This is a genomic window from Bailinhaonella thermotolerans (assembly GCF_003594875.1).
In the GTDB taxonomy this organism is placed as follows: Bacteria; Actinomycetota; Actinomycetes; order Streptosporangiales; family Streptosporangiaceae; genus Bailinhaonella; species Bailinhaonella thermotolerans.
This window is the reverse complement of record NZ_QZEY01000018.1, coordinates 54,622-111,118: the sequence shown is the minus strand read 5'-3', so window position 1 is coordinate 111,118 and position 56,497 is coordinate 54,622. Positions and strand designations below refer to the sequence as shown.

The 56,497-nt window shown below is 73.6% G+C and carries 50 protein-coding genes (1 of these 50 cut by a window edge); 17 read left to right on the top strand and 33 right to left on the bottom strand.

The genetic code is table 11. The features are described 5' to 3' along the window. A protein-coding gene (locus D5H75_RS32460; protein ID WP_119930403.1) for an SDR family NAD(P)-dependent oxidoreductase crosses the window boundary here: on the bottom strand, window positions 1-511 show its 5' portion. It extends 329 nt beyond the left edge of the window; the window shows 511 of its 840 coding nt (coding positions 1-511); the start codon lies at window positions 509-511; its stop codon lies beyond the left edge, outside the window. A 70-nt stretch (window positions 512-581) separates the two neighbouring features. Between D5H75_RS32460 and D5H75_RS32455 the strand changes: the two genes are divergently transcribed. Beyond that, the gene (locus D5H75_RS32455) at window positions 582-1,346 is read left to right on the top strand and encodes an SDR family NAD(P)-dependent oxidoreductase (RefSeq protein ID WP_119930402.1); all 765 of its coding nucleotides are present in this window, start codon (window positions 582-584) and stop codon (window positions 1,344-1,346) included. 21 nt (window positions 1,347-1,367) lie between these two features. On the opposite strand, the gene D5H75_RS32450 is transcribed toward D5H75_RS32455, so the two are convergent. Further along, window positions 1,368-2,393 carry a LacI family DNA-binding transcriptional regulator gene (locus D5H75_RS32450; RefSeq protein ID WP_119930401.1) on the bottom strand — a complete coding sequence of 342 codons (1,026 nt, stop codon included), beginning with the start codon at window positions 2,391-2,393 and terminating at the stop codon, window positions 1,368-1,370. A gap of 253 nt (window positions 2,394-2,646) precedes the next feature. Here D5H75_RS32450 and D5H75_RS32440 point away from each other — a divergent pair, with 253 nt between their 5' ends. After that, complete coding sequence (locus tag D5H75_RS32440; RefSeq protein WP_119930399.1) at window positions 2,647-3,903, top strand: MFS transporter; 1,257 nt, start codon at window positions 2,647-2,649, stop codon at window positions 3,901-3,903. Window positions 3,904-3,909: 6 nt separating this feature from the next. Next, window positions 3,910-4,608, top strand: coding sequence for an alpha/beta fold hydrolase (locus tag D5H75_RS32435; RefSeq protein ID WP_119930398.1), 699 nt, complete (start codon window positions 3,910-3,912; stop codon window positions 4,606-4,608). A gap of 171 nt (window positions 4,609-4,779) precedes the next feature. Here D5H75_RS32435 and D5H75_RS32430 read toward each other — a convergent pair whose 3' ends face one another. Beyond that, window positions 4,780-5,457, bottom strand: a complete 678-nt coding sequence (locus D5H75_RS32430) for a response regulator (protein ID WP_119930397.1) — start codon at window positions 5,455-5,457, stop codon at window positions 4,780-4,782. Continuing rightward, the gene (locus D5H75_RS32425; protein WP_119930470.1) at window positions 5,454-6,605 is read right to left on the bottom strand and encodes a sensor histidine kinase; all 1,152 of its coding nucleotides are present in this window, start codon (window positions 6,603-6,605) and stop codon (window positions 5,454-5,456) included. The genes D5H75_RS32430 and D5H75_RS32425 overlap by 4 nt, the downstream gene beginning before the upstream one ends. Window positions 6,606-6,813: 208 nt before the next feature. On the opposite strand from D5H75_RS32425, the gene D5H75_RS32420 reads away from it, so the two are divergent. From D5H75_RS32420 to D5H75_RS32395, 6 genes are all read left to right on the top strand, one after another. Then, a complete protein-coding gene (locus tag D5H75_RS32420; RefSeq protein WP_202638714.1) occupies window positions 6,814-7,041 on the top strand; it encodes a hypothetical protein in 228 nt (75 codons plus the stop codon). A gap of 153 nt (window positions 7,042-7,194) precedes the next feature. Then, window positions 7,195-8,925 carry a glycerol-3-phosphate dehydrogenase/oxidase gene (locus D5H75_RS32415; RefSeq protein ID WP_119930396.1) on the top strand — a complete coding sequence of 577 codons (1,731 nt, stop codon included), beginning with the start codon at window positions 7,195-7,197 and terminating at the stop codon, window positions 8,923-8,925. A gap of 187 nt (window positions 8,926-9,112) precedes the next feature. Beyond that, window positions 9,113-11,275, top strand: coding sequence for a beta-propeller domain-containing protein (locus D5H75_RS32410; RefSeq protein WP_202638713.1), 2,163 nt, complete (start codon window positions 9,113-9,115; stop codon window positions 11,273-11,275). 75 nt (window positions 11,276-11,350) lie between these two features. Further along, window positions 11,351-12,919 carry a succinic semialdehyde dehydrogenase gene (locus D5H75_RS32405; RefSeq protein ID WP_119930394.1) on the top strand — a complete coding sequence of 523 codons (1,569 nt, stop codon included), beginning with the start codon at window positions 11,351-11,353 and terminating at the stop codon, window positions 12,917-12,919. Between the two features lie 86 nt (window positions 12,920-13,005). After that, window positions 13,006-14,685 (top strand): GMC oxidoreductase, encoded by a 1,680-nt coding sequence (locus tag D5H75_RS32400; protein WP_119930393.1) that lies wholly within the window; start codon window positions 13,006-13,008, stop codon window positions 14,683-14,685. Between the two features lie 207 nt (window positions 14,686-14,892). Further along, on the top strand, window positions 14,893-15,315 hold the full coding sequence (locus D5H75_RS32395) for a TipAS antibiotic-recognition domain-containing protein (protein WP_119930392.1): 423 nt from the start codon (window positions 14,893-14,895) through the stop codon (window positions 15,313-15,315). 105 nt (window positions 15,316-15,420) lie between these two features. Here D5H75_RS32395 and D5H75_RS32390 read toward each other — a convergent pair whose 3' ends face one another. The 3 genes from D5H75_RS32390 to guaB all read right to left on the bottom strand — a co-directional run bounded on the left by D5H75_RS32390 (window position 15,421) and on the right by guaB (window position 18,956). After that, window positions 15,421-16,029: an isochorismatase family protein gene (locus D5H75_RS32390; protein ID WP_119930391.1), complete on the bottom strand. Its 609-nt coding sequence runs from the start codon at window positions 16,027-16,029 to the stop codon at window positions 15,421-15,423. A 225-nt stretch (window positions 16,030-16,254) separates the two neighbouring features. Further along, window positions 16,255-17,370: a GuaB3 family IMP dehydrogenase-related protein gene (locus D5H75_RS32385; RefSeq protein ID WP_119930390.1), complete on the bottom strand. Its 1,116-nt coding sequence runs from the start codon at window positions 17,368-17,370 to the stop codon at window positions 16,255-16,257. A 104-nt stretch (window positions 17,371-17,474) separates the two neighbouring features. Then, the gene (guaB, locus tag D5H75_RS32380) at window positions 17,475-18,956 is read right to left on the bottom strand and encodes an IMP dehydrogenase (protein WP_119930389.1); all 1,482 of its coding nucleotides are present in this window, start codon (window positions 18,954-18,956) and stop codon (window positions 17,475-17,477) included. 723 nt (window positions 18,957-19,679) lie between these two features. On the opposite strand from guaB, the gene D5H75_RS32375 reads away from it, so the two are divergent. Both D5H75_RS32375 and D5H75_RS32370 read left to right on the top strand, forming a co-directional pair. Next, complete coding sequence (locus tag D5H75_RS32375; protein WP_119930388.1) at window positions 19,680-20,693, top strand: helix-turn-helix transcriptional regulator; 1,014 nt, start codon at window positions 19,680-19,682, stop codon at window positions 20,691-20,693. Window positions 20,694-20,737: 44 nt separating this feature from the next. Beyond that, window positions 20,738-21,115, top strand: coding sequence for a DUF5319 family protein (locus tag D5H75_RS32370; protein ID WP_119930387.1), 378 nt, complete (start codon window positions 20,738-20,740; stop codon window positions 21,113-21,115). Here D5H75_RS32370 and D5H75_RS32365 read toward each other — a convergent pair. From D5H75_RS32365 to uraD, 18 genes are all read right to left on the bottom strand, one after another. Further along, window positions 21,112-22,152, bottom strand: coding sequence for a hypothetical protein (locus D5H75_RS32365; RefSeq protein ID WP_119930386.1), 1,041 nt, complete (start codon window positions 22,150-22,152; stop codon window positions 21,112-21,114). The genes D5H75_RS32370 and D5H75_RS32365 overlap by 4 nt on opposite strands. Continuing rightward, on the bottom strand, window positions 22,149-22,778 hold the full coding sequence (locus tag D5H75_RS32360) for a sigma-70 family RNA polymerase sigma factor (protein WP_119930385.1): 630 nt from the start codon (window positions 22,776-22,778) through the stop codon (window positions 22,149-22,151). The genes D5H75_RS32365 and D5H75_RS32360 overlap by 4 nt, the downstream gene beginning before the upstream one ends. A 319-nt stretch (window positions 22,779-23,097) precedes the next feature. Beyond that, window positions 23,098-24,105, bottom strand: a complete 1,008-nt coding sequence (alc, locus tag D5H75_RS32355) for an allantoicase (protein ID WP_119930384.1) — start codon at window positions 24,103-24,105, stop codon at window positions 23,098-23,100. Continuing rightward, window positions 24,102-25,394: an allantoinase AllB gene (gene allB / locus D5H75_RS32350; RefSeq protein WP_242454656.1), complete on the bottom strand. Its 1,293-nt coding sequence runs from the start codon at window positions 25,392-25,394 to the stop codon at window positions 24,102-24,104. The genes alc and allB overlap by 4 nt, the downstream gene beginning before the upstream one ends. A 462-nt stretch (window positions 25,395-25,856) precedes the next feature. Beyond that, a complete protein-coding gene (locus D5H75_RS32345; RefSeq protein WP_242454647.1) occupies window positions 25,857-27,122 on the bottom strand; it encodes a glycerate kinase in 1,266 nt (421 codons plus the stop codon). Between the two features lie 22 nt (window positions 27,123-27,144). Further along, a complete protein-coding gene (gene gcl, locus D5H75_RS32340) occupies window positions 27,145-28,842 on the bottom strand; it encodes a glyoxylate carboligase (protein ID WP_119930381.1) in 1,698 nt (565 codons plus the stop codon). A gap of 2 nt (window positions 28,843-28,844) precedes the next feature. After that, complete coding sequence (locus tag D5H75_RS32335; protein WP_119930380.1) at window positions 28,845-29,726, bottom strand: 2-hydroxy-3-oxopropionate reductase; 882 nt, start codon at window positions 29,724-29,726, stop codon at window positions 28,845-28,847. After that, entirely contained in the window at window positions 29,723-30,508 is a 786-nt protein-coding gene (locus D5H75_RS32330) for a hydroxypyruvate isomerase family protein (protein WP_119930379.1), read from the bottom strand. The genes D5H75_RS32335 and D5H75_RS32330 overlap by 4 nt, the downstream gene beginning before the upstream one ends. Continuing rightward, a complete protein-coding gene (locus D5H75_RS32325) occupies window positions 30,505-30,891 on the bottom strand; it encodes an allophanate hydrolase-related protein (protein ID WP_340137784.1) in 387 nt (128 codons plus the stop codon). Before D5H75_RS32325 ends, D5H75_RS32330 begins: the two co-directional genes overlap by 4 nt. Window positions 30,892-30,918: 27 nt before the next feature. Beyond that, window positions 30,919-32,031, bottom strand: coding sequence for an XdhC family protein (locus D5H75_RS32320; RefSeq protein ID WP_119930377.1), 1,113 nt, complete (start codon window positions 32,029-32,031; stop codon window positions 30,919-30,921). An 8-nt stretch (window positions 32,032-32,039) separates the two neighbouring features. Then, window positions 32,040-33,473, bottom strand: a complete 1,434-nt coding sequence (locus D5H75_RS32315; RefSeq protein ID WP_119930376.1) for an NCS2 family permease — start codon at window positions 33,471-33,473, stop codon at window positions 32,040-32,042. Window positions 33,474-33,648: 175 nt separating this feature from the next. Continuing rightward, window positions 33,649-35,940, bottom strand: a complete 2,292-nt coding sequence (gene pucD / locus D5H75_RS32310) for a xanthine dehydrogenase subunit D (protein ID WP_119930375.1) — start codon at window positions 35,938-35,940, stop codon at window positions 33,649-33,651. Between the two features lie 19 nt (window positions 35,941-35,959). Then, window positions 35,960-37,297 carry an 8-oxoguanine deaminase gene (locus D5H75_RS32305; protein ID WP_119930374.1) on the bottom strand — a complete coding sequence of 446 codons (1,338 nt, stop codon included), beginning with the start codon at window positions 37,295-37,297 and terminating at the stop codon, window positions 35,960-35,962. Beyond that, on the bottom strand, window positions 37,294-37,770 hold the full coding sequence (locus D5H75_RS32300) for a (2Fe-2S)-binding protein (RefSeq protein WP_119930373.1): 477 nt from the start codon (window positions 37,768-37,770) through the stop codon (window positions 37,294-37,296). The genes D5H75_RS32305 and D5H75_RS32300 overlap by 4 nt, the downstream gene beginning before the upstream one ends. Beyond that, window positions 37,761-38,639: an FAD binding domain-containing protein gene (locus D5H75_RS32295; RefSeq protein ID WP_119930372.1), complete on the bottom strand. Its 879-nt coding sequence runs from the start codon at window positions 38,637-38,639 to the stop codon at window positions 37,761-37,763. Before D5H75_RS32295 ends, D5H75_RS32300 begins: the two co-directional genes overlap by 10 nt. Before the next feature lie 4 nt (window positions 38,640-38,643). Further along, window positions 38,644-39,534, bottom strand: a complete 891-nt coding sequence (pucL, locus tag D5H75_RS32290) for a factor-independent urate hydroxylase (RefSeq protein WP_119930371.1) — start codon at window positions 39,532-39,534, stop codon at window positions 38,644-38,646. 2 nt (window positions 39,535-39,536) lie between these two features. Continuing rightward, window positions 39,537-39,845, bottom strand: coding sequence for a hydroxyisourate hydrolase (uraH, locus tag D5H75_RS32285; RefSeq protein ID WP_119930370.1), 309 nt, complete (start codon window positions 39,843-39,845; stop codon window positions 39,537-39,539). Then, on the bottom strand, window positions 39,842-40,348 hold the full coding sequence (uraD, locus tag D5H75_RS32280; protein WP_277949992.1) for a 2-oxo-4-hydroxy-4-carboxy-5-ureidoimidazoline decarboxylase: 507 nt from the start codon (window positions 40,346-40,348) through the stop codon (window positions 39,842-39,844). Before uraD ends, uraH begins: the two co-directional genes overlap by 4 nt. A 148-nt stretch (window positions 40,349-40,496) precedes the next feature. On the opposite strand from uraD, the gene D5H75_RS32275 reads away from it, so the two are divergent. After that, window positions 40,497-42,080: a PucR family transcriptional regulator gene (locus D5H75_RS32275; RefSeq protein WP_119930368.1), complete on the top strand. Its 1,584-nt coding sequence runs from the start codon at window positions 40,497-40,499 to the stop codon at window positions 42,078-42,080. A 272-nt stretch (window positions 42,081-42,352) separates the two neighbouring features. On the opposite strand, the gene D5H75_RS32270 is transcribed toward D5H75_RS32275, so the two are convergent. Both D5H75_RS32270 and D5H75_RS32265 read right to left on the bottom strand, forming a co-directional pair. After that, window positions 42,353-42,586 (bottom strand): PDDEXK family nuclease, encoded by a 234-nt coding sequence (locus tag D5H75_RS32270; protein ID WP_119930367.1) that lies wholly within the window; start codon window positions 42,584-42,586, stop codon window positions 42,353-42,355. 228 nt (window positions 42,587-42,814) lie between these two features. Continuing rightward, complete coding sequence (locus D5H75_RS32265; protein ID WP_147425344.1) at window positions 42,815-43,411, bottom strand: hypothetical protein; 597 nt, start codon at window positions 43,409-43,411, stop codon at window positions 42,815-42,817. A 171-nt stretch (window positions 43,412-43,582) separates the two neighbouring features. Here D5H75_RS32265 and D5H75_RS32260 point away from each other — a divergent pair, with 171 nt between their 5' ends. After that, complete coding sequence (locus tag D5H75_RS32260; protein ID WP_119930365.1) at window positions 43,583-44,326, top strand: MBL fold metallo-hydrolase; 744 nt, start codon at window positions 43,583-43,585, stop codon at window positions 44,324-44,326. 167 nt (window positions 44,327-44,493) lie between these two features. Here the strand turns inward: D5H75_RS32260 and groL are convergent, their stop codons facing one another. The 3 genes from groL to D5H75_RS32245 form a co-directional block, all read right to left on the bottom strand. Next, the gene (groL, locus tag D5H75_RS32255; RefSeq protein ID WP_119930364.1) at window positions 44,494-46,116 is read right to left on the bottom strand and encodes a chaperonin GroEL; all 1,623 of its coding nucleotides are present in this window, start codon (window positions 46,114-46,116) and stop codon (window positions 44,494-44,496) included. A gap of 77 nt (window positions 46,117-46,193) precedes the next feature. Beyond that, entirely contained in the window at window positions 46,194-46,505 is a 312-nt protein-coding gene (groES, locus tag D5H75_RS32250) for a co-chaperone GroES (RefSeq protein WP_055482820.1), read from the bottom strand. Window positions 46,506-46,790: 285 nt separating this feature from the next. Beyond that, complete coding sequence (locus tag D5H75_RS32245) at window positions 46,791-47,663, bottom strand: NAD-dependent epimerase/dehydratase family protein (protein WP_119930468.1); 873 nt, start codon at window positions 47,661-47,663, stop codon at window positions 46,791-46,793. 117 nt (window positions 47,664-47,780) lie between these two features. On the opposite strand from D5H75_RS32245, the gene D5H75_RS32240 reads away from it, so the two are divergent. Together D5H75_RS32240 and D5H75_RS32235 are read left to right on the top strand one after the other, a co-directional pair. Then, entirely contained in the window at window positions 47,781-48,278 is a 498-nt protein-coding gene (locus D5H75_RS32240) for a MarR family winged helix-turn-helix transcriptional regulator (protein WP_119930363.1), read from the top strand. Between the two features lie 393 nt (window positions 48,279-48,671). Then, window positions 48,672-49,526, top strand: coding sequence for a TIGR03619 family F420-dependent LLM class oxidoreductase (locus D5H75_RS32235; protein WP_119930362.1), 855 nt, complete (start codon window positions 48,672-48,674; stop codon window positions 49,524-49,526). A 186-nt stretch (window positions 49,527-49,712) separates the two neighbouring features. Here the strand turns inward: D5H75_RS32235 and D5H75_RS44360 are convergent, their stop codons facing one another. Beyond that, window positions 49,713-50,699: a DNRLRE domain-containing protein gene (locus D5H75_RS44360; protein WP_119930361.1), complete on the bottom strand. Its 987-nt coding sequence runs from the start codon at window positions 50,697-50,699 to the stop codon at window positions 49,713-49,715. A gap of 347 nt (window positions 50,700-51,046) precedes the next feature. On the opposite strand from D5H75_RS44360, the gene D5H75_RS32225 reads away from it, so the two are divergent. Then, entirely contained in the window at window positions 51,047-52,363 is a 1,317-nt protein-coding gene (locus D5H75_RS32225) for a THUMP-like domain-containing protein (RefSeq protein WP_119930360.1), read from the top strand. Between the two features lie 96 nt (window positions 52,364-52,459). Beyond that, a complete protein-coding gene (locus tag D5H75_RS32220; RefSeq protein ID WP_119930359.1) occupies window positions 52,460-54,328 on the top strand; it encodes a coiled-coil domain-containing protein in 1,869 nt (622 codons plus the stop codon). A gap of 226 nt (window positions 54,329-54,554) precedes the next feature. Here the strand turns inward: D5H75_RS32220 and D5H75_RS32215 are convergent, their stop codons facing one another. After that, window positions 54,555-55,217 carry a response regulator gene (locus tag D5H75_RS32215; protein WP_119930358.1) on the bottom strand — a complete coding sequence of 221 codons (663 nt, stop codon included), beginning with the start codon at window positions 55,215-55,217 and terminating at the stop codon, window positions 54,555-54,557. A 9-nt stretch (window positions 55,218-55,226) separates the two neighbouring features. Then, a complete protein-coding gene (locus D5H75_RS32210) occupies window positions 55,227-56,492 on the bottom strand; it encodes a sensor histidine kinase (protein WP_147425343.1) in 1,266 nt (421 codons plus the stop codon). Window positions 56,493-56,497 lie beyond the last annotated feature (5 nt).

Genomic DNA, 56,497 nt, shown 5'->3' with positions numbered 1-56,497 from the left:
GGCTCTGGGTGGCGGCCAGCGCCGCGAACTTCGAGACGCAGTACGGCCCGGCGTACGGCGTCGCGAACAGCCCGGCGATCGAGATCGTGTTGACGATGTGCCCCTCGGTGTCCTGCTCGATCATGCGCGGCACGAACGAGCGGATCCCGTGCAGCACGCCCCACAGGTTCACGCCGAGCGCCCAGGCGAAGTCCTCCTCGCCGCGCGTCCACATGTGGCCGCCGGTGAAGACGCCCGCGTTGTTGCACAGCACGTGCACCGCGCGCAGCTCCCCGAACGCCCGGTCCGCCAGGTGCCGGACGGCCGCCGCGTCGCTCACGTCGGTGACCTGCGTGAGGACGGTGGCCGCACCCGCCCGGGCGGCCAGGGCGGAGGTCTCGGCGAGCGGCCCCTCCTCCACGTCCGCCAGCACGAGCGACATGCCCTCCCGCGCGAACCGCAGGGCCAGCGCCCGGCCGATCCCGCTGCCGCCCCCGGTGACCACCGCGACCCCGCCGCCGAGCTCCTTCATGAGCCACCACCTTGACCGAGCGCTCGCTTGTCCCGATGCTTAGCCTAGATCGCCCGAAGGAGGTCGCGCGATGTCCGTGCCCCGACTCTCTCCGGCGACCGGGGTGGTGGTCACCGGCGGCGCCTCCGGGATCGGCCGGGCCTGCGCCCGCGCCCTCGCCGAGGCCGGCCGCCCGGTCGCGGTGTGGGACCTGGACGGGGCCGGCGCGGAGAAGACCGCCGCCGGGCTGGGCGTCCCCGCGATCGGCCTGGCCGTGGACGTGCGCGACACCGCGTCCCTCGGCACGGCGGCCGCCCGGTCCCGCGAGGCCCTGGGACCCGTCGGCGGGCTGGTCCACGCGGCCGGGATCGCCGGGCCCAGGGCGGTCGCGGACGTCACCGACGAGGCCTGGGACGCCGTGCTCGACGTCAACCTCCGGGCGCACGCGATGCTGATCCGGGCGCTGCTGCCGTACCTGCGGGAGGCCGGGCCGGGGTCGGCGGTGGTGGGGATCTCCTCGGTGGAGGGGCTGGTCGGGCAGGCGTTCATCCCGGCGTACTGCTCGTCGAAGGCCGGGATGCTGGGACTGACCCGGTCGGCGGCGCACGAGCTGGCCCCGGACGGGATCCGGGTCAACGCGGTGTGCCCGGGGTACATCGACACGCCGCTGCTGACGAACGCGACCGGCGGGGACGCGGGGTACCTCGCCGCGTTCGAGAAGAAGTCGCCGTTCGGGCGGCTGGGCCGGCCCGAGGAGATCGCGGCGGCCGTGCGGTTCCTGCTGAGCGACGAGGCGTCGTTCGTGACCGGGACGCACCTGGTCGTGGACGGCGGCGCGACCGCCGTGGACCGCTGAGGGACCGGGCGGCCGGAGGGGTCAGGACGAGTCGCGCGCGATCAGGGCGCACTGGACGCGGCTCAGGACCTCGCCGGGGTTCAGCGGGCGCTCCTGGCGGATCGCGGCGTCCACGGCGGCGACCAGGCCGGCGTCCGGCGGCGGGGACTCGACGCGGACGCTGGTCAGGCGGGGCCGCGTGAACCGGGCCTGCGGCAGGTCGTCGCAGCCGGCGAGGGCCACGTCCCCGGGCACGGCGACGCCGGCGTCGAGCAGGGCGCTCATCAGGAGCATGGCGTAGTCGTCGTTGTAGGCGAACACCCCGTCGGGGCGCTCCCCCGGGTCGCGGGACCGCCACGCGGCCACCGCGGCGGCGGCCTCGTCCTCGTCGAAGGCCAGGTCCACCCGTTCCACGGTGAGGCCGCGGGCCTCCGCCGCGCGTTCGGCCCCGCGCAGGCGGCCAAGGCCCATCTTGCGCAGGCCCTCCTCCTTCGGCACGATCGCGGCCAGCCTGCGCCGGCCCCGGTCGTGCAGGTGCCCGGCGGCCAGGGACCCGATCTCGGCGTGGTCGATCACGCTGGTGGCGACCAGCGGTGAGGGGCCCTCGCCGAAGCCGACCACGGCCCGGACGCCGGAGGACCTGAGCAGCCGCACCGCGGCCTCGGTCAGCCGGTACGTCTCGGCGATCACCGCGACCGGGCGCAGCTCGGCCCACGCGCGGGCGGCGGTCACGCCCCGCAGGCGGCGTTCGCCGTACTGGACCAGGGTGTAGCCGCGCTCGCGGAAGGCGGCCTCCAGGTCGTCGAGGATGCCGGCGACCAGGCGGCCGGTGGGCGCGACCGACAGGGCCAGCAGGACCAGCCCGCTGCGGCCGGTGCGCAGGGAGCGGGCGCTGGCGTGGGGGACGTAGCCGAGGGTTTCGGCGGCCTCGCGCACGCGCCTGCGGGTCTCCTCGCCGACGCGCGCGCCGGGGCGGTCGTTGAGGACATACGACACGGTCGCCTGGGACACCCCGGCGAGCCTCGCCACGTCGACGCTGGTCGCGGGGCGGGTGGGGGTGTCGGTCATCTGCTCCCGTGTCCGATCCGTGTCTTGTCCAGCCGATCGGAACGATGCTACACATGCTTATACGTATAACCACGTGGTTGAGCGCGGTGGGAGCGGTCCACGAAGCCCTGCCCCGCCGCGCTTCCGAGGTGCGGACCCACCTCGGCGGTCCCCCGCTCCCCCGCGCCGCGAAGGCCCCCATCGCGGCGGATTCCACGACCACGAAGGAGCCCTCCATGACGGACCTCCGCCCCCTCCCCCCGGCGGCCGCCGCATGAGCGCCACGGCCACCCCCGCGACCACCGCCCCCGCCCGCGGCGGCGGGCAGGCCCGGCTGCTGTCCCTGCTGCTCGTGGCGAACACCGCCATGTTCTCGGTCTACATGGGCGTCGGCGGCATCCTGCTCCCCGCGCAGGTGGAGGCCCTGGACCCCGCCGCCAAGGTCGCCAACCTGGGCATGGTCTCCGGGATCAGCGCGATCTTCGCGACCCTGTTCAACCCCATCGGCGGGATGCTGTCCGACCGCACGCACTCGCGGTGGGGCCGCCGCGCCCCCTGGCTCATCGGCGGCTCGGTCGCCGCGCTGGCGACGCTCGCCCTGCTCGGGAACGCCGCCGGCCTGCTCATGATCCTCATCGGCTGGTCCCTGGCCCAGGCCATGATGAACCTGTTCCAGGCCGCCCTCACCGCGATCATCCCGGACCGGGTCCCGCGCGAGCGGCGCGGCACGGCCTCGGCCGTGTTCGGCATCGCCACCTCGCTCGGCGCGATCGCGGGCACCCAGCTCGCCGCGCGGTTCGTCGGCGGCTCGCTCGGTCACGTCGTCCTCGGCTCGCTCGTCGTGGCGGCCGCCGTGCTCGTGGTGACGCTCACCCGCGACCCCAGGCCCGGCGAGTACGAGGTCGTCAGGAGGGAGAAGACCGGGCTCGGCGGGTCCCTGGCCGGTTTCGTCTCGGCGCTGGGCCACCACGACTTCCGGTGGCTGTTCATCAGCCGCGCGCTGATGGTGCTCAGCTACTTCATGCTGCTGGGCTTCATGTTCTTCATCGTGAAGGACCGGATCGGGGTGCCCTCGGGCATGACGGCGCCGGAGGCGGTCGCCACGGCGACGCTGGTCGGCACCGTCTGCTCGATCGTCTTCACCCTGGTCGGCGGCCCGCTGTCGGACCGGTTCGACCGGCGCAAGACCTTCGTCTTCCTGGCCGCCGTGCTCACCGGCGTCTCGATCACGCTGCTGCTCGCCGCGCCGAGCTGGCCGGTGTTCCTGCTCTACTCGGCGATCCACAGCTCGGCCTTCGGCCTGTTCATGGCCGTGGACACCGCGCTCGTCACGCTCGTCCTGCCCAGCGAGAAGGACGCGGCGCGGGACATGGGCATCCTCAACATCGCCGCCGCCGGCCCCCAGATCGCCTCGCCGTTCATCGCCGCCGCGATCATCAGCCTGGGCGGTTACACCGCCCTGTTCGTCTCCGGCATCGTCATCGCCCTCCTGGGCGCGCTCGCGGTGCTGCCCGTCGAGTCTGTGAGGTAGTCCCTGATGAAGTCGTACGTCCGCGAGTGGGGTTCGGGGGACAGGATCGCCGTGCTGGTCCACGGGATCATGTCCGACTCACGGGCCTGGTGGCGGGTGGGGCCCGCGCTGGCCGAGCGCGGGTACCGGGTGCTGGCCGTGGACCTGCCGGGGCACGGCGCCTCGCCCCGCGCCGAGTCCTACGACCCGGAGGTGTTCGCGTCCGCGCTGCTGGAGTCGGTCCCGCACGCCCCCGACCTGGCCATCGGCCATTCCCTGGGCGGCCTCACGCTGGGCCTGGCGGTGGAGCGCCTGCGGCCCGCCCGTGCCATCTACTCCGACCCCGCGTTCCGCATGCCGAGCCTGCCCGACGGCACCCCCATGACCGAGGTGTTCACCCGGCTCAAGAACTCCGACGCCGCCCAGGTCCGCGCCGCGCACCCCGGCTGGCCGGAGGACGAGATCCCCATCGAACTCGCCGGCCTGGCCGACTGGGACGAGGCCACCGGCCACGCCCTGGCCCCCTACGCCGGTGTGGACCACACCCCGCCCCTGGTGGTCCCCTCCCTGGTCCAGCTAGCCGACCCCAGCTTCCTGGTCCCGCCCGCCTACGCCGGCGAGCTCCAGGCCAAGGGCTTCGAGGTCCGCGTCGTCCCCGGCGCCGAACACACCATCCACCGCCACCTCTTCACCCCCTTCATGAAGTCCATCGACGACTGGCTCTGACCCACCCCCGCCGGCGCCCCCCGGAATCCCCGGCGCCGGGGCCTTCACCCCCGGGGAAACGGTGATCTCCGCGTGGCGGAATCACGATCGGGCGTCAGAGCCCCTTGAGCGTCCCGAGAAACCTGGACCATTCGGCGGTGGTGAAGACGAGGGGCGCGGCCTGGGAGGTGGTCAGGGGGTGGGGAGGTCGGCGTCGTGGGTGAGGAGGGCTATCTGGACTCGGTTGTTGAGGTTCAGTTTCGTGAGGATGTTGCTCACGTGGGTCTTCACGGTGGGGACGCTCAGGTGGAGGGCGGCGGCTATCTGGGCGTTGCTGTGGCCCTGGCCCACCGCCAGGGCCACCTCGCGTTCCCGGTCGTTGAGGAGGGCGAGGCCGGCGCGGGCCTCGGCCTGGCGGCGGTCGGCGGCGGACTCGGCCACCCGGGCCATCAGGCGGCGGGTCACCGACGGGGAGAGCACGGGGAGGCCGCGGGCGACCTGGCGGACGGCCTGGACTATCTCGTCGGGCGGGGTGTCCTTGAGGAGGAAGCCCGCCGCTCCGGCGCGCAGGGCGCGGAGGACGTGCTCGTCGGCGTCGAAGGTGGTGAGGACGATCACCTCGGGGGCGCCGGGGCGGGAGCGGAGGGCCTCGGTGGCGGTGAGGCCGTCCATGCCGGGCATGCGGATGTCCATCAGGACCACGTCGGGGGCGTGGCGTTCGACCTCGGCGAGGACCTGGGCCCCGTCGCCGGCCTGGGCCACCACGCGGATGGCGGGATCCCCGCCGAGCATCATGGTGAGGCCGGAGCGCACCAGGGGATCGTCGTCGGCGATCAGTACGGCGACGGCCGCCGCGTCCGGGGAGGTCACGAGGGCCAGGGTAGCCAGGCCGCGACCCGCCAGCCACCTTCGCCCGCCGGGCCGTGCTCCAGCCGGCCCCGCGCGAGCGAGACGCGTTCGGCCAGCCCGATGAGCCCCTGACCGGCGCCGGCGGCCGGCGGCGCGGGGCCCCTCGCGGCGGTGTTCGTGACCTCCACCGACAGCCCCTCCCCCGGCGCCCCCGACAGGCGTACGGCGACCCGCGCCCCCGGGGCGTGCTTGCGCGCGTTGGTGAGGGCCTCCTGCACCACGCGGTACGCCGTACGGCCGGGGCCGTCGGGGACCGGGGCGGGCAGGGACTCGCTCAGCGAGACGCTCATGCCGGCGCGGGCGGACTCGGCGGTGAGCTGGTGGACGTCGGCGAGGGTGGGCTGGGGCAGCTCGCCGACGGGGGCGCGGAGGACGCCGATCACCTCGCGCAGGTCCTGGAGGGCGGCGTGCGCGCTCTCGCGGATGACCTTCGCGGCGTGGGAGAGGTCCTCCGGCGGGGCGTCCGGGCGGTACTGCAGGGCGCCCGCGTGCACGCTGAGCAGCGACAACCGGTGACCGAGGACGTCGTGGATCTCGCGGGCGATCGCCTCGCGCGCCTGGTGCTGGGCCTGCTCGGCGCGCAGCCGGGCCTCCTCCTCGGCGCGGGCGGCGCGCTCCCGCAGCGACTCGGCCAGCCGCCGCCGGTGCTGCACGAACAGCCCCCACCCGACAGCGGCCGCGCTCAGCGTCGAGCCGAGCACCCACAGCGCGGCGTCGGACTCGTGCGGCTCCGGCCGGATCAGCGCGAAGACGACCCCGGACACCAGGCTCAGCCCGAGCGCCGTCATGGCCACGCGCGGCGGCCGGTGCACGGCGACCGAGAACAACGCCACGAACAGGGCGCCCGCCACGAACTCCGAGTAGGAGGACATCAGGGCCAGCGCCACCGCCAGCCCGAACGGCCACCGCCGCCGCAGCCACAGCGCCAGGCAGCCCAGCGCGCCGCTGAGCTGGTCGAGCCCGAACAGCCACTCCGGCGGCATCGCCCCGGACTCCACCCGCAGCCCGACGACCACCAGCCCGACCCACGCCGCGCCGCAGAACAGCGCGAGGTCCACGACCCAGTCGCGCGCCGTGCGCCGCCGCCTCACGGGCCTCTCACCGGTCATCTCGCCCACCCCGGGATCAGTTCCTCCATCTCCGCGAGCGTACGGCGGCGCGCCCACCGCAGTCCCCGGTCGCGGGGGCGGTCGATACCGAAGTCGCCGAAGGGGATACCTCGGTCGCGCCGGCCGGGCCGAAGGATGGACGAAGGTGGGCGAACGCCATACCGCCGCCCGATCCGGCGCGGGACGCCGCGTCCCTAGCGTCTGGCCCATGCGAAAAGCCATCCAGTTCCTCGGCCTCGTGCTGGTCCTCCAGGGCGTCAGCGGCGCGATCGACCACGTGGCGGTCCAGCCGTTCATGGGCGTGGTCCTCAACTTCTTCAACCGCGTCGTCATCCCCCGGCTCGACTTCCTCACCGGCTACGAGCTGTACGCGAACCTGATCCTCGCCGCCTTCGGCGCCGTGGTCGTCGCGGCCGGCACGGCCATCCGCTCCTGAACCGCGTTCCGGGGCCGCCCTCTGGCGCCCGGCGGCTCCGCCCGTACGATGTCGGTTGCCCCCGTCCCCCGGCCGGGGCGGGCGGGGATTGCGGGGCTTCGGGTGGGTAAATATCGCTCGCGTGACGCCGTACGACTGCCGGTGGGAGGGTGGATGACGGGGGCGCTGGGGGGCTCGCGGCTGGGACCCGCGGAGCGGGAGGCCGCGCTCCGGGGGCTGGGCGAGCGCGAGGTGGACGTCTTCGTGGTCGGCGGCGGGGTCGTGGGCGCCGGGGTGGCGCTGGACGCGGCCACGCGCGGGCTGACCGTGGGGCTGGCGGAGGCGCGGGACTTCGCCTCGGGGACGTCGTCACGGTCCTCCAAGCTGATCCACGGCGGGCTGCGGTACCTCGAACAGCTCAACTTCGAGCTGGTCAGGGAGGCGCTCCAGGAGCGGGCGCTGCTGCTCCAGCGGATCGCGCCGCATCTGGTGCGGCCGGTGCCGTTCCTGTTCCCGCTGACCCACCGGGTGTGGGAGCGGGGCTATGTGGGAGCCGGCGTGACCCTCTACGACACCCTCGGCGCCTCGCTGGGGATGACGCGCGGGGTGCCGCGCCACCGGCAGCTCTCGCGGGCGCGGGCGCTGCGGCTGGCCCCGGCGCTGAAGCGGTCGGCGTTCGTCGGCGCGGTGCAGTACTGGGACGCGCAGGTGGACGACGCCCGCTACGTCATGACCCTGCTGCGCACGGCGGCCGCGTACGGCGCGCGCGTGGCGTCGCGGACGCAGGTGGTGGGGTTCCTGCGCGAGGGCGAGCGCGTGACCGGGGTGCGCGTGCGCGACCTGGAGGGCGGCGCCGAGTTCGACGTGCGGGCCCGGCAGGTGGTGAACGCCACGGGGGTGTGGACCGACGACATCCAGGCGCTCGTGGGCGGGCGCGGGCAGATCCACGTGCGGGCGTCCAAGGGGATCCACCTGGTCGTGCCGCGCGACCGCATCCACTCCAGCACCGGGCTGATCCTGCGCACGGAGAAGTCGGTGCTCTTCGTGATCCCGTGGGGGCGGCACTGGATCATCGGCACCACGGACACCGACTGGCGGCTGGACCTGGCGCACCCCGCGGCGTCCCGGCTGGACATCGACTACCTGCTGGCGCACGTGAACGCGGTGCTCGGGGTGCCGCTGACCCGCGACGACGTGGAGGGGGTGTACGCCGGGCTGCGGCCGCTGCTGGCCGGGGAGTCGGACGAGACCTCGAAGCTGTCGCGCGAGCACGTCGTCACCCACCCCGTGCCCGGCCTGGTCATGGTCGCGGGCGGGAAGTACACCACCTACCGGGTGATGGCCAAGGACGCCGTGGACGCGGTGGCGCACGGGCTCGACCAGCGGGTCCCGCCGTCCTGCACGGACCGGGTGCCGCTGGTGGGCGCGGAGGGGTACCAGGCGCTGTGGAACTCCCGGCAGCGGCTCGCGGACCGGTCGGGGCTGCACGTGGCCCGCATCGAGCACCTGCTCCAGCGGTACGGCTCGCTCGTGGACGAGGTGCTGGCGCTGATCGCGGAGAACCCGGAGCTGGGCCGGCCGCTGACCGGGGCCGACGACTACCTGCGCGCCGAGGTCGTCTACGCCGCCACCTGCGAGGGCGCGCGGCACCTGGACGACGTCCTGGCCCGCCGCACCCACATCTCGATCGAGACGTTCCACCGGGGCGTGGCCACCGCCAGGCAGGCGGCCGAGCTGATGGCCGGGCCGCTGGGCTGGGACGAGGCCCAGGTGAGCCGCGAGGTGGATCACTACACCAAGCGCGTTGAGGCCGAGCGCGCCTCCCAGGAGCAGGACAACGACCTTGAGGCCGACGCCATCCGCCTGGGCGCCCCCGAGATCGTCCCCGTCGCGCCCCACCCCTGACGCCCTGAGGACTCGCTGCCGATCCCCGCGGATCCGGCGGCGCGTCGCTCCCCACCCCTGACCCTCTGAGCGCCCTGGGGCTCCCGGCTCTCGTACGCCCCTGGCGCTCTGAGCGGCCTTGAGCGCCGGCCGGGCGGGCGGTGCCGGGAATCTTGAACGCAATCGGCGGCTCATGCGTCCAAGTGGCATGTCCGCTCCGCGAACCGCCGCCGTGACCGCCCTCGGGCTCCTCGCCCTCGCCGCCTGCAGCGGGGGCCCGTCCCAAGGGGGCGCGCCCCCGAAGACCAGGCTCGGCGAGGTGCGGCTGGTGTCGTTCACGAGCTGCGACGACGTGCTCGGGAGCCTGCGGCGTGCCACGGAGGCGCAGGCCGGGCCGTACGGCCTGGGCCCGGTGACGCCGCTCGCCGTCGAGGACGCGGTGGCCATGCGCTCCGCCGTACCCGGGGAGGGCAGGGCCAAGGCGCAGGAGCACTCCTCGACGAACGTGCACGAGGCGGGGGTGGACGAGCCCGACGTCGTCAAGACCGACGGGAAGCGCATCGTGTCGGTGTCGGCCGGGGTGCTCCAGGTGGTGGACGCGGCGTCGCGCAAGGTCACCGGGACGCTGCGGCTCGTGCCGAAGGAGGATGGCTACAACTCGATCGAGCTGCTCCTGTACGGCGACCGGCTGCTGGCGCTGGTGAACAACCTCGGCATGGTGCCGTACGCCGCGGACCGGATGAGGCCCGCGGGGCCGTACGGCACGGGGACGCGGCTGATCCTGGTGGACCTGGCCGGGGAGCCGCGCAGGCTGGGCACGCTGACCGCCGACGACTCGTCCTACCTGGACGCGCGGCAGATCGGCTCGGTGGCGCGGGTCGTGGTCAAGTCCGGGCCGCGCATCGAGTTCCCGCCGCCGGGGCCGGCCTCGGACGAGGCGAAGCTGACCGAGCGCAACCGCGCGGCCGTGCGGAAGGCGCCGCTGTCGGCGTGGCTGCCGAAGTACTCCGTCGAGGAGGGCGGGTCCAAGCGCTCGGCGACGGTGCCGTGCGACCGGATCAGCCACCCGAAGGAGTTCACCGGCACGTCCCTGCTGACCGTGCACACGATCGACCTCTCGCGCGGGCTCGGCGACACCGGCCCGATCACCGTGGCCGCCGACGGCGACACGGTGTACGGCACCGCGCGCAGCCTCTACGTGACGAGCAACGCGGGGCTGTGGCGGCGGCCGAGCCCGGTCGAGCCCGAGCCCCGGCCCGAGATCCCGGAGAAGCCCGCGACGCCCGAGGCGACCCCGGGGACTCCCCGCGCGACCGATCCGGACCGGCCGGTCCAGCCCGGCGAGGACCCGAGCCTGACCACGATCGCCCCGCCGGAGCCCACCGCCACGGCCACCAGCACCGCCACGGCCACCGCGACGCCCGGCACTCCCGGCACTCCCGGCACCCCCGGTCCCACGGGGAGCCCGATCACGCCGTCGCCCTCGCCCACGGGGCCCGAGGAGCGCACCGAGATCCACCGCTTCGACGTCTCCGGCGGGGGCGCGCCCCGCTACGTGACCTCCGGAGCCGTGCCCGGCCGCCTCCTCAACCAGTACTCCCTGTCCGAGCACGAGGGCCACCTGCGCGTCGCCACCACCGAGTCCGGCTTCGAGCCCGACGTCCCGGACCGGGCCCCGGCCTCGCGGAGCGCGGTGTACGTCCTCGACGCCGGCACCCTCGCCAGGACGGGCCAGGTGGACGGCCTGGGCAAGGGCGAGCGCATCTACTCGGTGCGCTTCATCGGCCCGGTCGGCTACGTGGTCACCTTCCGGCAGACCGACCCCCTCTACACGATCGACCTGCGCGACCCCGCCAGGCCCCGCGTCACCGGCGAGCTGAAGATCACCGGGTACTCCGCCTACCTCCACCCCGCCGGGGAGGGCCGCCTGATCGGCCTGGGCCAGGAGGCCGACGAGAAGGGCCGCGTGCGCGGCAGCCAGCTCTCCCTGTTCGACGTGAGCGACCCGGCGAACCCGCGCCGCCTGTCCCAGTACTTCCTGAAGAACTCCGGCTCGGAGGCCGAGTACGACCCGCACGCCTTCCTGTACTGGCCGGCGACCGGGCTGACGGCGGTGCCGTACAACCGCTACGAGGAGGGCCGGAGTGAGAGCGGCGCGCTCGTGCTGTCGGTGCGCGACGGCGAGGTGCGCGAGCTGGGCCGGATCAGGCACCCGCGGGCCGGGAGCCCGGGCTTCGCGCCCGAGCAGCCGGGGATCAGGCGCTCGCTCGTCATCGGCGACACGCTGTGGACGATGTCGGAGCAGGGGCTGAAGGCCTCGGGCCTGGCCGACCTCTCGGACCGGGGCTGGACCGCCTTCGTCACCCGGTAGCCCGCCCTCGCCACCCGGCGGCCCTTCGTTACTCGGTAGTAGCGAAGTGGTGCCCGGCGGCCATACGCTTCGGGCATGGCTGCGAAGACGGCACAGAGCGCACTGAGGCCCGGCCTCGCCGAGCGGATCACCGCGATCACGGCCCGGGTGAACGGCTCCGGCGCGACCCGGGAGATCCGGACCCCGCTGACCGGCGACCCGATCGCCGAGCTGCCGATCTCCGCCGCCGGCGACGTCCGTACGGCTCACGCCAGGGCGCGCGCGGCGGCGGCCCGGTGGGCGGCGACCCCGGTGGCCGAGCGGGTCAGACCGTTCGAGCGGCTGCACGACGCGCTCCTGGACCGGCGCGCCGAGATCCTCGACATCGTGCAGCTCGAAACCGGCAAGGCCCGGCGGCACGCGTTCGAGGAGGTGCTCGACGTCGCCGGCTGCTCGCTCTACTACGCGCGCCGGGGCCCGGGCCTGCTGCGCGCCCGCCGCCGCCAGGGCATCCTGCCGATCGCGACCCAGGCGTACGAACTGCGGCAGCCCAAGGGCGTCGTCTCGGTGATCTCGCCGTGGAACTACCCGCTCTCGCTGGGCGTGACCGACGTGGTGCCCGCGCTGATCGCCGGGAACGCGGTCGTGCACAAGCCCGACACCCAGACCACGCTGTCCGTCCTGTGGACCATCGACCTGCTGGTCGAGCTGGGCCTGCCCGAGGACGTCTGGCAGGTCGTGGCCGGCGACCCGGACGAGGTGGGCGGCCCGCTGCTCGACGGGGCCGACTACATCGCCTTCACCGGCTCGACGCGCGGCGGGCGCAGGATCGCCGAGGAGGCGGCCAAGCGGCTCATCGGCTGCTCGCTGGAGCTCGGCGGCAAGAACCCCATGCTGGTGCTGGCCGACGCCGACATCGACAAGGCCGCCACCGGCGCGCTGCGCGCCTGCTTCGCCAACGCCGGCCAGCTCTGCATCTCCATGGAGCGGCTGTACGTCGCCGAGGAGATCGCCGACCGGTTCCTGGAGAAGTTCACCCGCCTCGTGTCGAACATGCGGCTCGGCGCCGGCCTGGACTGGACCGCCGACATGGGCTCGCTCACCTCGCAGCGCCAGCTCGACGCGGTGACCGCGCACGTGGAGGACGCGGTGGCCAAGGGCGCGACGGTCCTGGCGGGCGGCAAGGCGCGCCCCGACCTGGGCCCGTACTTCTTCGAGCCCACGGTCCTCACCGGCGTGACCGAGGACATGGCGCTGTGCCGCGACGAGACGTTCGGCCCGGTGGTCAGCGTCTACCGGTTCAAGGACGAGGACGAGGCGATCCGGCTGGCCAACGACACCCCGTACGGCCTGAACGCCTCGGTCTGGACGCGCGACCTCGCCCGGGGCCGCCGCCTCGGATCGCGGATCAAGGCGGGCACGGTCAACGTCAACGAGGGGTACGGCTCGGCGTTCGCGTCCTACGACGCCCCGATGGGCGGCATGAAGGAGTCCGGCCTCGGGCGGCGGCACGGCGCGGAGGGCCTGCTGAGGTACACCGAGGCGCAGACCGTGGCCAGCCAGCGCCTGGTCGGGTTCGACCCGATGTTCGGCATGCCGTACGAGAAGTACGCCGACACGCTGGCCGGGCTCCTCAAGACGATGAAGCGGCTCCGGCTGAAGTAGGGGTCCCAGGCGGACAGGCGGACAGGCGGACAGGCGGACAGGCGGTCAGGCTCGGCGGGGGCGGGCCCTCCCGGGAAAGGCGCGAGATGTTCGACTACGACGTGCTGGTGATCGGCTCGGGGTTCGGCGGCAGCGTCTCGGCGCTGCGGCTGACGGAGAAGGGCTACAAGGTCGGCGTGCTGGAGGCCGGGCGCCGCTTCACCGACGAGACGCTGCCCAAGACCTCCTGGCGCACGCGCGACTTCCTGTGGGCCCCGGCGCTCGGCATGAAGGGCATCCAGCGCATCCACGTCCTCGGCGGGAAGGCCGGGGTCATGGTGCTGGCCGGGGCGGGCGTGGGCGGCGGCTCGCTGGTGTACGCGAACACGCTGTACGAGCCGCTCCAGCCGTTCTTCGACGACCCGCAGTGGGCCGGCATCACCGACTGGCGCGGCGAGCTCGCGCCGTACTACGACCAGGCCAAGCGCATGCTGGGCGTGACGGTGAACCCGACCACGACGCCGGCGGACCTGGCGATGCGGCGGGTCGCCGAGCGCATGGGCGTGGGGCACACGTTCCGCCTCACCCCGGTCGGCGTGTTCTTCGGCGAGCCGGGCAAGGAGGTGGACGACCCCTACTTCGGCGGCGCCGGGCCCCGCCGCACCGGGTGCGTGGAGTGCGGCGGCTGCATGACCGGCTGCCGCCTCGGCGCGAAGAACATGCTGATCAAGAACTACCTCTACCTCGCCGAGAAGGCCGGTGCGCGGGTCCTGGCCGAGTGCACGGTGACCTCGGTGCGCCCGCTGGCCGGCGGCGGGTACGCCGTGGACTTCCGGCGCACCGGCTCCCGGTCGCGGCGGGCCCGCCGTACGCTCACCGCCGGGCAGGTGGTCTTCGCGGCCGGGACGTACGGCACGCAGAAGCTCCTGCACCGGCTCAAGGCCGACGGGGTCCTGCCGCGCCTGTCCGACCGCCTCGGCGTGCTCACCCGCACCAACTCCGAGGCGATCCTGGGCGCGGAGCGGTTCCGCAGCAAGGGTGAGGACTACACGCGCGGCGTCGCGATCACGTCCTCCTTCCACCCGGACGAGCGCACCCACATCGAGCCGGTGCGGTACGGCAAGGGCTCCAACGTCATGGGCGCGCTGCGCACGCTGCTCGTGGACGGCGGCGGGCGGACGCCGCGCTGGGCGAGGTTCCTCGGCGAGGCCGCGCGCCGGCCCTGGGAGCTGGCCCGCCTGCTCAAGCTGCGGCGCTGGTCCGAGCGCACGGTGATCGCCCTGGTGATGCAGGCCCGCGACAACTCGATCAACGTGCGCGGCGAGCGCGGCCTGTTCGGCTGGACGCTGCGCACCTCGCCCGGCCACGGCGAGCCCAACCCGAGCTGGATCCCCGCCGGGCACGAGGCCACCCGCCTGCTCGCCGAGGAGGTCGGCGGCATGCCCGGAGGCTCCTGGCTCGACCTGTTCGACATCCCGATGACCGCCCACTTCATCGGCGGCTGCGCCATCGGCGACTCCCCCGAGACCGGCGTGATCGACCCCTACCACCGCGTCTACGGCCACCCCGGCCTGCACATCGTGGACGGCTCGGCGATCTCGGCGAACCTCGGCGTCAACCCGTCCCTGACGATCACCGCCCAGGCCGAGCGCGCGATGTCCTTCTGGCCCAACCTGGGCGAGCCCGACCCCCGCCCCGCCCTGGGCGAGGACTACGCGCGGCTCGCGCCCGTGCTCCCCAAGGCCCCGGTGGTCCCCGCCACCGCCCCGGCCGCCCTCAGGTTCTGAGCGGCCCCCGCGACCGCCCCGGGCGCCCTCGGGTTCTGAGCGCCCCGCGACCGCCCCGGCCGTCCCCCGGGATCCGGGTGGTGCCCGCGACCGGCCCGGGAACCCTCGGATCCGGAAACGATTTGACCTTCCAGTGACTGGAGACTCTACGGTCGGTTGTCGTACGGCGGGCATCGCCGCACGTCATCGACCGTTTTGGAGAAGACCATGAACCTCACCCCGGAGGAGCGCGCCGAGATCTTCGGCGACCACGACCCCGAGCAGTACGCCGACGAGGCCCGGGAGCGCTGGGGTGACACCGACGCCTACCGGGAGTCCCAGCGCCGCGCGGCCTCCTACACCAAGCAGGACTGGCGGCGGATCCAGGAGGAGGCCACCGAGATCACCGAGGGCCTGGCCGCCCTGCTCCGCGCCGGGGTCCCGGCCGACTCGGCGGAGGCCACGGCCCTGGCCGAGCGCCACCGGGAGCACATCTCCCGCTGGTTCTACGAGTGCTCCCCCGAGTTCCACCGGTGCCTGGCCGACACGTACGTCAGCGACCCCCGCTTCACCGCGACGTACGACCAGACGGCCCCGGGCCTGGCGCGGTACGTCCACGACGCCATCAAGGCCGTCCCCGCGGCGTCCTGACCCGGCCCGCGGCGTCCTGACCCGGCCCCGCCGTACCGGGATCCCGGAGCCCGGGCCGGCCTCCCCGGCCCGGGCTCCGGCCGTACGGCACGAGCCCGGCGGGGCTCAGGAGGCGGCGCGGAGCGGGTTGCCGAGGAGCGGCGAGTGGTCACGGATCAGGGCGGCGTATCCGGGGGCGGTGCGGCCGTCGTCCCAGGTGACCTGGTACTCGGTGGCCAGGGACAACCACGTGAGCGGGATCACGCCGGCCGCGGTCAGGCGGGTCATGGCGGCGCGGTGGGCGAGCGGGGTCTCCCCCGCCACCGCGTCCTCCACGACGTACACGGTGTATCCCGAGCGGACGGCGGACAGCGCGGTCTGGAGCACGCAGCCCTCGGTCATGAGCCCGGTGAGGATGAGCCGGGGCCGGGCGGCGGCCTCGACCCGGGCGCGCACCCCCGGATGCGACAGCGCGTCGAAGGCGCCGTCGCGGACCACGATCTCGTCGTCGCGCAGCTCCGCCCGCAGCGCCGGGAAGATCGGCCCCGGCGGGTCGGTGTCCTTCCCGTGCGTGACGATCAGCGGCACGCCGTAGAGCCGGGCCGTCCTGGCCACGGCGACGGCCGCGCTGACGTGGTCGGTCAGCTCGTGCGAACGGAACAGGCTCCCGAACCCCAGCGCGTGATCGATCATGAGGATCGCGCTGTCGTCCGGCGTGATACGGCTCGCGGGCATAGGAGATCACCCCTTCAGAGCGGACTTTCCCGAAAGATCCCCCCTGCCCCATGCTCCGCGCCCGCCCCTGATCAGGGAAGAAGGCACATTGATGTGCGGTGGTACCCCGGCTGTGACCGCCAGGCGAGCGGAACCGCCCGCGCCCGGCGGACGCGAAAGCCCGGCCTCGCTGGGCGGGGCCGGGCTCGCGGGATGTGCCGGGGTTGTGCCGGAGCGTGCGAGGGGTCAGTTCGGGGCGACGACGACCTCGACGCGCTGGAACTCCTTGAGGTCGGAGTAGCCGGCGGTGGCCATGGTGCGCTTGAGGGCGCCCATGAGGTTCATCGTGCCGTCGGGCAGGGAGGCCGGCCCGTGCAGGATCTGCTCCAGGGTCCCGATGGTGCCGACCTCGACGCGGGCGCCGCGCGGGAGCTCGCCGTGGTGGGCCTCCGAGCCCCAGTGGAAGCCGCGGCCGGGGGCCTCGGCGGCGCGGGCGAGCGGCGAGCCCACCATGACCGCGTCGGAGCCGCAGGCCAGGGCCTTGGCGATGTCGCCGGAGCGGGTCATGCCGCCGTCCGCGATGACGTGGACGTAGCGGCCGCCGGACTCGTCGAGGTAGTCGCGGCGGGCCGCGGCCACGTCGGCGATCGCGGTGGCCATGGGCACGGCGACGCCCAGGACGGTGCGGGTGGTGTGGCCGGAGCCGCCGCCGAAGCCGACCAGGACGCCGGCCGCGCCGGTGCGCATGAGGTGCAGGGCGGCGGTGTACGTCGCGCAGCCGCCGACGATCACCGGTACGTCCAGCTCGTAGATGAACTGCTTGAGGTTCAGCGGCTCGGCCCGGCCGCTGACGTGCTCGGCCGAGACGGTGGTGCCGCGGATGACGAAGATGTCCGCGCCCGCGTCGATCACGGCCTTGTGGTGCTGCGCCGTGCGCTGCGGCGACAGGCGGGCCGCGGTGGTCACGCCGGACTCGCGGACCTCCTCGATGCGGCGGCCGATCAGCTCGTCCTTGATCGGGGCGGCGTAGATCTCCTGGAGGCGGCGGGTCGCGGCCTCGGCGTCCAGCTCGGCGACCTCCTCCAGCAGCGGCTCGGGGTCCTCGTAGCGGGTCCAGAGCCCTTCCAGGTCGAGTACGGCCAGGCCGCCCAGCCGGCCGATCTCGATGGCGGTCTTCGGGGAGACCACGGAGTCCATCGGGCTGACGACCATGGGCAGCTCGAACCGGTACGCGTCGATCTGCCAGGCGATCGAGACCTCCTCGGGGTCCCGGGTGCGCCGCGACGGGACGATGCCGATCTCGTCCAGCCCGTAGGCCCGGCGCCCGCTCTTCCCGCGCCCGATCTCAACCTGCTGTGTCACGTGGTCTTCCTCTCCCGGTTCGCCGCCTTCATGCGTCTTGTCGACGGCAGGCCGATGACACCCTACTCATGCCCGGGCATGAGGGGCGCCATCGGCCGGTCCGGTCAGCGGCGGTGGTAGTTCGGCGCCTCGACCGTCATCTGGATGTCGTGGGGGTGGCTCTCCTTGAGCCCGGCCGAGGTGATCGGCATGAGCTGGGCGTTCTCGTGCAGGTCGGCGATCACGCGCGAGCCGGTGTACCACATGGCCTGCCGTACGCCGCCGATGAGCTGGTGGGCGACCGCCGCCACCGGGCCGCGGTAGGGCACCTGGCCCTCGATGCCCTCGGGGATGAGCTTGTCCTCCTGGGTGACGCCCGCCTGCTGGTAGCGGTCCTTGCTGAAGGACTTGCCGCCGCGCTCGCGGTTGCGCATCGCGCCGAGCGAGCCCATGCCCCGGTAGGACTTGAACTGCTTGCCGTTGATGAAGATCAGCTCGCCCGGGCTCTCCTCGCAGCCGGCGAGCAGCGAGCCCAGCATGACGGTGTCGGCGCCGGCCGCGATGGCCTTGGCGATGTCGCCGGAGTACTGCAGGCCGCCGTCGCCGATCACCGGGACGCCCGCCGGGTGCGCGGCCTGGGCGGCCTCGTAGATCGCGGTGACCTGCGGCGCTCCCACGCCCGCGACCACGCGGGTCGTGCAGATGGAGCCCGGCCCGACGCCGACCTTGACCGCGTCGGCCCCGGCCTCGACGAGCATCTGCGCGCCGGCCCGGGTGGCGACGTTGCCGCCGATCACGTCGGCGCGGCCGTTGGCCTTGAGCTTGGCGATCATGTCGGCGAGGCCGCGCGAGTGGCCGTGCGCGACGTCCACGACCAGCACGTCCACGCCCGCGTCGAGCAGGGCCTTGGCGCGCTGCTCGGCCTCGTCGCCCACGCCGACCGCCGCGCCGACCATGAGGCGGCCGTCGGTGTCCTTGGTGGCGTCGGGGTGCTGCTCGCTCTTGGTGAAGTCCTTGACGGTGATCAGGCCGCGCAGCCGCCCGCCGTCGTCCACCAGCGGCAGCTTCTCGACCTTGTTGGCCCGCAGCAGCCGGAACGCCTCGTCGCGGGAGACGCCCACGGGCGCGGTGACCAGCGGCATCGGGGTCATGACCTCGCGGACGGGCCGGCTCTGGTCGGTCTCGAAGCGCATGTCGCGGTTGGTCACGATGCCGACGAGGATGCCGTCGGCGTCGGTGACCGGGACCCCGGAGATGCGGTAGTGGCCGCACAGCCTCTCGACGTCGGCGAGCGTGTCGTCGGGGGAACACGTGACGGGGTTCGTCACCATGCCCGCCTCGGACCGCTTGACCAGGTCCACCTGCTGCGCCTGCTCCTCGATGGACAGGTTGCGGTGGAGGATGCCGATGCCGCCCTGCCGCGCCATCGCGACCGCCATGCGGGCCTCGGTGACGGTGTCCATGGCGGCGGAGACCAGCGGGACGCGCAGGGTGATGTTGCGCGAGAGCCGGCTCGTGGTGTCCACCTCACCGGGAACCAGGTCCGAGTAGGCGGGCACCAGCAGCACGTCGTCGAACGTCAGACCCGTTTCGGTGAACTTCCCCATGACACTCCACAAGGCTTGAGGGTTACCCGCGAGATTCGCGCCGTTCCATGTGGCAACCCCAGACAGCCGCGATGTCTTCCCAGGTCGCCCGCGCGGTGCCTTCCATGGTAGACGCCGGGCCCCGTTGCCTCGCTCCCGCCCGCCGAAATTCGCGACGCCCCCGTTCCGGTACGGCCGCCGCCTGCTCGCCCCGGCCTGACGGCCGCCCAGGTCGCCCGGCGCGTCGATTCGTCCCGGGTCGCCCGGGTCGCCCGGGTCGCCCGGCGCGTCGGGCGCGTCCGGGGGGAGGCGGGCGGGACGCCGTACGAGATGAGGGAGGGGGCCTGCGGATCAAGCGATGAGGGGATGGACGGTGACGCGCCCATCCCCTCATCGCTCCGGCGGGAGCCGCCCAGGCGGTCCCCGCGGGCGCCGGCGCACCGGATCACTCCGATGCGCGCGACCCCAGGCGCGCGTTCCACGCCCCCCTCCAAGTGCACGTGGCGGGCGATCCGGGGGATGCGCCGACGTGTATCCAGATTGCTCCGGACGGAACACGGTGCGCAACGAAAGTTCGTGCAACTGCACGAAGCTGCACGCACGATGCTCGTTTCACAGCCGAATCCCGGTCCCGCGCATACCGCTCTCGCGCTCGCCGGGACAGGCCGGGGGTGCGCGGTTTATCCTCAGCCCAGCGCATTCCCCCAGGTGCACGGCTCCGAACGGTGAGGAGACGATCACTCCATGCGCCACGAACGCCGACAGGATCCGGCCGCACCGGCATCCGGGGCGCTCAGCCCCGACCAGATGGCGGCCTATGTCGCGAGCCTGCGCCTGCACAACGCCACCACCGAGGAACTGGCCGACTCCCTCGACGTGTCGATAGACCGCGCCTCGCGGGCCCTGTCCGAGCTGCTGTCGCTGGGCATGGTGGACGAGAAGTCCGGCACCTACGTCGCGCGCCACCCCGCCGGGGCGTTCAGCCGCCTCGTGGCCGACAAGTTCGACCGGATCGTCCACGAGAGCCGGGAGATCGACCGGATCCTCGGCTCCATCGAGGACCTGACCCGCAGCTACGACGCCGGCCGGCAATACCGCACGCGCGAGTTCCCGGTCGAGGTGGTCCAGGGGTCGCAGGAGCTGTTCGACCGCGTCGGGGAGATCGCCTGCCACGGGCCCCTCGGCGTGGACTTCGCCGTCCCCGACCAGCGCACCCTGATCGACTACGTCGAGGACGAGGCGCTGCTCGGCCGCTGGCTCGACGCCGTGCGCGAAGGGGGGCTGCGGCTGCGCGCGCTCGTCGCCGTGGAGTCGCTGCGCGTGCCCGACATCGTGCGCATGCTCGGCCGCGTCATCGAGGCGGGCGCCCAGATCCGCACCCTGCCCCGGCTGCCCGGCTGGTTCGGCGTGTACGGCCCGGGGGCGGCCACCCTCCCGGTCGAATGGGGGACGACCTTCGCCGAGCAGGGGTACTCCTGCTACCTCGTGCGCTCCCCGGTCGTCGTCGGCGCCTGCCGGGACCTGTTCGAGGAGCTGTGGAACCGCGCGACGCCGATCCCCGGCGGCGGCGAGGACAACGGGGCGCGGATGGTGCTCAGGCTGGCCGCGCAGGGCATCTCCGACGAGATGATCGCCCGCCACCTGCGGGTGTCCGTCCGCACCGTGCGGTCGCGGTTCGCCGACGCCATGGCCGAGCTGGGAGCGCAGACCCGGTTCCAGGCCGGGGTGGAGGCGGCGAGACGCGGCTGGCTGATGTGAGCCCCTTCGTCTCACAAGTCCGCCGGCGGCGATAGCGTGGACATGTGCTGGACGATGTCCCCCGCGACCCGTTCGCGGACGACCCCGACGATCCGGCGGCCGTTCTAGGAGAGACGGACGACGCCGAGCCGCTCACCCCTGCCGAGCGGGACGAGGCCCTGACCGACCTGGCCGACGTCGAAGTCTTCCGCACGCTCCTCGAACCCCAGGGCATCCTCGGCCTCGTCCTCGAATGCGGCGAGTGCAGCGAAGCGCACTACTTCGACTGGGACCTCCTGCGCGGCAACCTCCGGCAGATGATCGACAACGGCCGCCCCCAGGTCCACGAGCCCGCCTACCAGCCGGACCCCGCCGATTACGTCACCTGGGAGTACGCCCGCGGCTACGTGGACGGCGTGATCGATACCGAGGAGAACCGCTAGGCGCCGTCCGCGCCGGCCCCGCGGTCGCGCCCGTCTCCGTTCCCGCTCCCGCGGGCTCCGGGACCGCGGTCTCCCTCGGGACCGTGGGCGCCGTCCTCGCGCCCGTCGCCGCCCCTGCGCTCGGCGCCACGGCCCCCGGGCCGCGTCTCCTGGCCCCCGGGATCGTTCCCGTGGTCCTTCGGCTTCGTCTCCCGGCCCTGGGGCTCGCCGCCGCCTCCGGGCGCGCCGCCGCCCTTGGGCCTGCCACTGTCGCCCTTGGGCCTGCCGCCGTCGCCCTTGGGCTTGCCGCCGTCGCCCTTGCGCCGGTCATCCCCGCCCTTGGGCCGGTCATCGTCTCCACCGGGCCGGCCGTCGTCGTCCCCGGGGGTGTCGCCCTGCGGCCTGTCCTCCTCGCCCCTGGGGGCGTTCTCACCGTCTTTGGGCGCGGGGCTCCGATCCCCCGGCCCGCCGCCCTCGGGAGCGCCGCCGGGGGGCGAGGTGGGCCGGTCCTCGGCCGGCCCCGCCGTACGGCGGTCGAGGTCGTCCGAAGGGGCGGGGCGCTCGCCCGGCCTGGCGGCGGCGGGGCCGAGCACGGAAGGCGGCGCGGGGAACGCGGACGGCGTGATCTGGGGCGCCTGCGGGTGCGGCGCGCCGGCGCGGGGGGTCTGCCGGGCGGTGGCGACCGCGTGGGCGGGAGGGCGGTCGGCGTCCCCGGAGATGACCGGGAGGTGGCCTTCGCGGGCGGCGGCGACCCCGGTGCCGCCGAGGAGGAGGGCCACCACGCCGAGCGGGACCAGCGAGCTCAGGCGAGAGCGGCGGTTGGGGCAGGGGCGTCCGGGCGCCTCCCGCTCCCCCGCGGCCTGGTCCACGTCGCGGGCCAGGGCGGCCAGGGCGAGCAGGGCCGGGTCGTCCTCCACATGGTCACAGGGGCCGTGCGGGTCGCGGTGCAGGGCGATCGCGTCGAGTTGTTCGTCGGTACGGCGGATCTGGCCGAGGTCGTACAGGTCCCTCGGCTCCGCTGAAGCCGGCCCGCCGGGCTCGGCGCGCCCGGACGTCACGCAATCGGCTCCGGACCGGCCATCGCCCGGAGCCTGGCCAGGGCCCGATGCTGGGCGACGCGGACGGCACCTGGAGACATGCCCAGCACATTACCGGTCTCCTCGGCCGACAGCCCGGCGACCACCCGCAGGATGAGCAACTCGCGCTGGTGGTCGGGCAGCCGCGCCAGCAGGTCCCGGGCGCGTTCGGCCTCGGTGTGCCGGACCACGGTCTCCTCGGGCCCGGGCCCCTCGTCGGGCCCGTCGGGAAGGTCCTGGGTGGGTACGGCGGCGCGGATGGCGCTCCGCAGGGCGTCCGCGACTTTGTGGGACGCGATCCCGAAAACGAACGAGGCGAAAGGCCGCCCCATGTCGCGGTAGCGCGGTAAGGCCGAAAGCACCGCAATGCACACTTCCTGCGCCACATCGTCGGCGATGTGGTAGTGCCCCGACACCCTTCCCAGCCGGGCCCGGCAGTAGCGGACGACCATCGGGCGCACCTGCCCGATCAGCGATTCGATCGCCATTCTGTCGCCCTGGACGGCAAGACTTGTCAGTTCCCTGAGGTCGGAATCATCTTCTGCTCTCGTCGAAAGCCCTACCCCAGTCGTGGCGCCGACGACGCATCCCTCGGTCACGTAGTGCATGATGCCCTTCCCGGTCGGACGTGTCGTCATCGCGAACGGCAACGGAATGGTCACATTGAAGAGACAGGGGACCACTTATAGCGGTTCGCATCTGGTCGAATACATTCCGTGGCGAGCGCTGTCCGGTTTTGACAACTTAGCGATGTCCCGCGTAAAGATTCCGCCTTGCGGGGACACAGAGCGTTTTCAGATGGAAATTTCAAACTCCTGAATTTGAGTGCCCGAACAGCCGAATGCCGTCCGGGAGGCGAACCTCCCGGACGGCATTCATCCGATGACCGGCTAACCCGGCAAAATTGCACCTGGCCGGCGGAGTGGCTCAGCGCAGCCGGTTCCACCGTTCCGCGACGGCCGCCTCCCCGTCGGGCGTGAGCGATCCGTACAGCCGCAGGCGGGCCATGCCCCCGTCCGGGTACACGTCCAGCCGGGCCTGCCGCACCGGGCGGGAGTCGCCGTCGAGCCGGAACCGGTGCCGCGTGTCGGGCTGGAGCCGCGTCCTGGGCAGGACCTCGAACCAGTCGCCGTCGCCGGGCTCGCCCTCCCCGTCGAAGCCGCTGACCGAGGCCCAGCCGGGCGCGTTGAACAGCAGGTTCGCCGTGTCCAGCTCGACCACGTGGACCACGCCCCGCCCGGCCAGCCGTACGGTGACCCAGTCGTTGCCCTCGTCGCGGCGGCGGCCGGTCTCCCAGCCCTCGGCCTGGTGGCGGGCCAGGCCCGGCGCGAGCATGTTGGACGGGGCCGAGTAGAACATGTCCGAGCAGCCGGTGACACGCGCGCCGTTCTCCAGCGCGGCCAGGTCCAGCGGGAGCCCGGTGAGCAGTCCGGGGTCGGGGACCACCTCGCCGTGGACGCGCAGCCGGGCGATGCCCCCGTCGGGGAACATGTTCAGCCGCACGTGCGTGAAACAGCGCTCGGCCGCGACGTCGAACTCGTGCTCGCTGTCCCCCTTGAGCGGGCTCTTCGGCACGATCTCCGTCCACTCCGCGCCCGCCAGCTCCGCGGCCGAGGGGTACCCGTCCGCGCGGCACGCCTCCACCGAGGCGTACGGCGGGTAGTTCCCCTTGAACCAGGCCGTGTCGATCACCACGCCGCGGATGACGCCGGGCATGCCCAGCCGCACGATCGCCCAGTCATGGCCGGGCTCGCGCCGCCGCCGGGTCTCCCAGCCGTCGTACACCTGGCCCTTGTTGCCGAACGTGTGCGGCTGGAACCGGGAGGGTCCCGGCTTGATCAGGCTCTCCTTCTCGGCGAAGGACTCGTCGTTGGCGGCGATCACGCTGCCGCCGTACGAGCGCAGCGCCAGGTCGGGCAGATCGGTGAACCTCATACCTCTCCTCGGGTGAGCAGGCGGCCGGCGGGCCGGTCCCCCACGGGCTCGCCGCGGAGCCAGGTGGTGCGGACGACGCCGGTGAGGGCCCGGCCGGCGTAGGGGGTGACGGGGTGGCGGTGGTTCAGCGCGGAGGGGTCCACCACGAACCCCGCGTCGGGGTCGAAGGCCACGAGGTCGGCGTCGCGCCCGGCCTCGATGCGGCCCTTGCGGGTCAGCCCGGCCAGCTCCGCGGGGCCGTACGCCATCCAGGACACGACGTCGGCGAGGGAGTGACCGCGCTCGCGGGCGGCGGTCCAGACGACGGGCAGGCCGAGCTGGAGCGAGGAGACGCCGCCCCACGCGGTGGCGAAGTCGCCCTCCTTCAGCGCCGGCTCGCACGGCGAGTGGTCGGAGACGACGCAGCCGATGACGCCGGAGGCCAGGGCCTTCCACAGCTCGTCGCGGTTGGCCTCGTCCCGGATGGGCGGGCAGCACTTGTACGCCGTGGAGGACGCCTCGGAGTCCGTCAGGGTGAGGTAGTGCGGGCAGGTCTCGGCGGTCACTGGCAGCCCCTGGGCCTGGGCCCGGGCGACCGCGGCGAGCGCGTCCGCGGCCGACACGTGCAGGATGTGCAGGCGGACCCCGGTCTCGGCGGCGTACTTGACCGCCCGCCTCACCGCGGCGAACTCGCCCACCGGGGGACGCGAGAGGAGGAAGTCCCGGTACGCCCCGGAGGCCGGCTCCTCGAGGTACGCCGCGTCCTCGGCGTGCACGATCAGCAGCCCGCCGAAGGAGGCGATCTCGGTCATGGCCTCGTGCAGCCCCATGTGGGAGAGCGGCGGGAACTCGTCCACTCCCGAGGGCGACATGAAGCACTTGAACCCGTAGACCCCGGCGGCGTGGAGCGGGCGCAGGTTCGGCAGGTTCCCGGGGATCGCGCCGCCCCAGAACCCCACGTCCACGAAGACCTGCGGCGCCGCGACCGCGCGCTTCGTCTCCAGCGCGGCGACGTCCACGGTCGGCGGGATCGAGTTCAGCGGCATGTCGATGATCGTCGTCACGCCGCCGGCCGCGGCGGCCCGGGTGGCGGTGGCGAATCCCTCCCACTCGGTCCGCCCGGGCTCGTTGACGTGCACGTGCGTGTCCACGAGCCCCGGCAGCAGCGCCGTGTCCCCGAGGTCGATCTCCTCGCGGCCGGACACCGCGCCGCCGTACGGCCCGACGGCGGCGATCCTCCCCTCCTGTACGGCGACCGCCGCGGCCGTCTCCCCCTCGGGGAGCACCGCGCGGCGGGAGCGGATCACCAGGTCGTATTCGCTGGAAACGGGAACCTCCTCGGGGTCGTCCCGCCTCCCCTCCCGCCGCGCCCGCCCCTTTTTCTGACACCGTGTGCTCAAAACTGCATGATCACGGCGAGGGACGGGGCCCCGGGTGAGGCGCCTCGGGAGGAGGGGCACCCCGGGGGGCGGGATCGGGGTCACGGGCGGGGATGGGGGGCCGGGCGGCAGGGGTCGTCGGGCTGGATGGGATCGGAGGTGGTCACATGCGGCCGGGCCGAGCGGGGTCGGAGGTGGTCACATGCGGCCGGGCCGAGCGGGGTCGGAGGTGGCCGCGTGGGGTCGGGGCGAGCGGGGTCTGAGGTGGCCGCGTGGGGTCGGGGCTAGCGGGGTCGGGGGTAGCCCGTGGGCCGGGCGGGTGGGGTCGGAGGTGGTCACATGTGGTCGGGGCGGACGGGGTCGGAGGTGGCCTGTGGGGCCGGGCGAACGGGGTCAGGGGGACGGGGTGGCGGGGTCGGGGGTGAGCCAGTCCTGGGCGATCCGCTCGGCGAGGCGCTCCAGGAGGGGGCCGGCCTCGGCGATGCAGGTGTCCACGTCGGGCTCCAGGTCGGTGAGGGCGTAGGCGGCGTCGATGCGGGCGCGGCGGAGCTGCTCGCCGGTGAGGGTCTTGCGCCCGGCGACGGCGACGACGCGGGCCCCGGCGCGCACGGCGGCCCTGGCGACGCCGACCGGGGCCTTGCCGCTGAGGGACTGGCGGTCGAGGGAGCCCTCGCCGGTGATCACCAGGCGGGCCCCCGCGGCCCGGTCCGCGAAGCCCAGCAGGTCGAGCAGGTAGGCGATGCCGGGCTGGAAGGTCCCGCCGAGCAGGGTCAGCGCGGCGAACCCGACGCCGCCCGCCGCACCCGCCCCCGGCAGCGCGGCCAGCTCCTCCGCCGAGCGGCCGCCGCCGCCCGCCGTACGGCCCGGGGGCGAGGACGCGCGGCCGGTCGCCGCCACCGCCGCCGGGGCGCGGCCGGGCGAGAGGGCTCCGGCACGGCCCGGCGCCGCCCCGCCCGCCTGGCCGGCGAGCGCGCGGGCGACGGCCTCGGCCCACCGGGCGAGGCCGGCCTCCAGGACGCGGAGGTCGGCGGGGAGCGCGCCCTTCTGGGGGCCGTAGACCTCGGCGGCGCCGTTCGGGCCGAGGAGCGGGTTGTCCACGTCGCTGGCGATGATCAGCGGGACCTTCCGGAGGCCGCCGAGGTCCAGCGTGTGAAGGTCGCGGAGGGCCGCGCCGCCGGCTGGGAGGGGGCGGCCCCGGGAGTCCAGGAGCCGGGCTCCGAGCGCCTCGACGAGCCCGGCCCCGCCGTCGGTGCAGGCGCTGCCCCCGAGGCCCAGGACGACGCGGGCGGCCCCCGCGTCGAGGGCCGCGGCGATCAGCTCCCCGGTGCCGCGGCTCGTGGCGGTGAGGGGTTCGAGGCGCCCCCCGGGGAGCCTGCGCAGCCCGGACGCCTCGGCCATCTCGATCACCGCCGTGTCGCCCCGCAGGGCGTACGCGGCGGTGACCGGGCGGCCGGTGGGACCGGTGACCGTCGCCTCGACGCGGGTGAAGCCGCAGGCCACCGCGGCCTCGACCGTGCCGTCGCCGCCGTCGGCGACGGGCATGGTCTCCACCGGGACCTCCGGGCGGACCCGGCGCAGGCCCTCCGCCAGGTGGGCGGCGACCTCGGACGCCGTGAGAGATCCCTTGAACTTGTCGGGCGCGATCAGAACGTGCTGCACGAAACTCCCCCTCGGGGCGGGTCTACGAGACCGGCTCGAACTCCTTGACGGCGTCGATCGCCGCGCCCATGGCCGCATTGCCCTCACGCTCGATCATGACCTCGACGAGTACGGGCCGGGAGGTCCGGTTCGCCTCCTTGCGTGCCCATTCCAGCGCATCGCGGATCTCCTCGGGGTCCCGGACCCGCCGTCCGGTGCAACCGTACGCCTCCATGATCTTGACGTTGTCGGTGCCGTACTCGTCGTAGTGGATGTCCACCTCGTACTTCATGTCGTACGGCAGCTCGGCCTGGCGGATCAGCCCGAGGTACTCGTTGTTCAGCATGACCAGCACGAACGGGATGTCGTACTGCGCGGCCACCGCCAGCTCCTCCACGAGGAACTGGAACGAGTAGTCGCCCACGACCCCGACCACCTCGGCGTCGGGCCGGGCGGTCTTGACTCCGATCGCGGCCGGGATCTCCCAGCCCAGCGGGCCCGCCTGGCCGCACACCTGGTAGTGGCGCGGCAGGTGCGTCTCCTGGAACTGCCCGGACCAGATCTGGTAGAGCCCGATCGCCGTGACGAAGTACGTCTCCGGGCCGTAGAACTCGTTGATCTCCCGGAAGACGCGGGGCGCCTTGATCGGGACGTCGGCGAAGTCGTCCCGCCGGGGCAGCTCCCGCCGCAGCGACGAGACCCGCTCGGGCCAGGCGGCCGGGCGCGGGCCCGCCTCGCGGGAGCGGGCGGCCGCCAGCAGCGCCTTCAGGAAGAGCCCGGTGTCGGAGACGACGCCCAGGTCCGGCCCGAAGACCTTGCCGAGCTGGGTGGGCTCGACGTCCACGTGGATGAACCGCCGCCCCTCCCGGTAGACGTCGAGCGCGCCGGTGTGCCGGTCGCCGAACCGGGAGCCCAGCGCGAGCACCAGGTCCGACTCCAGGAAGACGGCGTTCCCCCAGCGCTGGCTGGTCTGGATGCCGGTCATCCCGGCGTACAGCGGGTGCCGCTCGGGGAAAGAGCCCTTGCCCATGAGCGTGACCTGCACGGGGATGTTGAGGTACTCGGCCACCTGGCGCAGCTCGTCCCACGCCTCGCCGAGGATCACGCCGCCGCCGGCCAGGATCAGCGGGCGCTCGGCGGACAGCAGCATGTCCAGGGCCTTCTCGACCCGGGGCGGGTGCGGCTCGACCCTGGTGACCGGCAGCGGCGCGTCGATGGAGGAGTCCCACTCGATGAGCTGCCTCTGCACGTCGATCGGCAGGTCGATCAGCACCGGGCCGGGCCGGCCGCTGCGGGCGAGCCGGAACGCCTCGCGGAAGATCCACGGGGCCTGCGCGGCCTCCTTGACCTGCACGGCCCACTTGGTGACGGGCTTGGCGATCTCCACGATGTCCACCGCCTGGAAGGCCTCCTGGTGGAGCTTGTCCGTGGCGGCCTGGCCGGTGACGCAGATGATCGGGATCGAGTCGGCGTGCGCGGTGTAGAGGCCGGTGATCATGTTGGTGCCGGCCGGCCCCGAGGTGCCGATGGCGACGCCCACGTTGCCGGTGGTGCGGGCCCAGCCGTCGGCCATGTGGGTCGCGCCCTCCTCGTGGCGCACGATCAGGTGCCGGACGCGGCCGTCGGCCTCCATCGCGTGGTACAGCGGCAGGATGGCCGCGCCGGGGCAGCCGTAGACGATGTCCACGCCCTCGGTGCGGATGACGTCCACGACCGCCTGCATGACGGGGATCAGGGCCATGGCTACGCGTTCCTTCCGGAGAGGGCTTCGACGACCTTCAGCAGCGCCGAGTGGTCCAGGGAACCGTGCCCCTGGGCGCGCGCGGCGGCGACGAGCTGGGCGACCTGGGCGCCCAGCGGGAGCGCGACCTCGGCGTCGCGCGCGGCGGACACGACGATGCCCATGTCCTTGTGGTGCAGGTCGATCCGGAAGCCCGGCGTGAACTCCCGGGCGAGCATGGAATCCCGCTTGAGCTCCAGGATCCGGCTGCCCGCCAGTCCCCCGGCGAGCACGTCGAGCCCGGCGGCCGCGTCCACGCCGGACGCCTCCATGAGCACGATCGCCTCCGCGACCAGGGCGTACGTCCCGCCCACGACGAGCTGGTTGGCGGCCTTGACCACCTGCCCGGCGCCGTTGGGCCCGACGAGCCGGTAGGTCCTGCCGACCGCCTCGAAGATGGGCGCGGCCGCCGCGAAGTCCTCCTCCGCGCCGCCGACCATGATCGACAAGATGGCGTCCTCCGCGCCCTTCTGGCCGCCGCTGACCGGGGCGTCCAGCACGCGCAGGCCCCTCTCCCTCCCCGCCTCGGCCACGCGCGCTGAGGTTCCCGGGGTGATCGTGGAGAAGTCGATGTACAGCGTCCCCGGCTTCGCCGTCGCGAGGACGCCGTCCTCACCGAAGAAGACCTCCTCCACCTGCGGGTCGGCCGGGAGCATGGTGATCACGATCTCCGCGTCCCGCACCGCCTCGGCCACGTTCGCGGCGCCCTGGCCGCCCTCCGCCGCGAGCTTCCCGACGGCCGCGGACGAGACGTCGTACCCGGTGACGTGGTGCCCTGCCGCGACGAGGTGGCCCGCCATGGGGGCGCCCATGATGCCGAGGCCGATGAAACCGATGGTGCTCATGAGGTGGACTCCTTGAACTCCGCGATCCAGGCGAACTCGTCGCCCCCGGTGGCCTTGTACTCCAGCCCGATCCAGCCGTCGTAGCCGTGCTCGGCGAGCAGGGCGAACAGCGGCCCGAAGGCCAGCTCCCCGCTGCCGGGACGGCCCCGGCCGGGCACGTCGGCGATCTGCACGTGCCCGATCCGCGCGGCGTGCGCCCGGATGACCGCCGGGAGGTCGGCGCCCATCCGGGCCAGGTGGTACAGGTCGCACAGGAACCGGACGTTCGGCTCCCCGACCTTGTCGATCACGCCGATGGCGTCCTCGGCGGACACCAGCGGGTACTTCGGGGACTCGTGCGCGTTCAGCGCCTCGACGAGGACGACCGCGCCGATCCGGGCCGCCGCGCGGGCCGCCAGGCGCAGGTTCTCGGCCGCCAGCTCGTCGTCGGAGTCGGCCGCGGCGTTGCCGTACAGCGCGTTGAGGGCCGTGCAGCCGGTGCGCTCGGCGATGCCCACGGCCACGTCGACGTTGTCGCGGAACCGCTGGGAGGTGGCCCGGCCGGACAGCAGCCCGCGCGAGCCCGCCGCCATGTCGCCGGCGTCGAAGTTGAGCCCGACGAGCCGGACCCCGGCGTCGTCGAGGGCCGCCACGAAGGCGTCCACGTCCTTGTCGGAGGGGACGGCCTCCGCGAACGGCCACCAGAACTCCACGGCCTCGAACCCGGCCTTCCTGGCCGCGCGGGGCCGCTCCAGCAGCGGCAGATCGGTGAACAGGATCGAGCAGTTGACGTCGAACCTCACGAGGCCCTCGCCTCCGCCCTGGCGTCCTTGTAGGCCCGCCAGTCGCCGAACCCGGTGATGTCGGTGAGCTGGACGTGCGAGGTGTACGGCCGGCGCAGCAGCATCGCCAGGGACGCGCGCCCGTCGGCCAGCTCGATCACGCCGAGCTCCAGCTCGTGCGGCTCCGCCGGGAGCACCTTGTCGCGGAGCACCTCCAGGGACACCTCGTAGACCTCCCCGGCGATGGCGGCCCCGCCGTGGGACACGGGGTAGAGGGCCGGGCACTGGTCGCCGACCGAGTAGAAGCGGTACACGGGCGCGGTGGTCGTCTCCTCGACGAGCGGCGCCCCGTCCAGCAGGTGATGCAGCGGTCCTCCGCGCATCGCCCCGCCGTTCAGGAACATCAAGGCCACGGGAGCTTCTCCCCTCTGTCAGACCCTCCCGAGGGAGCGGTCGTGATGGATCGGCCCGTAGGTCTGCCTGAGCGGCAGCGCGGTACCCCCGCGGCGCGTCGCGACGATCTCCGCCGCGACGGCCACGGCCGTCTCTTCCGGTGTCCGCCCGCCGAGGTCGAGCCCGATCGGCGAGCGCAGGCGGGCGAGTTCGCCCTCGGTGAGGCCGGCCTCGCGCAACCGCGCCAGCCGGTCCTCGTGGGTACGGCGTGAGCCCATCGCCCCGACGTACGCCACCGGCAGCCGCAGCGCGACCTCCAGCAGCGGCACGTCGAACTTGGCGTCGTGGGTGAGCACGCAGATGACGGTCCGGTGGTCCACCCGGTTCCCGGCCGCCTCGGCCGCGAGGTAGCGGTGCGGCCAGTCCACGACCACCTCGCCGGCGTCGGGGAACCGCCGTGCGGTCGCGAACACCGGACGCGCGTCGCACACGGTCACGTGGTAGCCGAGGAACCTCCCGATCCCGGCCACGGCCGCGGCGAAGTCGATCGCGCCGAAGACCAGCATGCGCGGCGCGGGCAGGTGCGACTCGACGAAGAACGCGCGGGTCACGCCGGTGGTGTCGGCGCAGATCTCGCGGATCCCGGTCACGCCCTGGTCGAGCATCGCCCGCGCCTCAGCGACCACCCGGGGATCGGCGTCCCCGAGCACGCGCCCCCGCTCGCCGTGCGGGCCCGCGGCGGGCCAGACGGCGGAGATCCCGCCGCCGGGTTCCATGGCGTGGACGAGGGCGACGGCCTCGCCCCTGGCGGCCGCGTCGAGCCCTGCGGCCAGCGCGGGCCCCGGATCGGGGGTGACCAGGACTTCGATGGCCCCGCCGCAGGTCAGGCCCACGGCGAAGGCGTCGGAGTCGCTGTAGCCGAACACCTGGCGGACCGTCTCCCCCGTGCGCAGCGCCTCCCGGCACAGCTCGTACACCGCGCCCTCGACGCATCCGCCGGAGACGCTGCCCACGACCGTGCCGTCCGCGGCGACCGCCATCGCGGCGCCGGGCGGGCGGGGCGCGCTGCCCGAGGTCGAGACGACCGTGGCGATCGCGAAGGGGGTGCCCTCGGCGTGCCAGCGGGCCAGGTCCGCCAGGATGTCCGGCATCTCAGCTCCTATCCCAGCCCGAACAGGGCCTTGATCGGGGTGATGGCGAAGTAGGCCGCGAACGCCACCGAGATGGCCCACACCATCCAGTGCGGCTCCCGCGCGCGGCCCTGGGCGATCTTGACGACGGCGTACGCGATGACGCCGGCGCCGATGCCGTTGGTGATCGAGTAGGTGAACGGCATGATCACGATGGTGAGGAAGGCCGGGATCGAGATCGACAGGTCGTCCCACGGGATGTGCCGGCACTGCGCCATCATCAGCGCGCCGACCAGCACCAGCGCGGGGGCGGCGGCCTGGATCGGCACGACCGCCGCGAGCGGGGTCAGGAAGAGCACCACCAGGAACAGCGCCCCGGTGACCACGCTGGCCAGGCCGGTCTTCGCGCCCTCGCCCACGCCCGCCGCCGACTCGACGACCGCCGTGTTGGGGGCCGTGCCCGCGCCGCCGCCGGCGATCGCGCCCAGGCCGTCCACGAACAGGATCCTGGACAGGTTGCGCACCTTGCCGTCGGCGCCGGTCAGCCCGGCCTCCTGGGTGACGCCGAGGATCGTGCCCATCGCGTCGAAGAAGCCGGAGAGCACCAGCGTGAACAGCACGATCGTGGCGGTCAGCACGCCCGCCCGCGCGAACCCGCCGAACAGGTCCACGTCGAACAGCAGGCCGAAGTCGGGCGCGCCCACGATCGAGGAGGGCAGCTTCGGCGTCACGACGCCCCAGTCCCTCACGGTCGCCACCGCGTTCACGACGATCGCGACGACGGTGCCGAGCACGATGCTGATCAGGATGGACCCGGGCACCCGCCGCACGTAGAGGGCGATCATCAGCACGAGCGTCACGCAGAACACCGCGACCGGCCACGTGGCGAGCGCGCCGCCGGTGCCGAGCGTGAGCGGGGTGCCCGCGCCCTTGCTGACGAACCCGGCGTCCACCAGCCCGATCAGCGCGATGAACGCGCCGATGCCGACGCCGATCGCGTGCTTGAGCGCGGTCGGGATCGCGTTCATGATCGCCTCGCGCAGCCCGGTCAGCGCGAAGACGATGATGACCGCGCCTTCGAGGACGACCAGGCCCATCGCCTCCGGCCAGGTCATCACCGGGCCGGCCTGGAAGGCGACGATCGGGGCGACGCCGAGCCCCGCGGCCATGGCCAGCGGCGCGTTGCCGACCAGGCCCATGAGGATCGTGGTGATCGCGGCCGACAGGGCGGTCGCGGTCGTGAGCTGCGGCACGGTCATGGACGCGCCGGTCACGTCCTTGGCTCCCGACAGGATGATCGGGATGAGCACCACCAGGTACGCCATGGCGACGAACGTGGTCACGCCGCCGCGGATCTCCCGGGTGACGGTGGTGCCCCGGGCCGTGAGTTCGAAGAACCGGTCGAGCGGCGAGGAAGGCCTGGGGGACGCCGCGGGGGATGGCTGTGTCTTCAGCTCGGTCATGGTCGAGCCCTCCAAAGGGCGTAGTCGACCAGCGGACTGGCCCGCTGACGGCCGTCCGCTCGGTTCGAGGGGGCGGTTGTGGGTCTGCCCAGCCCTTTTACCAGGGGGTACGGCTCACGCGAGCGCGCACCCCCAGGTCATGGGATGAAGGGGACGGACCGGGCGACCCCGTTGGTCAACTGCTTCCGGCGATGTGCTCCGGACGAACCGGCACTCGGGTGAGCGCTAGCCCCGACGCGTCGCGGATCGCGGCGACGATGGCGGGGGTGGAGGAGAGCGTGGGGGGCTCTCCGGCCCCGCGCAGCCCGTATGGGGCTCGCGGGTCGGCGTACTCGAGGATGTCGAGCCGCATGGGGGGCATGTCGAGGATGGTCGGGATCAGGTAGTCGGTGAAGGAGGGGTTGCGCACCTTTCCGTCGGCCACGACGATCTCCTCCATCAGGGCCAGTCCGAGGCCCTGGGCGGTTCCGCCGTGGATCTGGCCCTCCAGCGAGAGCGGATTCATGATCTTGCCGACGTCCTGGACGGCCGCCAGCTCGACCACCTTGACCAGGCCGAGCTCCACGTCCACGTCCACGACGGCGCGGTGGACGCAGATCGCGAGCTGGGTGTGCGAGTTCGCCTGGCCGGTCACCGGGTCCATGCGCTCGGTCCGGTGGTGGTGGAACTCCCGGGTCTCGTCGATGACCTCGTCGCCCAGGACCTCCGGCAGGTGCTCGACGGCCTCCGCCAGGCTCGCGGGCGGCCGGCCGAGCCGTTCCTCGAACAGCTTGAACATCCGCTCCCGCACGGCCTCGCAGGCGACCTTCACGGCCCCGCCCGTCATGTACGACTGGCGTGAGGCCGAGCTGGAGCCGGCGCTGCCCACCTGGTTGTCGGCGGGCGCGATCGTGACCCTCCGCACGCCCAGCTCGGACCGGGCGATCTGGGCCTTGAGGGTGACCAGGCCCTGCCCGACCTCAGCGGCCGAGGTGTGCACGAGGACCGTGGGCTCGCCGCCGATGATCGACAGCCGGACCCGGGCCGTGGAGTAGTCGTCGAAGCCCTCGGAGAAGCAGATGTTCTTGATGCCGACGCCGTACCCGACGCCCCGCCGCACGCCTTCGCCGTGGGTGGTGTTGGAGACGCCGCCGGGCAGCTCGCGCAGGTCGTGGCCGGCCGCGTCGCGCTCGGGCGGCATCGGCATGGCCTTCAGCCGTCCCAGCATCTCCGCCAGCGGCGCCATGTGCTCCAGCACCTGGCCCGTGGCCAGCGCGTCGCCCGGGTGGGCGGCGTTGATCTGGCGGAACGTCACCGGGTCCAGGCCCAGCGCGGCGGCCATCCTGTCCATCATCGACTCGTAGGCGAAGCACGCCTGGACCGCGCCGAAGCCGCGCATCGCCCCGCACGGCGGGTTGTTGGTGTAGACGCCGTACGCGTCCACGCGGATGCTGGGGATCTTGTACGGCCCGACGCCCAGGGAGGCGGCGTTGCCGACGACGTTGGGCGTGGAGGAGGCGTACGCGCCGCCGTCGAGGATGATCTCGGCCTCGGCGAACACCAGCTTCCCGTCGCGCGTCGCGCCGTACTCGTAGCGCATCCGCGCCGGGTGGCGGTGGACGTGCCCGAAGAACGACTCCTCGCGGTTGTAGACGATCTTGACCGGCTTCCCGGTGCGCATCGCCAGCATCGCCGCGTGGATCTGCATCGACAGGTCCTCGCGCCCGCCGAACGCGCCGCCGACGCCGGCCATCGTCATCCGCACCTTCTCCTCGGGCAGCCCGAGGCACGGCGCGATCTGCCACAGGTCCGAGTGCATCCACTGGGTGGCGACGTACAGGTCCACGCCGCCGTCCTCGCCCGGCACGGCCAGCCCCGACTCGGGGCCGAGGAACGCCTGGTCCTGGATGCCGACCTCGAAGGTCTCGCTCACGATCACGTCGGCCCCGGCCCGGGCCTCGGCGACGTCCCCGCCGAAGATCACCGGCTGGTGCCGTACGACGTTGCCGTCCTCGTGGACCTTCTCGCAGTCCGGGTCGAACGCGGCGCGGCGGGCGTCGGTGATCGGCGTCAGGACCTCGTAGTCCACCTTGATCTTGGCGGCGGCGCGGCGGGCCACCTCCGGGTGGTCGGCCGCGACCAGCGCCACCGGCTCGCCCTGGTACCGCACCTGGTCGATGGCCAGCACCGGCTGGTCCTTGTGCTCCAGGCCGTAGAACTTGAAGCCCGGCACGTCCTCGTGGGTCAGCACCGCCTCGACGCCCGGGTGCGCCAGCGCCTCGGACACGTCGATCGAGCGGATGCGGGCGCGCGGGTGCGGGCTGCGCAGCGTGACGCCCCAGAGCATGCCCTCGAGCCACAGGTCCGAGGAGTAGGCGAACTCGCCGGTCACTTTGAGCGTGCCGTCGGGCCGCCGCCGGCTCTCGCCGACGCCGCCGTCGAGCGGCGAGTCCAGCTCCCGGGGGACCTTCGCGGGTGTCATCGTCATCGTGCCTCCAAGCGGGTGCTCATCGGGCGGCCTCCAGCAGGCGGCGGTGCGCGGCGGCGCCGGCGGCGGCCACCTCGTCCTGCGGGACCGTGCGCAGCTCGTCGTCCTCGACCACCGTCCTCCCGCCGACGAGCAGGCGGGCCAGCGGCGGGGTACGGCCGAAGGCCAGCGCGGTGACCGGGTCGTCCACGGCCGCGTAGAAGCCGTCCACCCGCCACAGCGCGACGTCGGCGAGCTTGCCCGGCTCCAGCGAGCCGATCTCGTCCTCGCGGCCCAGGCAGCGGGCCCCGCCGAGGGTGCCCATCTCCAGCGCCTGCCGCGCGGTCATCGCCGTGGGGCCGCCCCGGGCGCGGGCCATCATCATGGCCATGCGCACCTCGCCGACCAGCGGCGTCATCTCCGACGACCCCGCGCCGTCCACGCCCAGGCCGACCGGCGCCCCCGCGGCCAGCAGGTCGGCGGCGCGCGCGATGCCGGCGCCCAGCCGGGCGTTGGAGCTGGGGCAGTGGGCGACGCCGGTCCCCGTCTCGGCGAACCGCCGGATCTCGCCGTCGCGCAGGTGCACGCAGTGCGCGAGCCACACGTCGGGACCGAGCCAGCCGAGCTTGTCCATGTACTCCACGGGGGTGCAGCCCAGTTGCTCCAGGCAGTGCTCCTCCTCGTCGAGCGTCTCGGTGAGGTGGGTGTGCAACCGCACGCCGTGGGCGCGCGCCAGCTTGGCGGCCTCGGTCAGCAGGTCGCCGCTCACCGAGAACGGCGAGCAGGGCGCGATCGCGACCCGCACCATGGAGCCGGGCGAGGGGTCGTGGAACCGCTCGATCGCGTCGGCGGTCTCGCGCAGGATGTCGTCGAGCGTCTCCACGACCTCGTCCGGCGGCAGCCCGCCCTGCGACTCGCCCCGGTCCATCGAGCCCCGCGCCGGGTGGAAGCGCAGCCCGATCCGCCGGGCCGCCTCGATCTCCGCCGCGAACAGGTCCCCGCGCCCCTTGGGGAACAGGTAGTGATGGTCGCTGCTGGTCGTGCACCCGGTCCTGGCCATCCAGGCCAGGCCCGCGCTCGCGGCCCCGGAGACGACCTCGGCGTCCATCCGGCCCCAGATCCGGTAGGACGCCACCAGCCACTCGAACAGCGTGCCGTCGGGGGCCAGCCCCTGCGTCGCCCACTGGTAGAGGTGGTGGTGGGTGTTGACCAGGCCGGGCGTGGCCAGGCAGCCGCGCCCGTCGATCCGCTCGCCGCCCTCGGGGCCGGGGCCCGCGCCGACGGCGGTGATCACGCCGTCGTCGATCACCAGATGGCCGTCGGGGATCTCCTCGCCCACGACCGGGGCGATGTACGCGCCCTCGACGACCGTCCTCATCGGCCGGCCTCCGCCTTGCGCGCGGCGGCCAGCCGTACGGCGTCCAGGATCTTCTCGTAGCCGGTGCAGCGGCACAGGTTCCCGGCCAGGGCCTCGCGGATCTCCGGGTCGCTCGGCTCGGGCACCCGCTCGATCAGGTCGTGCGCCTGGACGAGCAGGCCGGGCGTGCAGAAGCCGCACTGGACCGCGCCGCACTCGACGAACGCCTCCTGGATCGGGTCCAGCCTCTCGCCGTCGGCCAGGCCCTCGACCGTGCGGACCTCGCGGCCCTCGGCCTGCCCGGCCGCGACCAGGCAGGCGCACACCGGAGTGCCGTCGAGGTAGACCGTGCAGGAGCCGCACTCGCCCTGCTCGCAGGCGTTCTTGGAGCCCGGCAGGCCGACGCGCTCGCGCAGCACGTACAGCAGGCTCTCGCCCTCCCAGACGTCGTCGGCGGTCTGCTCGACCCCGTTGACCGTGAAGTTCACGCGCATGCCGTCGCGCCCCCGTTCAGGTAGTCCTTCCAGGCCCAGGTCAGCGTGCGCCGCGCCATCACCGACAGCGCGTGCAGCCGGTACTCCGCGGTGCCGCGCACGTCGTCGATCGGCGCGGCGGCCCGGGCGGCCAGTTCGCCGAAGCGCCGCGCCACCCGCTCGTCCAGCGGCGAGCGGCCGGCCCAGTCCAGCTCGCCCGCGGCGTACTCCTCGGCCTCGAACGCGCGGCGCGGCGTCGGGGCGGCCGAGCCGATCCCGGTCCCGATCCGCTGGTCGGACGGGTGCAGCGCCAGGCCGAACGAGCAGACCGCGATCACCATCGCGTTCCGGGTGCCGATCTTGGAGAACTGCTGCGGCCCCTCGGCCGGCCGCACGTGGAACGCGCGGATCAGCTCGTCCGGCGCGAGCGCGCTGCGCTTCACGCCCGTGTAGAACTCCCCGGCCGGGATCATCCGCGTGCCGCGCGCCGCCGACTCCACCTCGATCTCGGCGTCGGCGGCCAGCAGCGGCGGGTGCGAGTCCCCGGCGGGCGAGGCCGCGCCCAGGTTCCCGCCCACCGTGCCCCGGTTGCGGATCTGCGGCGAGCCCACCGTGCGGGCGGCCATCGCCAGCCCCGGCAGCCGGCCCCCCAGCTCGCCGATGATCCGGGCGTACGGCACGGCCGCGCCGACGCGCAGCCGGCCGTCCTCCTCCTCGCTCCAGGTCGCGAGCTCGCCGACCCGGTTCAGATCCAGCAGCGCCTCCGGCCGGTGCTTGTCGAAGTTCAGCTCGACCATCACGTCCGTGCCGCCCGCGATCGGGACGGCGCCCGGAGCGTCGGCCTTGGCCGCCAGCGCTTCCCCCCATGACGTGGGGCGCAGGAATTCCATCGGTTCACCTCCACGCCAGCGTGTCGTCGGGCGTGCCCTCGCGGAGCACGGTCCCCTCGATCAGTCCGTACGGCCGGTCGGCCGCGTAGAACACCTCCCCGTCGTTCTCCAGCCCGAAGGGCGCGAGGTCCACGAGGAAGTGATGCTTGTTGGGCAGCGCCAGCCGTACCTCACATATCTCCGGCCCGTTCTCGATCACTCGCGCGCCCATGGCGTACAGCGTCTGCTGGAGCGAGAGGCTGTGCGTCTCGGCGAACGCCTCCAGCAGGTGCCGCCGGGCCCGCGCGTACGACTTGGCGTAGTCCGACCTGCCCACGGTGTGGCCGACGTGCCGCCAGGTGGCGGTGACCTGCGTGGCCAGCACGCGGTCGCGCGTCTCGGCGAGCGTCGTGTAGCGGTCCTTGAGGTAGCCCCAGAACTCCGAGCCCGTGGTGTTCAGGACGACCAGGTCCTTCAGGCCGGAGACCAGCGTGGCGCGCTCGCCGTCGTAGTGGGCCACGGCGGTGCGGGTCTCGCGGCCGGAGCGCACGAAGGAGTGCCGGCGCTCGCCCGGGCCGCCGGCGGGCTCGACCCGGTCCCAGAAGTACTCCTCGACCGCCACGCGGGCCAGGTGGATCGAGGGCTGGGAGTCCACGAAGTGCCTGGCCAGCAGCAGCGCGAACTCCTCGATCTCGCCGACGCCGTGCTCCTTGGCGAAGGCGTAGACGGTGTTCTTCTGGGTGTCCGTCGGAAGCACCTTGGAGTTCCCCCCGGTCAGGTGCGTCTCGGCCATGTCGCCGGACAGGGCGACGCTGACGTTCAGGTCCCTGATCTCGTGGGTCCCGCCGTTCTTCACGACGCGGACCACGCGGGTCTCCGCCTTGCCGTACCGGTTCGTCCCGAGAACGACTGACATGGCTAGCTCCCTCGATACGTGGAGTACGCGAACGGGCTGAGCAGGAGCGGCACGTGGTGGTGCCCCTCGCCGAGTCGGAAGGTCACGGTCACCTCGGGGTAGAAGGTCTGCCCGCCGAAGTAGGAGCCGGTGTCGAAGACCAGCCGGTAGACCTCGCCGGGCGTGAGCGGCGGGGCCCAGTCGCGCAGCCTCCCGTCGTGGTCGGTACGGCCCTCGGCCAGGTTCACGCCGTCCGCCGTCTCCAGGCGCACGGCGACGCCTTCGGCGGGACGGCCCCGCGTCGCGTCGAGGACGTGGGTGGACAGGCTCATCGCGCCTCCTCGCCGAGCAGCTTGGCCAGCCGCAGTTCCGTGATCCCGGCGAGTTGCCCGCGGACCTCGGCGCGCTCGGTCTCCGGGTCGTTGCCCAGCCGCCTGCGCAGCTCGGCGAGCATCTCCTCCGCGCCGCGGCCGGCCGCCCGGATCAGGAAGACGTGCCCGAACCGCTCCTCGTAGGCGAGGTTGCCCTCGGCCATGGCCCGCGCGGTCTCCTCGGCGGCGTCCGCCATGCCCGCCTGCTCGCGGCGCGACCAGCCGGCCTCCCGGCTCTCGCCCGCGGCGCGGTCGCCGATGCGGGGGTGCGCGTTCAGGGCCTCCTCCACGTCCGCCCAGCTCAGCCCGGCGATCTCGGCGCGTGCCGCCGCGGTCAGCGCCGCGAGGTCGCCGTACGGCCTGCGCCCGGCGACGGCCTTGGCCCAGGCTCGGGAGGCGCAGCAGGCGAGGAGCTCCGCCTCGGCCTTCTCGGGCGCGAGGGCGTTGAACCAGTCGAGCACCACGGCTCCTTCCGTTCGTTGCCGCAAGTAGACACAGCCATCGCGGGGGCGGTCTAGGAACAAGAAGTCCGAAGACGGATACCCGTCCGGGGCGGGTGTTTGTGCTTTCCGACAAGTCCGCCGCCCGTCCCGCTGGGTTAGCCTCCCCGGGATGAGGCTGCGCTCGCTCCTGTCGATCCCGGGGCTCCGGCTGACGCCGGTCTGCGGTGAGGACCGGCTGGACCGGGTCATCCGGTGGGTCGTGACCACCGACATGCGCGACCCCAGCCGGTACCTCTCGGGTGGGGAGCTGGTGCTGACCGGGCTCGTGTGGCGGCACTCCCCCGCGGACTCGGAGGTCTTCGTCGCGGCGCTGGCGCGCTCACGCGTGGCCGGGCTGGCGGCCTGGGACGCGATGGCCGGGGAGATGCCCGGCGACCTGGTCGAGGCGTGCGAACGGCACGGCGTCCCGCTCTTCCAGGTCCCCGAGGACCTCGCCTTCGCCACGATCACCGAGCAGATCATGCGGCGGCTGTCCACGGCGCGGGCCGCCGACCTCACCGCCGTCCTCGACCGGCACCGGCGCCTGGTCTCCGGCCCCGGCCTGGACGCCGTCCTCGACCTGGTCGCGCTCGACCTGGGGATGCCCTGCTGGGTCCTCACCCCGGCGGGCCGCGTGGTGGCCGGGCCGCGCCCCGGGCCGCCCGACCCCGCCGGCCTGGCCGCCGCGTTCCTCACCGCGCCGCGCCTGCCCCGCGACCACGCCGGTCACTCCCTGTTCGCGGTGGACGAGCACGGCACGGCCCGGGTCGCCGACTGGTTCCTCGCCTTCCAGGGCCCCGCCGGCGACTGGCCCGAGGAGCGCCGCGCCCTGGCCGCCGAACTGGCCGCCGTCATCGACCTCGAACGGACCCGCCCGACCCCGGAGGACCGCCTGGCGGCCGACCTGGTCCGCCTGGTCGCCACGGACGCCCGCCCCGCCGAGATCGCCCTCCACCTCGACCTCACCGGCCTGTCGGGCCGCGCGCCGTACACCGCGGTGGCCGCCGCCGCCACGCCGCCGCTGCGCCCCGCCGACGTGCGCGCGATCCTCCGGGAGGCCCTCCACCCCCAGCGCCCCGTGCTCGCCTTCCACGGCGACGAGGTCGTGGCCCTGGTCGGCGCCGCCGTACGGCCTGAGCCGGGCGCGGCCCCGGCGCGCGAGGACGGGACCGAAGCCGGGGGCGGGGCGGGCGGCGGGATCGGGGCCAGGGGTGGCGCGGACGGCGGGGAGGGGGTCGCGGGGCGGGTCCGGCGGGCGCTGGAGGCGCTGACGCCGGGGCTGGGGGCGAGCCGGGTGACGGCGGGGGTGAGCGGGGCCGTGGACGCGGCCGGGCTGCGGGGCGCGGTCGAGGAGGCGCGGCACGCGCGTCTGGTGGCGGCGGGGCGCCCCGGCGCGGCGGCCGTCGTGGGCCACGACGAGCTGGGCACGCACATGATGCTGCTGGCCAGCGTGCCGGACGAGGTGCGCCAGATGTTCCGGGCCCGGCTGCTGGGGCCCCTGCTGGAGTACGACCGGGTCCACCGCGCCGACCTGGTGCGCACGCTGACGGCGTTCCTCGACGGCTCCGGCTCCTGGACCAGGTGCGCCGAGGCTCTCCACCTCCACGTGAACACCCTCCGCTACCGGATCCACCGGATCGAGGAGCTGACCGGGCGGGACCTGACGAGGCTCCAGGACCGCGTGGACTTCTTCCTCGCCCTCCGCCTCCCCTGACCGCCGCGAGGTCTTGTGCTTCTCGCCAATCGGGGGCGCGGCCGGAGCGGCCCCGGTCGGGTGATCACACGAACTTGCGCCCGGTTCATTGACCGGGACCGGCGCGGCCCGCGAGGCTCAAGGCGACCCGGCGCCCGCCGCCCGCGGAGAACATTCGGAGACCTCGCCCGTCCTGACCACCCCCGCGGCCGGCGTGCGCCGTCCACATACACCGCCCACCCGTCCGCGCCCAAACGACACGCGCGGACCGATTCTCAGTGCGAGGCGAAGCCCTACGCCGCCGGGAACCGGGAAGTGTCCAAAGTCAGGTTCCAGGGCGCGGGCAGTTCGAGCCGATCCCCGAACTTGACCTTGGTCTCCGTCTGATAGCCCTCCTCCGACGGGTTGCTCAGCAGCCGTACCGTCTTCGTGAACGGATCGACGACCATGAAGAGCGGCGCGCCGGCCTTCGCGCACTCCCGCGGCTTCACCACGTGATCGTCGAGCCTGCTGCTGTCCGTGGCCATGGTTCCGTCATCCCCTCCTCGTCGAGGCACGCAACGCGTTGAAGCCGAAACGGGATGTAGCCGCCCGGCCTCAAGGGGATGACCGAAACTCCGGAATCCGGCCGAGAAGTCAGCCGATCCCGCCCGGGATGACGATTTCAGAGGAGGCGGCCGCGGGCGGGCGCGCCGACCCCCGGGGGCGGGGCCGGCGGGTGGGGTGTGATCTGTCTCTTGGGGGCCGGGGTGGGGTCAGGCTCGGGGACAGGTGACTTTGGGGTTCCAGGGTTCGAAGAGGCCCTTGGGGTTGTGCTTGAAGAGCCAGACGTGCAGCTCGTAGTGGATCGGCATGCCGTGCTCGTGCGGCTCCATCGGGCCCTGGAAGTCCTGGCCGAACAGGCGGGGCCGGTCGTCGGCGGTGGCCAGGCGCTGGTCCCGGTCCACCTTGAAGTACTCGGCCGCGCCCAGGACGCGGCCGCCGCGGCCGTCGGGCACGTACACCAGGACCTCGGGGCGCAGGGGCTCCAGCCGGGGATCGGCGACGAGGCGATGGTTGACGTAGTGGTAGCCCATCCCGCCCAGGAGGCGGCCGTCCGCGCCGCGGTAGGGGTACTGGGCGCAGACGTCGGTCCGCTTGTACCCGTGCCGCTCCGCGACCTTCGGGTTCTTGAACTTCGCCAGTTCCCCGCGCAGCCGGTGCAGCCAGTGCGGGTGCTCGCCGCCGGGGCCGGTCCGCTCGGCCGCGGCTCCCCCGCCGGACACCTGCGCCGCCGTGCCGGGCGCGGAGGCCGTGAAGGCGGCCGCCGACGTGAGCGCGGTGGCGAGCAGCATGATCGTGGTTCTTCTCATGCCCTGTGTCTTGCTTCCGCGCCGGGGCGGAAAACGCCTTCCCGATCAAAGACTGCCTGGCTCTGACCTGGCACAACCTTTCCGTCCGGGCCGCCTCCGAACGGGGGGGGGCGAGCGGGTGGATGATCACGCCTGTGGCGCGGGGCGGGACGGGGCGGGCATCGTGGGCCGATGCGAGTCACTGTCATGGGAGCGAGCGGGGCCTTCCCGACGGCGCGCGAGGCGTGCAGCGGGTTCCTGGTGGAGCACGAGGGGTTCCGGCTCCTCGTCGACCTGGGGTACGGCACGGCACAGCGGATCATGGACGCGATGCCGGTGGAGGACGTGGACGCGGTGCTGGTCAGCCACGGGCACCCCGACCACTGCGCGGACCTGAACCCGTTGCTGCGGGCGCGGGCGCTGCGGGACGACCCGGCGGCGGCGCTGCCGGTGTACGCGCCGCCGAGGGCGCTGGACGCGGTGCTGGCGCTGGACCGGCCCGGGATGCTGGACGACGCCTACCGGTTGCGGGAGTTCGAGCCGGGGGCGGTGTTCGAGGCGGGGCCGTTCCGGGTGGAGACGCGGGCGCTGCCGCACATGCCGCCGAACGCGGGGATGCGGATCTCCGCCGGGGGCCGGACGCTGGCCTACACCGGCGACAGCGGGCCCAGCCCAGACGTCGCGGCGCTGGCCCGGGACGCCGGACTGCTGGTCGCGGAGGCGTCGTACGCCGAGGAGGTCCCGGCCGGCCTGGCGGGGCACCTGTCCAGCGCGCGGCAGCGCGGTGAGCAGGCGGCGCGGGCGGACGCGGCCCGCCTCTGGCTCACCCACCTCATGCCGGGCGTGGACCCCGGCGCCTCCGCCGAGGCCGCGGCCGGGCCGTACGCCGGGGAGATCCGGATCGCGTCCGGCGGGCTCACGCTCGACCTCGACTGATCGCCCTGCCGGCGGGCCGGGAGAAGACGAGAACGGCGCCCGTCCGGGGGCACCTCCCCGGCGGACGCCGTTCTCGTTCGCGGCGCGGCCCCGGCCCGGCCGTACGGCGGCGGCCTCGGGGGGCTGTGCCGTACGGCGGGCGAGGGGCGCTCACCCGATCCGGTGGATCAGTGGCCGTGGCCGTGACCGTGGCCGTGGCCGGCCGCGGCGGGCTCCTCCTCCTCGGGCTTGTCCACCACGAGGGCCTCGGTCGTCAGCAGCATGCCGGCGATGGAGGCGGCGTTCTGGACGGCCGAGCGGGTGACCTTGACCGGGTCGATGACGCCCTGCGCGAGCAGGTCGCCGTACTCGCCGGTGGCGGCGTTGAGGCCCTGGCCCGCGGACAGCTCGGCGACCTTGCTGACCGCGACGTAGCCCTCCAGGCCGGCGTTCTCGGCGATCCAGCGGGCCGGCTCGACGAGGGCCTTGCGGACGATCGCCACGCCGGTGGCCTCGTCGCCGGACAGGCCGAGGTCGTCCAGGTCCTTGGACACGTGGATCAGCGCGGAGCCGCCGCCGGAGACGATGCCCTCCTCGATCGCGGCGCGCGTCGCGGAGATCGCGTCCTCGAGGCGGTGCTTCTTCTCCTTGAGCTCGACCTCGGTGGCCGCGCCCACGCGGAGCACGCAGACGCCGCCGGACAGCTTGGCCAGCCGCTCCTGCAGCTTCTCGCGGTCCCAGTCGGAGTCGCTCTGCTCGATCGACAGGCGGATCTCGCGGACGCGGTCCTCGATGGCCTGCGCGTCGCCGGCGCCGTCCACGATGGTGGCGGTGTCCTTGGTGACCACGACGCGGCGGGCCTGGCCGAGGACGTCGAGGCCGACGTGCTCCAGCTTGAGGCCGACCTCCTCGGACACGACCTGGCCGCCGGTGAGGATGGCCATGTCGGCCAGCATCGCCTTGCGGCGGTCGCCGAAGCCGGGGGCCTTGACCGCGACCGAGGTGAAGGTGCCGCGGATCTTGTTGGTCACCAGGACGGCCAGGGCCTCGCCCTCGACGTCCTCGGCCACCACGAACAGCGGCTTCTTGGTCTGGGCGACCTTCTCCAGCAGCGGCAGGAAGTCCGCCACCGAGGAGATCTTGCCCTGGTGGAGCAGCACGTAGGCGTCCTCGAGGACGGCCTCCATGCGGTCGGGGTCGGTCACCATGTAGGCGGACACGTAGCCCTTGTCGAACTGCATGCCCTCGGTGAACTCGAGCTCCATGCCCATGGTCGGCGACTCCTCGACGGTGATGACACCGTCCTTGCCGACCTTGTCGAACGCCTCGGCGATGAGCTCACCGATCTTGGCGTCCTGGGCGGAGATCGTGGCTACGTTCGCGATCTCCTTCTTGTCCTCGACGTGGCGGGCCGAGGCCAGCAGCTTCTCGCCGACCGCGGCGGCGGCCAGGTCGATGCCGCGCTTGAGCGACAGCGGCGAGGCGCCGGCGGCGACGTTGCGCAGGCCCTCGCGGACCATCGCCTGCGCGAGGACGGTCGCGGTGGTGGTGCCGTCACCCGCGACGTCGTTGGTCTTGGTCGCGACCTCCTTGGCGAGCTGCGCGCCGAGGTTCTCGTACGGCTGGTCCAGCTCGACCTCACGGGCGATGGTCACGCCGTCGTTGGTGATGGTCGGGGCGCCGAACTTCTTGTCGATCACGACGTTGCGCCCGCGGGGGCCGAGGGTGACCTTGACCGCGTTCGCCAGCGCGTTCACGCCGCGCTCAAGGGCGCGCCGCGCGTCCTCCTCGAACTCCAGGATCTTCGGCATCTACGTCCTCTTCTCAGTGAAGAACGTGGCAAAGCCCGGGACGATGGGACCGCCCGGGCTTTGTCACTGTCTGGCGACTACTTCTCGATGATCGCGAGCACGTCGCGGGCGGAGAGCACGAGGTACTCCTCGCCGCCGTACTTCACCTCGGTGCCGCCGTACTTGCTGTAGAGGACGACGTCGCCCTCCTTGACGTCCAGCGGGATCCGCTTCTCGCCGTCCTCGTCCCAGTTGCCCGGGCCCACCGCGAGGACCTTGCCCTCCTGGGGCTTCTCCTTGGCGGTGTCCGGGATGACCAGGCCGGAGGCCGTCGTCTGCTCGGCCTCAAGCGGCTGAACAACGATGCGGTCGCCGAGCGGCTTCACGGGAACCTTGGTGGCGGTCGTCACGATCTGACCTCCCCTTCGATTTCGATTTCGGGCCGGCCGGAGAGGCTGGCCGCAAAAGTAGAAGAGTCGACCGGCGGCCTGCCGTCGCGGGTGCCAGACCTGCCTCGTCGTCGTCATTCTGGCACTCTCAAGGTGAGAGTGCCAACACGAAACAGTATGCGGACCTGCCCGGACAGTCAACACGGACACGTACCCCGCCCGCCCACGTTCAGCCACGTTTCGCTATCGGCTTCACCGTCCCCTCCGAGCGTACGTCCACCCGGGCGCGCCCTCTCCGGGGGCCGGTCAGGCGGGGGCGTAGGAGGTGAGGACCTCGTCGAGGAGGCCGGGGCGCTCGGGGGTCCAGGAGAGGAGCCCGCGGGCGCGGGCGCCGGAGACGCGCTGGTCGAGGGCGAGGGCGCGGGCGAACGGCTCGCCGAGGACCTGGGCGGCCTCGGCGACGGGCCAGGGCTCGACGCGGTCGGCCCCGGCGGCCTTGGCGACGGCCTCGGCGAAGTCCTTCGTGGACACGCCCTCCTCGGCCACGCCGTGGAGCAGGGCGCCGGGCTCGGCGCGCTCGACGGCGAGGGCGAAGAGGGCGGCGAGGTCGTCCACGTGGACGGTGCTCCAGTGCGGGGCGTCCGCGCCGGCCTCGGTCACGACGTACCGCGCGACGCCCTGCCGCCCGGCCTGCCCGGCGAAGATGGCCGGGATGCCGGCGGCGCGGCCGTACACGATGCCGGGGCGGATCACGACGGAGCGGACGTTCTGCCCGGCGGCGGCGAGGACCAGGGCCTCGGCGGCGGGACGGGAGGCGACGATGGGCGGCGGGCTGACCGGCGCGTCCTCGTCGGCGAGGCCGTCGGTGTCGCCGAGGGCCCAGACGCCGCTGGTGTAGACGAAGGCGCGGCCGGTGCCGCGCAGCGGGGCGAGCAGCGCCTCGACGACCCCGGGCTCGGCCTCCCCGGCGGGGGCTCCCGCGTGGATCACCACGTCGATGTCGTCGGTGACGGCGGCGGTGAGCGAGGCCGGGTCGGAGATGTCGCCCACGCGGGATTCCCCGCCGGGCCACTCGCGACCGGCCCGCAGCAGCGCCACGACCTCGTGGCCCGCGCCGGTCAGCCGCTCGGAGACCGCGGAGCCGATGTAGCCGGTGGCGCCCAGCAGCAGAACCTTCATCTCACCCTCCATGTCGAACATTTCAATGTCGAACTGTGCGATGGTAAGACGTTAAACCCGCCCAGATCGCGATGTCAAACAGTTCGATGCTTAAATGTTTGAGGTAGAGTCGGCCCCATGAAGGACGCCGTGGATCTCATCACCGAGCAGTGGAAGAACGTCCGCCCCGACCTCGACCCCTCCCCGATGGGCGTCGTCGGTCGCGTCTCCAGGGCGTCCCGCCTGCTCGAACGCGGCGTCAAGGAGTACTTCAACTCCCGCGGCGTCGAGCCCTGGGAGTTCGACGTCATGGCCACGCTGCTGCGCTCGGGCCCGAGCCACACCCTCTGCGCCAAGGATCTCCTCGGCTCCGCCATGGTCAGCTCCGCCGCCCTCACCCACCGCGTGGACCGCCTGGTCGAACGCGGCCTCGTCAAGCGCTGGACCTGCCCCGACAACCGCAGGCAGGTCCAGATCACGCTGACCGAGGAGGGCGCCGCGCTGACCCACGACCTCATCCGGGGCCACCTCGGCCGCGAGGACGAGCTCATCTCCGCCCTGACCCCCGAGGAGCGCGACCTCCTCGCCGGCCTCCTCCGCAAGCTGCTCCACTCCCTCGGCGACACGGACCTGTAGACCTCCGCAGGCCTCTCCGGGGTCTCTGTGATCTCCGGGGTCTCCGTGATCTCCGGGCCGGGCCTCCGGCTTCCCGCGTGCCGCCGTTTCCCGCCGCCCCTTCCGTACGGCGGGCTCGCGTACGGCGGGCTCGCGTACGGCGGGCTCCGGTGCGGCCGGCGCCGGCGGCCACTCCGAGGTGGGCGGAGCGCCCCCGAGGCGGAGCCGGGCGGGGTTGCGGGGGACGGGGAGGCCGCCCCCGCCGGGTGCGGCAAGGTCGGCGGGGCGCCAGCCGTACGAACGAGGAGGCGGCGCGGGCGGGCGGTTTGCCTTGACGCCGGTGTCAGGGTCCTAGCATCACGGCCTGCTGACGGACGGCGGATTCCGGCGTGGGCCGGGGATCGGGGATTGGCGATGAAGTTCGGGATCAGTTACGGGACGCCGTATTTCGGGGTCGATCCGGACCGGATGGCGGCGTTCGCGCGGCTGGCGGAGGAGTGCGGGTTCGAGTCGCTGTACATGCCCGAGCACGTCGCGCTGTATCCCGGCGCGAAGCTCGGGGCGTACGAGATGCCGCCCGCCCTGCCGTACGCCGACCCGCTCGACTGCCTGGCGTTCGTCGCGGCGGCCACGGAGCGGCTCCTGCTCGGCACCGGGGTGCTGCTGCTGCCGTACCACCACCCCGTGACCCTCGCCAAGCGCCTGGCCACCGTCGACCTGCTGTCCAAGGGGCGGATGCGGCTGCTGACCGTCGGGATCGGCGCGCTGCCCGGCGAGGCGGCGGCGGTGGGCGTCGACTTCGCCACGCGCGGGCGCCGTACGGACGAGGCGATCGACGTGCTGCGCCTGCTCTGGGCCGGGGACGAGGACGGCGTCGGCCACGACGGGGAGTTCTTCTCCTTCGAGAACCTGGTCAGCTTCCCCAAGCCGTACCGGGCCACCTCCCTGCCCATCCACGTCGGCGGGTCCAGCGCGGCGGCGGCCCGCCGGGCGGGCGAGCGCGGCGACGGCTACTTCCCCGGCGGCTCCCTCACCCCCGCCGAGCGCGCCCGCCAGTGGGAGCTGGCCCGCGCCGCCGCCGCCGAGTCCGGCCGCGACCCGGACGCCCTGGAGTACACCCGCTTCGGCTCCCTCGACATGACCCCCGAGCGGGTCGAGGAACTGGCCGCCGAGGGCGTGACCCGCCTCGTCGTCAACACCGCCGCCACCGACCCCGCCGAACAGCGCGCGGAGCTGGAGTCCTTCGCCGAGCGCCACGCCCTCCTCTGACGCCCTCCGCCGGCGGGAGCGGACGCACGTCCTCTCCCGCTTCCCGCCGTACGGCCGGCGTCGGTCCGCCGTGAACCCCGGAAACCCCGGGAACCCGGCCGTGGTGCCGGCCGTGCGGGAACCCGGGGGGCGGGAGGACGACCACGTCCGGCTCCCGGTGGGGCCGGGAGCCGGACGGTTCAGGCGCTACTGGGTGACGACGAGCTCACACGACGGGGTCCAGCCCGCGGACGAGCCGACCTGCAGGGAGTAACGGCCCGCGGGGAGCTGGCCGGGAGAGACCCAGCTCAGGAACTGCCCGTTCTGCAGCCTCCCGTGCTGGCTGTAGACCTCCACCCCGGCCACGTTCCTGATGCGGAAGGTCGCGGAGGAGACGGAGCCGGTGCTGTCGGGCGTCGCGCCGAGCGTGGTGCTGGAGGCAGCGGTCGTCGTGACGGGCCCGGCCGAGGAGCCGTTCTTGTTGAAGCAGAACTGGAAGCCCGCGTACGGGCCGCTGGAGACGCGCAGCGCCTTGGGCACGCCGGGGATCTGCGGTACCGGGGCCGACGCCGGGTCCAGCGTCAGGACGAGCTCAGGGGCGGGGCCGAACAGCTTGCCGGACTTCGGGTCGGTCTCCGACTCGGCCGGCACGCGGATCCCCAGCGGAAGGGTGTAGTCGGAGCCGTACGTCTTCCCCAGGACGTCCTGGACCGCGCCGGTGACGTCGAACGACAGGTCGCCCGCCGGGCACGCCGCGCCGCCGCCCGCCCCCGAGGACTGGGTGCCGAACGACCGGATCCAGGTCGGCTGGGTGTTCCAGGAGTAACCCACGGTGTCCTGTGTCATGCCCAGTTCGACGGGCCGGGGGACGCAGTCGGCGGCGGAGTTCTGCCTGAGCCGCAGGGTGGCTCCGAGCACCTTCCGGTCACGCAGCCCGCTGAGGCTGTAGATCATGTAGGACCTGGTCAGCCGGGCGGTCCCGGCGGGGTCGCGCATCCCCGCGGTCAGCCCGCCCGGGACGTCGAAGAGCGCTCCGGCCCGGTTCTGGACATAGGTGGTGGTCCTGTAGGGCTTGAGCGTCACCGGCGCCTCCTCGGCGGCCTGGGCCGCCGCGGGCACCGCGAGACCTCCCGCCCCCAGAGCGAGCATCGCCAGCGGAACCGCCGCCGCCCGCCGCCGCCAAGTCCCCAGCATCCCATTCAGCATCTGTCATCCCCTTCACGCATTTCAGCTACGTGAGCAAGTGCAGCGCACCCACCCCGCCGCCGTCACGGGCGAGCGCCGCCTCGTAAGGGGTCCGTCATATTTTTCGACGGACCGAAATAGCCTTTAGAAACAGCCCAAGTCCGGCGTAAGCGAAGCTCGCGGCCCGGTCCCTAGACGGAGGCCGCGGCGCGAGCCGCTCATACTGAGCGGGAGAGCCGGCGCGTGGCCGAAGGACCGTGAGACGGCGGCCGCGCGGGGCCGTGAGACGGCAGGTCGCGCGGCGCCGTACGGGAGCCGTCGGCGGAAGCGGGGAGACACGGGGGTAACGTTCCGGGGTGGACGTGGACGGGTTCAGGGGGTTGCTCTCCGAGGAGGGGGCGCGGGCGCTGGCGGAGGCCGCCGAGGTGCTCGCCGCGAACGCGGACCCGGTGGCGGCCGCGACGGCGCTGCGCAGGTCGTACGGCCCGGAGCTGACGGGGGCGGCGCTCACGATGGCGCGGCTGCGGGAGCGGGGGCGGGCCAAGTTCGGGGATGACGCGGAGCGGATGTTCTTCACGCCGCACGGGCTGGAGCAGTCCACGCGGCGGAGCGTGGCCGAGCACCGCGCCCGCAGGTTCGCCCGCCTCGCCGCCGCCCCCCGGCCCGCCGGCCCGGCCGGCCCGGCCGGCCCCGGCCGAGCGGCGGGCGTGGAGCCCGCGGCCCGCTCCGGCGCGGAGGACGCCGCCGGTGCCGTACCCGGGAACGGGCTGCGGGTCGCCGAGGGCGGGTGCGGCATCGGCGGGGACCTGATCGCGCTGGCGCGGGCCGGGTTCGAGGTGGACGCCGTGGATCTCGACCCGCTCACCGTGGAGGTGGCGCGGGCGAACGCGCACGCGCTCGGCCTCGCCGGCCGGGTCACGGTGAACGTCGGAGACGCCGCCTCGCTCGACCCCGCCGCCTACGACGCGTTCTTCGCCGACCCGGCGCGGCGCGCGGGCACCGGCCGGCGAATATTCGACCCGGCCTCGTACTCACCCCCGTTCGACCGGATCGTGGAGATGGCCTCGGCCGCGCCCGCCGCGTGCGTGAAGGTCGCCCCCGGCATCCCCCACGAGCTGGTCCCCGAGGGCGCCGGCGCCGAATGGGTCTCCGACCGGGGCGAGGTCAAGGAGGCCGCGCTCTGGTTCGGGGAGCTGGCCGACGGCGTACGGCGGCGCGCGACCCTCCTCCCCGGCGGCCACACGCTGACCCCCTCGGCGGACGCGCCCCCGCCCACCGGGGACCCGGGGCGGTACCTCTACGAGCCCGACGGGGCCGTGATCCGCGCGCACCTGGTCGCCGAGGTCGCCGCCGAGGTCGGGGGACGGCTGCTCGACCCGCGCGTCGCCTACATCTCCTCCGACACGCTCGCGGACACCCCCTGGGCGAGCGCGTACGAGGTGCTGGACGTCCTGCCGTTCTCGCTGAAGCGGCTGCGCGCGGCGCTGCGCGAGCGCGGCACCGGCCCCGTGACGATCAAGAAGCGCGGGTCCGCGGTGGACGTGGAACGGCTGCGCAAGGACCTCCGGCTGACCGGCGAGCACCCCGCCACGGTCGTGCTCACCCGGATCGGAGCGCGGCCGTACGCGCTGATCTGCGCCGCTACCCCGCACCCGGCCCGTTCACACTCCTGATTCGCCGCAACCCGAGACGCGGAGTCACCGAGTCATTACAGTTAGTGCTTCGTTGGGCCAGCACCGGCCCACCCTGAGTCGGTGAGGATCGCATCGGTGGATCACTCCAATCACACCCTCCTCAACGCGGGCAGTCAGACCCAGGTCTCCGACCGGATGCGCGAACTCCTCGCGCGCGCCGCGCAGGACCACGTGTACGAGCAGCGAACCCAGGGCGCCGTTCTCGACGAGATCCGGCAGCGCCTGGAGGGCATGGAGTGGCTGCTCCGCGAGGTGCGCGAACGCGAGCTCGGCGGGCTCAGCGGCAGCGTCGAGGCGGTGGCGGGCCGGATCGACGACCTGTCCAGCAGGCCGCCGGAGTGGGCCGAGGGGCTGGCCCAGCACGTCGAGGCCGTGGGCGACCGCGTGGACAGTGTCGGCGACCGGGTCGAGAACGTCAGCGAGCGCGTCAAGCCCGTCTCTGAGCTGCCGAGCCTGTGGGCGGACGTCGGGTCGGTGTCCGAGAGCGTGGACGAGGCGCTCGGCCGGCTCCAGGCGCTCATCGACAGCAGCACCGCCACCGCCGCGCAGCTCGCCGAGGTGACCAAGCGGCTGGACCGGCTCGGCGGCAACATGGAGGCCGCCGCGGGCCGCTTCACCCGCCTGGACCGGTCGCTCGCGGAGCTGGCCCGCCGCACCGAGCAGCTCGAGGCGTCCGTGCAGGACCTCGGCACCGGCCAGCGCGAGCTGGGCGAGCGGGTGGACCGGACGGTCGCCGGGGCCGCCGCGGAGCTGCGCGAGGACATCGGGCGCAACGCCGGCCGCCTGGACGGCGTGACGAGCCGCCTCGACGCGATCAGCGGCCGCCTCGACGGCGTGGAGAGCCGCCTGGGCGGGGTCGAGGGCGCGGTGGACGGCCTGCGGCACGAGACCGAGGAACGGTTCGAGCGGGCCGAGACCCGGTTCGACGCGCAGGACCGGCGGCTCGACGGGCTCGACGGCCGGTTCAGCGGGCTCGACATCCGGTTCGAGGGCATGGACGACCACCTGGAGAACATCGACGACCGCGTCGAGACCGTGAGCCAGCGGGTCAGCCAGCTCCCCGCCACCCTGGAGATCGCCGAGCTGCACCGCCGCCTGCGCGAGCTGTCCGAGAGCCGCCTCGGCGACCTGCACGAGACCCTGCGCGAACTCGCGGAGGGCCGGCTCGCCGATGTCCAGGACAAGCTGGACGCGCTGTCCGGCACCCAGCTCACCGCCATCCACGCGGCGCTGAACGAGCTGGCCGAGGGCGACGTCGGCGACATCCGCGAGCGGCTGCGCGAGCTGTCCGAGACCCAGGTCGCCGACGTCCAGCGGACGCTGGCCGAGCTGACCTCCATCCGCATCGCCGGGATCCAGAAGACCCTCGCCGAGCTGTCGGACACCCGCGTCGCCGAGATCCAGAAGACCCTGGCGGACCTGACCGGCGACCGGCTCACGGAGATCCACGCGGCGCTGGCCGAGCTGCCCGACGCGCGGATCGCCGACATCCAGCGGACGCTGGCCGAGCTGTCCGGCGCGGGGATCGCCGGGCTGCGGGAGGCCCTGGACGAGCTCGCGGGCACGCAGGTCGGCGGCATCCGGGAGACCCTCCGGGAGCTGGCCGAGGGCCGCGTCGGCGACATCGAGACCCGGCTGCGGGAGCTGACCGACACCCAGGTCGGCGAGGTGCAGAAGGTCCTGCGCGAGCTGGCCGAGAACCAGGGCGGCTCCCAGAGCGAGCGCTTCGACGCCCTCGACCGGCGGCTGGGCGAGGCCGTCACCGCCCTCCAGCCCGTCCTCGACGAGGTCCGCGCCCGTCCCGACCGCGACCAGCTCGCCGACCTCCTGGCCAAGAGCAACGAGTCCGTCCACGCCGACGTCACCCGCCGTCTCGGCGCCCTGGAGGAGACCATGCTCGCCCTCGCCGAAGCCCTCCTCCGCCCCACGCGCGGCAAGGACTGACCCCGCCCCCCGAAGACCCCGCCCCCGGAGCCTTCGGCCGCACGCCGTACGGCAGGCGCACGCGTCAGCCGTACGGCGTGTGCGGCCCGGGGCCGGCCGTACGGCGACCGCGGAAGGCACGGGGCGGCGCAGGCCGGCCGCGCACCGCGCGTGCCGTACGGCGGAAGGGCCGGGCGGACCCGGGAGGGCCGGGCGGACCCGGGAGGGCCGGGCGGACCCGGGAGGGTCAGGCGGACTCGGTGCGGACCAGGCCGGACTCGTAGGCGACGACGACGGCCTGGGCGCGGTCGCGCAGGCCCAGCTTGGTGAAGATGCGGCCGATGTGGGTCTTGACCGTCTGCTCGGCGACCACCAGTTCCTCGGCGATCTCGGTGTTCGACAGGCCCCTGGCGATCAGCGAGAGCACCTCCTGCTCGCGCGCGGTGAGCGAGTCCAGCCGCCCGCCCACCATCGACCGCACCGGCCGCCGCCGCGCGAAGTCGCTGATCAGCCGCCGCGTGATCGACGGCGCCAGCAGCGCGTCGCCCGCGGCCACCACCTTCACCGCGTGGATCAGCTCCCCGGCGGAGGCGTCCTTGAGCATGAACCCGCTCGCGCCCGCGGCCAGCGCCTCGTAGACGTATTCGTCCTCGTCGAAGGTGGTCAGCACCAGCACCTTCGGCGGCTCAAGGCCCATCATGATCTCGGCCGTCGCGGTGAGGCCGTCCATGATGGGCATGCGGATGTCCATGACCACGACGTCCGGCCGCAGGGACTCGGCGAGCTGAACCGCCTCCCGGCCGTTCTCCGCCTGGCCGACGACCTCGATCTCACCACCCGCTTGGAGAAGGGCCGCGATCCCGTCGCGGATAAGCGCCTGATCATCCACCAATACGACCCGGATCGTCACGCCAAGACCTTATAGCGGAATCCACGCTTTCACCACGAAGCCGCCGTCGTCGGCCGTGCCGGCCTCCAGCGTGCCGTTGTAGACGGCGACGCGCTCGCGCATGCCGAGGAGCCCGTGTCCCGGCCGCCCGTCGGACAGGCCGCCCTGCCCGTTCCCCGGCCCGTTCACCACGCGCAGGTCCAGCTCCGACGAGCCGTACTCGATCTCGACCACCGCCGGAGCGCCCGGGGCGTGGCGGCGCACGTTGCTCAGCGACTCCTGCACGATCCGGTAGACGGACAGGCCCATGCCCGTGGGCAGCGGCGACGGCGTTCCGATGATCTTGAGTTCGACGTCCATGCCCGTGCCGCGCACCTCGCTGACCAGGTCCTCGATGCGGTCCACGTCCGGCTGCGGCGCGCGCTCGGCCCGCTCGCCGCCCTCGCGCAGCAGCCCCACCAGCCGCCGTGTCTCGGTCAGCGCCTCCCGCGCCGCGCCCCGGATCGTGGTGAACGTCTCCAGCGCCGGCTCGGGCAGCTCCTTGATCCGGTACGGCGCGGCCTCGGCCTGGACCGCGATCACCGACATGTGGTGCGCGACGATGTCGTGCAGTTCGCGCGCGATCCGGGCCCGCTCCTCCAGCACGGCCCGCAGCGTGGCCTCGGACTTGCGCTCCTCCTCGCTCACGGCCAGGCTGCGCTCCGCCGTACGGCGGGCGCGGACGGCGTCGCCGACGACCAGCGGCACGGTCACGAGGGCCACCGCGAGCAGCGCGATGATCGGATCCATGCCGACGGAGGCGGCGCCGGGGAACACGATCCCGCCGACGCTCACGATCCCGATCGCGATCACGGTGCGACGGTCGCACGCCAGCGCGACGACCGTCAGCACGACCACGTAGACGATGCAGGCGCCCGGCGACCAGGGCCAGGCGTCGTGCATGAGGGCGACGAAGTTCTGGACGAACATGCCCGCCGCCGTGATCCGCCAGGCGAGCAGCGGCGCCCGCCAGACCAGCAGCAGCGGCAGGGTCTGCGCCAGCGACACGAGCAGCACGACGAAGGAGTTCTCCGGACCGCGCGAGTGCTCGTCGATCACCGGGAAGTACGCCGCGGCGAACATGCCGAACGTGACCCCGGCCAAGATGATCGCCAGCGCGATGTACACCACCGCGGACCGGGTGAGCCAGGCCGGCAGGACGCTGCGCGGCAGCACGTTCGGCCGCCGCCACAGCGCCCCGGTCACGTCGTCGGCCAGGACCTTCAGATATCCGCGCGTCTCCATGAGTTCGCCCACGCTGC

Excerpts from the sequence above, each read along its gene's own strand:
- D5H75_RS32360 (WP_119930385.1), bottom strand. The coding sequence starts at position 22,778 with ATGCACTACGTGACCGAGGGATGCGTCGTCGGCGCCACGACTGGGGTA.
- D5H75_RS32235 (WP_119930362.1), top strand. The coding sequence starts at position 48,672 with ATGAAGTTCGGGATCAGTTACGGGACGCCGTATTTCGGGGTCGATCCG.
- D5H75_RS32335 (WP_119930380.1), bottom strand. The coding sequence starts at position 29,726 with ATGAGCACCATCGGTTTCATCGGCCTCGGCATCATGGGCGCCCCCATG.
- D5H75_RS32260 (WP_119930365.1), top strand. The coding sequence starts at position 43,583 with ATGCGAGTCACTGTCATGGGAGCGAGCGGGGCCTTCCCGACGGCGCGC.
- D5H75_RS32390 (WP_119930391.1), bottom strand. The coding sequence starts at position 16,029 with ATGCCCGCGAGCCGTATCACGCCGGACGACAGCGCGATCCTCATGATC.
- D5H75_RS32295 (WP_119930372.1), bottom strand. The coding sequence starts at position 38,639 with ATGGAATTCCTGCGCCCCACGTCATGGGGGGAAGCGCTGGCGGCCAAG.
- pucD (WP_119930375.1), bottom strand. The coding sequence starts at position 35,940 with ATGACGATGACACCCGCGAAGGTCCCCCGGGAGCTGGACTCGCCGCTC.
- D5H75_RS32240 (WP_119930363.1), top strand. The coding sequence starts at position 47,781 with ATGAAGGACGCCGTGGATCTCATCACCGAGCAGTGGAAGAACGTCCGC.
- alc (WP_119930384.1), bottom strand. The coding sequence starts at position 24,105 with ATGAGGTTCACCGATCTGCCCGACCTGGCGCTGCGCTCGTACGGCGGC.
- gcl (WP_119930381.1), bottom strand. The coding sequence starts at position 28,842 with ATGGCCCTGATCCCCGTCATGCAGGCGGTCGTGGACGTCATCCGCACC.
- D5H75_RS32405 (WP_119930394.1), top strand. The coding sequence starts at position 11,351 with ATGGCTGCGAAGACGGCACAGAGCGCACTGAGGCCCGGCCTCGCCGAG.
- D5H75_RS32395 (WP_119930392.1), top strand. The coding sequence starts at position 14,893 with ATGAACCTCACCCCGGAGGAGCGCGCCGAGATCTTCGGCGACCACGAC.
- D5H75_RS32265 (WP_147425344.1), bottom strand. The coding sequence starts at position 43,411 with ATGAGAAGAACCACGATCATGCTGCTCGCCACCGCGCTCACGTCGGCG.
- D5H75_RS32325 (WP_340137784.1), bottom strand. The coding sequence starts at position 30,891 with ATGTTCCTGAACGGCGGGGCGATGCGCGGAGGACCGCTGCATCACCTG.
- D5H75_RS32425 (WP_119930470.1), bottom strand. The coding sequence starts at position 6,605 with ATGACCGGTGAGAGGCCCGTGAGGCGGCGGCGCACGGCGCGCGACTGG.
- D5H75_RS32415 (WP_119930396.1), top strand. The coding sequence starts at position 7,195 with ATGACGGGGGCGCTGGGGGGCTCGCGGCTGGGACCCGCGGAGCGGGAG.
- D5H75_RS32420 (WP_202638714.1), top strand. The coding sequence starts at position 6,814 with ATGCGAAAAGCCATCCAGTTCCTCGGCCTCGTGCTGGTCCTCCAGGGC.
- D5H75_RS32440 (WP_119930399.1), top strand. The coding sequence starts at position 2,647 with ATGAGCGCCACGGCCACCCCCGCGACCACCGCCCCCGCCCGCGGCGGC.
- D5H75_RS32410 (WP_202638713.1), top strand. The coding sequence starts at position 9,113 with ATGTCCGCTCCGCGAACCGCCGCCGTGACCGCCCTCGGGCTCCTCGCC.
- D5H75_RS32450 (WP_119930401.1), bottom strand. The coding sequence starts at position 2,393 with ATGACCGACACCCCCACCCGCCCCGCGACCAGCGTCGACGTGGCGAGG.
- D5H75_RS32305 (WP_119930374.1), bottom strand. The coding sequence starts at position 37,297 with ATGAGGACGGTCGTCGAGGGCGCGTACATCGCCCCGGTCGTGGGCGAG.
- D5H75_RS32400 (WP_119930393.1), top strand. The coding sequence starts at position 13,006 with ATGTTCGACTACGACGTGCTGGTGATCGGCTCGGGGTTCGGCGGCAGC.
- uraH (WP_119930370.1), bottom strand. The coding sequence starts at position 39,845 with ATGAGCCTGTCCACCCACGTCCTCGACGCGACGCGGGGCCGTCCCGCC.
- D5H75_RS32320 (WP_119930377.1), bottom strand. The coding sequence starts at position 32,031 with ATGCCGGACATCCTGGCGGACCTGGCCCGCTGGCACGCCGAGGGCACC.
- D5H75_RS32270 (WP_119930367.1), bottom strand. The coding sequence starts at position 42,586 with ATGGCCACGGACAGCAGCAGGCTCGACGATCACGTGGTGAAGCCGCGG.
- D5H75_RS32375 (WP_119930388.1), top strand. The coding sequence starts at position 19,680 with ATGCGCCACGAACGCCGACAGGATCCGGCCGCACCGGCATCCGGGGCG.
- groL (WP_119930364.1), bottom strand. The coding sequence starts at position 46,116 with ATGCCGAAGATCCTGGAGTTCGAGGAGGACGCGCGGCGCGCCCTTGAG.
- pucL (WP_119930371.1), bottom strand. The coding sequence starts at position 39,534 with ATGTCAGTCGTTCTCGGGACGAACCGGTACGGCAAGGCGGAGACCCGC.
- D5H75_RS32435 (WP_119930398.1), top strand. The coding sequence starts at position 3,910 with ATGAAGTCGTACGTCCGCGAGTGGGGTTCGGGGGACAGGATCGCCGTG.
- D5H75_RS32275 (WP_119930368.1), top strand. The coding sequence starts at position 40,497 with ATGAGGCTGCGCTCGCTCCTGTCGATCCCGGGGCTCCGGCTGACGCCG.
- guaB (WP_119930389.1), bottom strand. The coding sequence starts at position 18,956 with ATGGGGAAGTTCACCGAAACGGGTCTGACGTTCGACGACGTGCTGCTG.
- D5H75_RS32300 (WP_119930373.1), bottom strand. The coding sequence starts at position 37,770 with ATGCGCGTGAACTTCACGGTCAACGGGGTCGAGCAGACCGCCGACGAC.
- D5H75_RS32245 (WP_119930468.1), bottom strand. The coding sequence starts at position 47,663 with ATGAAGGTTCTGCTGCTGGGCGCCACCGGCTACATCGGCTCCGCGGTC.
- D5H75_RS32455 (WP_119930402.1), top strand. The coding sequence starts at position 582 with ATGTCCGTGCCCCGACTCTCTCCGGCGACCGGGGTGGTGGTCACCGGC.
- D5H75_RS32315 (WP_119930376.1), bottom strand. The coding sequence starts at position 33,473 with ATGACCGAGCTGAAGACACAGCCATCCCCCGCGGCGTCCCCCAGGCCT.
- D5H75_RS44360 (WP_119930361.1), bottom strand. The coding sequence starts at position 50,699 with ATGCTGGGGACTTGGCGGCGGCGGGCGGCGGCGGTTCCGCTGGCGATG.